The following is a 57,671-nucleotide window of genomic DNA, read 5'->3' as shown; positions in this document are numbered from 1 at the left end:
AAATCGTCGCATCGATCAATTGTCAGGCGGGCAGCAGCAGCGGGTCGCTTTGGCAAGAGCACTTGTCATTGAGCCGCAAATTTTGCTGCTGGATGAACCGTTATCGAATTTAGACGCCAAGTTAAGAGAAGAAACCAGATTGGAAATCAAGAGACTTCAACTGGAGCTCGGTATAACCACGATTTATGTTACCCATGATCAGGCCGAGGCGATGTCCATGTCTGACCGGATTATGGTTATGCAGGGAGGCGTCGTTCAACAAATAGGAACGCCTGAGCAAATATACAATCGTCCTGTGAACCGCTTCGTTGCTTCGTTTATTGGTGAATCCAATCTATGGGAGGGAACGGTAGAACGTATAGAGGGCGAGGAGGTCGTTGTACGTTTTTCACCGGAATTAATTTTACGTGGTTTGGTTCACCATTCATCGCCAGCCTGCAAGCTTGAGGTAGGTGCCAGCATCACGGCATCCATACGCCCGGAATCAGTTCTTGAAGTGCGTTCCGAGGAACTGCAGCAGGAAAATGTGGTTAAGGGAAATGTGACGATTTCTGAATTCACGGGCATAAGTGTAAATTATATGACTCAAATCGGTACGATGCAATTGAAAGCGATGTTTGTTAATCAAGGACATCGGATTCGCCAACGTGGAGAAGAGATCGCTTTTTTCATTCCGAAAGAAAGTATCTATTTTGTAGGATAGATGGGAGGCGAATGATGAAACCAACACTGAAATCACCGTCACCCAAGCCTGTTCTCTCTTGGACAGTTATAACCACATCACGGCATTTTGTGTATGTTCTGGTTGCTCCTTTGTTTCTAGTGCTTTTAGCTTATGTGGTGTATCCTTTGTTCCAAACCTTTCTCCAAAGTATACAGCTGGAAGATCAGTTTTCGTTGAAGAACTACATTAAATTTTTTAGTTTGGAGCATACCTCCAATCTCGAAGCCTTGTGGACTAGTATTTACATATCCGTTTTGAGTGTAATCACGTGTGCGATCGTAGGTGTCGCCATGGCTTTCCTGCTGGAACGTTACGAATTTCCGGGGAGGAAAATCCTCGCCGTGCTGGTGATGGTTCCGATGGCGCTGCCGCCTTTGGTTGGTGTCTTGTCCTTTACTTTTCTGTACGGGGAAAGCGGCATTATCCCCCGGTCGTTAAAGCTGTTATTTGATCTGGATCAGGTTCCTTTTTCCTTAAAAGGCATTTGGGGCGTGCTGATGGTACATACCTTTACGATGTACACTTATTTTTATATGACGGCTTCGTCCGCGATCAAAGGGCTTGATCCTTCATTAGAAGAAGCTGCATCCAGTCTTGGGGCAGGCCGGATCTATGTATGGCGGCGAATCATTCTGCCCATGCTGACACCTGCTTTAATAGCTTCATCCTTGCTTGTATTCATGGTTGCGATGGCTTCTTATACAGCTCCGCTTATTTTTGGAATCGAGCGAACGATGACGATGCAGATTTACTTGTCCAGAACGAATGGGAATTTAGATATGGCAGCGTCACAATCGACCATTCTATCCGTAGTTTCCATCGTGTTCCTGATGGTCATGCGTTGGTATCAAGGCTTGCGCAATTATCAGAACATGAGCAAAGGGGTAAGCGTTCACCGAACAGAAGTGAAGAGCGCTGCCGGCAAATATGTAGCGATGATTCTTTCGTTCCTTGGCGTTGTTATTTTACTTCTGCCGATTCTAGTGTTGGTTCTCATATCCTTTTCAACAGATGGAACCTGGACTACGCAAATTCTTCCTCCAGAGTATACATGGAAGCATTATGTTCAGCTGTTTACGGATAGCAAGACCTGGCGCCCGATTGCCAACAGCTTTAAGATGAGCTCCATCGCGACGATCGGGAATATTATCTTTGGTGTGGCGGCTGCTTATGCGATGGTCCGCATGAAATTCAAGGGGAAATCGTTGCTGGATGTGCTCATTATGCTTCCTTGGGCTTTGCCTGGAACGGTGGTCGGTGTGAACTTGATCACAGCGTTTAGCGAGCCCACGATATTCAGCTTTAATCAGGTATTGATCGGCAGCTTCTGGATGCTTCCGCTTGCTTATTTTGTTCGTCATTTACCGTTAGTGTTCCGCTCCACATCAGCCACCTTAATGCAAATGGATGGTTCTATAGAAGAGGCGGCCCGCAATTTAGGTGCTTCATGGTGGTATAGCTTCCGCCGAGTTGTATTTCCGATGGCTTTAAGTGGTATTCTTGCGGGAGCGCTGCTTGCGTTTGTGCAAGGGATTGGTGAATTTGTCTCTTCAATACTCTTATTTACTGGTAAAACGACCCCGATTTCAGTTGAAATTTTTCAGCGAATGTATTCCTTTGAATTTGGTACTGCTTGTGCGTACGGTGTACTGCAAATCATCCTGATCATCATTGTTCTCTTCATTTCAAGGAAAATCGCAGGAGATAAAGCAGGTACAGCCTTGTAATGTTGGTCATATCGTGGGAACACTGAAAAGTTTGCGTTAGCAAACTTTCTGCGTAAGCCTGGGCTACAGTGTTCGCTACCACGTGATGATATAGCGGAGGGAATGACGATTTCCTGCGTTGAAGAAAATTGGATGACACAAGGAGGAGTAAGATTGAGTAAACGGAAGTCTGTCTCAAAGTGGTTTGCGACTGTCACGAGTGTGGCAATGGCTGGAAGTCTACTGCTCTCATTTGCAGCGACTCAGCCTGTTCACGCAGACCGGGGAATAGCCGATCTATGGAAATCAATCAAACCGCTTACGACCATTGCAAGTGCCATGAATACGGGTGCCCATCCGGACGACGAGCATAGCGCTACACTTGCGTACCTCACCCTGGGAAAAGGAGTGAACACCTCCAGCATTATTGCGAATCGTGGAGAAGGTGGGCAAAACGAAATTGGCAGTGAATTAGGTAATGCCTTGGGTATTATCAGATCCCGTGAATTGCAAGAAGCGTCCAAGGTCACCAACGTTACACTTGGGATGCTGAGTGAAGGCATCAACGACGCGATTTTTGACTTCGGTTTTTCTAAAAGTCCAGATGAGACTTTGGAAAAATGGGGCGATTCCGTGGTATATGAAAGATTGATTCGCAAAATACGTGAATTGCGCCCGGATGTCATCATTCCATCATTTTTAAATGAGAACTCAACGCATGGACATCATAGAGCGATCAATGTGATTACGGTTCGAGCTTTTAAAGATGCTGCAAACCCGGATATATACCCTGAACACCTGAAGAAAGGGTTGCAGCCTTGGCAGATAAAGAAGCTGTATTTGCCTGCTAATTCCAAGGATTATAGCGTAATTGTGCCGATAGGCGATTATGATGAAATCTATGGTGCTTCTTATTTACAGCTTGGGGAAGAGTCGCGGTTCATGCACAAAAGCCAAGGCATGGGCAAGAACTATGATGAAGGTCCTGTGAAGCCGGATTTATTCAGCAATTACTACAAGCTGGAAGCAGCTACTGTTAAGTCCAAGGATAAAGAAGACAACTTCTTCGATGGTATTGCTTATTCCTTTGAGGATTTGGCCAAGGAAGTTGAATCCGTGGATAAGGGCAATAAAGTAACCAAGGGCTTGCGCGTGCTTCAACAAGATGCGGATAAGGTGATTGCAGCCTATCCAACCTTTGCCAAGGTTGTTCGCGAAGTGCATGAAATGAAAGCAGATGTTCAAAATGTTATCAATGATGTAACTGCTTCTGACCTGAACAAAGCAACCAAAGAGGACTTATTATACCGACTTCATGTCAAAGAAGGACAATTGAATAAAGCCAGTATGGAAGCGGCATCTGTAGTTGCCAAGGTGACGCCAGCTACAGGTGAACTGGTAGCGGGCCAAACGACTAAAGTCGTGGTATCTGCCTTTAATGGCGGTTCCGTGGAATTGACTAAAATTCGCTTAGGTTTGAATGTTCCTGAGGGCTGGACAGTAAAACCGGCGGGAGCAGATAGCTTTGATCGTATTAGCTACAACCAGACGGTTTCGACTACATTTGATGTGACTGTACCTACAAACGCAGCAGAGTTTAAGCCGTATGACGCTTCTATTCTTAATGCTGATGTAGCCTATCAAGCGTTTGATACGGTGAGTAAGCTAAAAGTGACTCCGCAGAATGCAGTTGCCATTTTACCTCCGTATTCCATGTCACTCAGTCCAAGCGCGACGGTATTGAATACATTAAAGACGGAAGAACCGATTCCGGTGAAAGTAACGGTACGCAATTATACGCCAGGTGCATCCAAGACAGCTATTTCTTTGAATGTACCGGAAGGATGGACGGTTGAGCCGGCAGTAGAAGAAGTAAACTTTGCATCTAAGGGCGAAACCAAATCGGTTGCCTTTTCGGTTAAAGCCTCTTCTCATGTAGAAACAGGCAAATACTCGATTATGGCAGTCGCTAAGAGTGGAGATGTTGAAAGCACGCGAGGTGCTCAAGTGATCGAATATCCGCATATCGGCAAAACGTACCTGATTCAGCCTGCGGAGCTCAAGATCGAGGCTTTCGATCTGGCAGTTCCTCAAAACCTGAAAGTAGGTTATGTATCCAGCGGATTTGACAATATTGATCAGTATTTGCGTCAATTGGGTGTTGATGTCGTGAAGCTGGAAGCGAAGGATATTCAATTTGGGGACTTATCCCAATACAATACGATCGTTCTTGGCATTCGTGCATACGCATTCCGTCCGGAATTAATTCCAAGCAATCAGCGGTTATTGGATTATGCGAAAAACGGGGGGAACCTTGTTGTTCAATACCATAAGCCTGAAGATAAATGGAAGCCGGAGCTCGCGCCTTATCCAATCAAGATCGGGGAGCCGCTTATACAATGGCGAGTCACTGATGAGAGTTCTAAAGTAACGATGCTGGCGCCGGATCATTCGATGTTTAATTATCCGAACAAAATTGAGGCAGCAGATTGGAACAATTGGATTCAAGATCGTTCAGCCTACAATCCTGCAGAATGGGGCAAGGAATATACCGAGCTGATTTCCAACGGAGATCCGGGGGAAAAGGAATTTACGGGCACCTTCTTAACTGCTCCATACGGAAAAGGCATATATACTTACAGCACATTGGTCTGGTATCGTGAAATTCCATCTCTGGTTCCAGGCTCGATCCGAATGTTCGTCAATATGATTAGCCAAAAGCAATAATCAAGTTACCATTTGGAGGGCCTGCTGCAGGCTCCTCCAAATGTACCAAGATGCGGAGGTTTAAGGGGAATATGAATGTAATAAACGTTCACGGGCGAGAGATCAGTCGGGTAATGGAAGAGGTACAATTTGCGGTGGTTCCGTTAGGATCTGTGGAATATCATGGTCCACACTCTCCACTCGGAACCGATATTATTTTGGCAAAGGGCTTTGGTGAGCGGATTGATCCTGCTCTGAGGCCATTGGTCTATCCGACGATCCCCTTCACTGCTTGTCCCGGGAAAACCCAACACTATTCGGGTACGGTATCTGTTCGTCCATCTGTCTTCATAGACTATTTATCAGACATCGTAGAAGGAATTTGTCAGTTGGGCATACGCAATATCGTTTTGTTAAATGCTCATGATGCCAATATGGGACCTTCCCGAACGGTTGCAGAGTCAGTTACAGGTAAATACAGAGATGCAAGCTTTCTCTTAATCAACTGGTGGCAGATGGCAACTATTCAATTTACGGAGCAAATGGGTATTTTTCAAGGAACCGCGGGGAGAGGACACGGTGGTCCTTACGAAATGTCTGCCGTCAAAGCCTTTTGTCCTGAATTGGTTTCCGTACAGGAATCGGATTTGGAATTAGATTCATGCCCTCCTTTATCTTCCTTGCCTTATGTATTAGTAGAAGGAACGCCGCAAGGCTGGGATGGCTATACAGGGAGAATCCAGCAAACATCCCTGGAAGCAGGCCAATTGATTGTGGATGAAGCAGCCAAAAATATGAATAAGCTTATCAAAAAATGGTTGGAAATGAGAAATGGAACAAATGGAGAGGATGAGCAGCATGGGATATCGTGAAGAAATAATGAAAACGGAAGGAACCTCCTTTCCAGGGAAGACTTATACAGAAGTCGTGTTGGAGCCAGCATATAACGAGGCCAAGGAGCATTTATTAGGCCCCATGATGGCAATCAATAAAGCACATTTAATTATGCTCCAGGAGCAAGGATTGATTACGGAAGACGATGCGAAGCAAATAGCCAAAGCCATTCGTGAGATTGATTTGGAGGCTCTGCGCACTTCCAGCTATACGGGCGAATTCGAGGATCTATTCTTCCAGGTAGAGGATCAGCTGCTGCAGCTGGCAGGTGATGTTGCTGGTAATCTGCATCTTGCCAAAAGTCGCAATGATATGGGCATCTCCATTTACCGGATGGTGCTGAGAGAGAAATTACTGATCACTCTTTCCTCTGCTCTTCATTTAAAGGAACATCTGCTTTTGTTTGCTCAGGATCATGTGGAAACGATCATGATTGGTTATACCCATACACAGCAAGCACAGCCTACGACACTCGCTCATTACATCATGGCGGTAGTTGATTCATTGAATCGAGACATTCGCCGTATGATGGCGGCCTATGCCAATTGTAATCGGAGCAGCATGGGAGCAGCAGCATTGACCACATCCGGTTTTGCCGTTAGCCGGGACAAGATGATGGAATTATTGGCCTTTGATGAGCTTATCGAAAACTCGTATGATGCGATTAGCGGAGCTGATTATTTAGGAGAAGTCGCAACGACCATTCAATTGGCGGCGATCAATTTGGGGCGGGTCGTACAGGATCTTTTATTATGGTGCACCCAAGAGTTTGCTGTGTTAAAGGTAGCGGCTCCTTATGTCCAAATCAGCTCGATCATGCCGCAAAAACGGAACCCAGTTTCATTGGAACATATGCGTGCTTTATTATCCAGCTGCGTGGGAAATACGAACACGGTCTTGACGATGATTCATAATACACCATTCGGTGATATTGTAGATACAGAAGACGATATGCAGCCTTACACATGGAAAAGTATGGATATTATGGATAAAATGTACCGTTTATTAGCGGCTGTGATCGGAACGATGGAAGTAAACAAAGAGGTACTTCTCAAGCGTACACAAAAAAGCTTTGCAACTGTCACCGAGCTGGCTGACACCTTGGTCAGAACGGATGGTTTATCTTTTAGAAAAGCTCATCATATTGTCAGTGGCGTTGTGAAAAAGGCACTATCTGACGGGCTGGCAGCTAATGAGATTACATTGCCTTTGGTTAACGAAATCGCTCAGCAGGTGATCGGGCGCGATGTGTCATTACAAGTGGATACATTACGCAAGGCGTTGGACCCTATCCATTTTGTGGAAATTCGTTCTTTACCGGGTGGCCCAAGTCCAAAGGAAATGAAGCGAATGATTGAAGAGCGGAAAACCCGGCAATTGTCCCATCTTCAATGGCTGCATGAAACGAAGGGGAACAATGAGCGTGCCCTTCAACATCTGGACCAAGTGATTCATGGGTGGAGTGAAGCCTGATGGGGAAATTGACAATTCCTCTCCTTGCCATTGATGGGGGAGGAACAAAGTGTCTTGTCGTATTCATGGATGCAATGGGCAATACGTTGGGACAGGGAAAGGCTGGCTCTTGTAATTATCAAGGGATCGGCAGGGACGCTGTCGTGCTGGAATTAATCAGCGGCATACAGGAAGCAATAGTGGATTTAAGAAAAGGTGCTGAAGCTTCCGTGAGTGACACGGAAATCGAAATCGAATGTGCAGTGTTTGGATTGGCAGGGCTGGATACAGCTTATGACAGGCAGATTATTATGGGCTTGGTGCAAGAAGTTCTGGAGCACCTGCATATTCAGGTTAAGCATTTAGTCGTAGAAAATGATGGATTTGCGGCATTGCTAGGGGCGACAGCAGGACAACCCGGAATCCTTGTCATCGCTGGCACCGGATCGATTGTATTCGGTATTAATGAACGCGGTGAAACCTCGAGAGCCGGCGGATGGGGTCATCGGGTTGGAGATGAAGGCAGCGGCTATTGGATAGGTAAACAAGCGGTAAAGGCTATTCTTAAAGCACATGACGGAAGAGGGGAGGCGACAAGGCTTGGAGAATGGATCTTCCCTCATTTGGGCATGAGTGATGCAGAGGACTTATTTAACTGGGTGTACAGCTCAGATTATTCAGTAGAAAAATTAGGTGAGCTGTCCCGTTTGGTTAGCCTGGCTTCGTCCTCGGGTGATCGGGAAGCTGTGAATATTTTGACTGATGCCGGTCATGAATTATTTCTCGGTGTCCGTGCAGTCATTAAGCAATTGCAATTAACGGAAAAACCGTTTACGATGATCTTACAGGGTGGCGTCTTGCAAAACGAAAACCTGGTTGGCGATATTTTAATCCACAAGCTTAAAGAATTTGCTCCGTTGGCTCAGCTGGATACGGCAAAGAAAGACCCTATTTACGGTGTTATGGCGATGGGATTATCTTATCTGAAGTCCACATTCCATCAATCAGAAACATAGGCTAGGAGCTGAAGGAATTGAACAACCATTCGCAACAAAAATTGCTGTTTATATTTCCTCATCCAGATGATGAATCTTTTGCGGCTGGGGGAACTATAGCCAAGCTTCATCACCTTGGACATGAGGTTATCTTGCTATGCGCCACGTCGGGATGTAAGGGCAAATCAGGAGAGTTCCAATTTGCTTCTCGAGAGCAGTTGGCCCTGCACCGTGAAGAAGAATTGCGAAAGGCTTGCTCGATTCTGGGAGTTGCCCAATTAATTTTATATCGTTATCCCGATGGAAGTTTAATCGAACAGGATATGGATCAGTTGGTTGATCGAATCCGCACAACGATCATAGAGCTCGAGCCCGACGTCATCGTGACGTTCCCGCCAGATGGGGTTACTGGTCATGCAGATCACATTACGATTTCACTGGCAACGGAGAAAGCCGTCATTTTAGCAGAACAGCAGTATCCTGCTTCCAAGCTTCCGAGACTTTTGTATACTTCGATTCCGCATTATTATGATCATTGTCAGGACTCGGGACCGTCAAATAAGTGCCTCATCACGAGTAAAGTCGATATTAGCGACTATCGCATCCACAAGGGTCAGGCTTTGCAAGCTCACAAGAGTCAGGTGTATTCGGTAAATCGTGCTTATCCCGGTGTTATGGAGTCTGACTACACAGTTATCGGTAACTATGAATATTACACATTGGTTCGCGACAATGGGCAAGCTATAGATCCGCCAGTAAAGTCTGTAAATGAACTGCCAACGATTGATTTAGTATAAAGCAAATTACTGATCCTATAAGCCTTCTTATGCTCCATTTCTTTAATTAGGAATGAGCCTGAGAGGTCTTTTTGGCTTTAACCTAAAAAAGTCGCCCCCGTAGCGGAGACGACTTTTTTGCGTGTTTTTATTGTTCAATTAAATTGTGCAGGGGGACCGTACATTCCTTCTCAGGCTCGTCAAGCGTATAGATTCTAGCCATTTCCGTCTGTTCATCAACGTTTTGAATATAGATCTGATCCCCCTGATAGGTTACGTTAACCATGGTGGGTGAAGCGATGATTTCTTGTGCTCTTTGAATGTTCATGTAATAGCCTCCACATTTTTGAGTGACAACATTATAGTATGGCACCAAAATCTAAAGCTATTCTAAGAGCAGCTGCTGGATGGGGATTTTTTGGACTTTGACCATCTCAAGCACGCCAGAAAGTCCTTCAACCTTGCTATGTGATTACAATTCCAAAGTAGGTTTGCAATGCCTTGGCATACTCTTCTTGTGTTTGTGGTATGTATATTTGAACACCGTCTTCAGAAAAACTGCGAAATTCTGATCCTGCTAGTGTATGACGGCCAGCTGCTGTACGCATGGCGGCTTTTGCTTCCTTGGTGAAGGGAGAATCCGGGGCGTTCTCGCACCAATAAGATGCCATCAGGTAATCCTTGGGTAGCTGGGGTTCTTCAGTGAACGTATAGATCCGTCTCCATTGATCGCCTTTTTGTTCGCACAGCACCCAGCCATAATACGCATCACGTTGCAGCTGATAACACTCATCACCTTGCTGATGCTCCAAATTTTCTATCATCTGGATCGGTCGGCACGGAACGGCTCCACCTACTCCAACATCACATAGATAGCGGCTTTCTGCAACCTCTACCTGAAGGACATGGTGTCTGCGTTTGGGCGGCTCATTCGGTTCATCACGCCAGAAACGGGCAAAGTAATCGGTCACGGAATAGCCAAGCTCGCGTAATAGCCATCCAAACAGTGCATTAAGCTCAAAACAGTAGCCGCCGCGATGGCGAACTACGATCTTGTCATACAGATCAGGAATCGCAAGTGAAAGCGGGAGATGGTTCACAATATCCAAATTTTCATAAGGCACCGTATGAAGATGACACTCCTGTAGCTGGGATAGCATAGTCAGACTTGTATCCATCGGGCCGTTGTACCCAATTCGATCTAGATAAGCCAATACCTCAGATGATAGAGCATTAGATTGTTTGTGCACCTCTATCGACTCCTTCTATAGTGGATGGAAGATTACAGCGGATTTTGCATATATAGTAACATGCCGCCAGATGATATACTAGGTATGAAATACTTCGTAGCATAGATTCATAGAGAGATGATAAAAAAACACAACCCCGTTAAAGTTTTGCCATCCCGGATCGTGAAACTATTCTTTATAATAGGCATACGAGGCTAGCTTTGTAGGTAAGGGGTGCCAGACATGATTTCGGGAAAGAAGCTTGAAGGCGGCGCTGAACCATCACTGAAGCCTCTAAATGACTTTGTGCTGATCGATCCGCACAATAAGAAAGCCATTCGTCAAATGATTATCGGGCTGGCAGGGCCTTCCTTGGCGGAGATGCTGCTGCTCAATGTCACACAAATGCTGCTAATGATTCTGGTCGGACGTTTGGGAGCTGCTGCCGTGGCGACAGTGGGTCTGACAAGCCAACCGTATATGTTGATGATGGTTCTGTTTGCGGCCTTAAATACAGGCACAACCGTAATCGTGGCCCGTTCCTCAGGTGCGGGAAATAGGGAGGAAGCCAACCGCGCGGCGGGACAATCCCTGCTGTTCGGCTCGATATTGTCTGTAATCGTGGTTTCATTTACCTTTCTTTATTCGGATGTGCTGCTGCGTGTCATGGGAGCTAATGAAGAAGTGATTCAATACGGATTGCCTTATGCAAGGATAATTTTTCTTTCTATAGGCTTTTCTTCCATTTCTTCAACGCTTTCTGCCATTTTACGCGGGGCAGGGGATACGCAAACCCCGATGAAGATTAATGTGTTTTCGGGCGTTTTGTCCATTGCTCTGACATTTGTGCTTATTTATGGCCAGCTTGGTTTTCCGGAAATGGGGGTAACTGGAGCGGCGATCGCTACTCTATTTGCCCAGGCATTAACCCTGATCTGCTTGGTCGTGGTCATGATTAGCGGAAGATTTGCAGTACAAATTAGATGGGGGGATGTCAAGCGGGTTCATAAAAGCGTCATGGCTCGTATGCTGAAGATCGGTATCCCGTCTAGTATCGAGCAATTAATCATGCGTCTTGGGATCATGACAGTCGTTAAGATCTGTGCAGGTTTGGGAACGGTTTCACTGGCTGCCAACCAGCTTGTGACAAGTATAATCGGGATGTCGTTTATGCCTGGATTTGCTTTTGCCATCGCTGCCTCTACGCTAGTCGGTCAGACCCTGGGTGTACGAAAAATCGAGCTTGCCGAAATGTATGTATGGCAAATTCGAAAATACGGTATGTGGGTTGGTGGAGTGATGGGTGCTTCCTTTGTACTATTGGCTCCGAATATTCTGAGCTTATATACCGGCGATCAAGCGATCATCCTTGAGGGTACCTGGGCACTGAGAATCGTGGGCCTTATCCAAATCTCACAAATATCCCAATTCATTCTGGGTGGTGCGCTTAGAGGAGCGGGCGATACGCGGTTTCCTCTGATCTCTACTTTAATAGGAGTATGGGGCGTGAGGGTTGTACTTAGTTACTTATTGGTTTACGGCTTTGGATGGGGAATCATCGGTTTATATATAGCGATAGCTATTGATCAATTTGTACGCTCCATGCTCATTTACTGGAGGTTTCAACGAGGCGCTTGGAAAAAGATCAAGATTTAATACATATGGGAGGAATAACAAATGAAAAAGCTGCGTATAAGCGATTTACGGGATATCGGGAGCGGCCACATTTTGCAGGATGTTATGCCGGGGGCGTATTTGTCTTCAGGGGGTCTTGCTTTCTCAGCGAGAGGAGAACGAAGTCATACTCATGACGGTCCGGATGGTAGGGATTATCATGTACACGGGGATTGTGAAGCCTTTGTTATTATGCAAGGAAGCGGAATGATGGAGCTCAATGGCAACCTCATTCCTGTTACCACCGGGGATATCGTGATTGTAGAGCCCGGTGAAGATCACCATCTGATTTCAAGTGAGGACGATCCTATTGTAACCGTATGGTGCCATGCCGGTCCGAATCATCACAAAAATCAGCAATAAAGGTAAGCGGAGGCATGCACTCAAAAGCTTCCGGTTTCGGTATCAGACATAGGAGGTATTGGGAAACGATGAGAGCAATATTGGTTGGTTTGGGAGCTGCAGGCTTCGGTTGGTATAAGCGGCTTAGAGATCAAGGATTATTGGCTGCGGTCGTTGAGGTTGATCCAGCGATGAAAGAGAAGATGAACGATGATCCGTTTCCTTTTTACGCTTCCTTGGAGGAAGCTCTTCTTAACGAACAGGTGGATTTTCTGGTTAATGTGACCTCGCCGATGATCCACACGCGAGTGAATAACGCAGCCTTTGACCGAAAGCTTGCTGTTTTGTGCGAGAAACCGATTTCTTTTGATTTTGAAGAATCGATTGAAATTGTATCTCGTGCAGCGAGGGAACACATTCCGTTCATGATTGCAGAAAATTACCGCAGGCTCCCTTTTATACGCAAAATGAAGCAGCTTCTTGATAATGGTGCTATTGGAAGCATTTCCACTCTGGATGTGCAGTTCCATCGGTTTCATCAAGTGGAGCGCAAATATACGGTGAGTGTTCTGGATGATATCGGTGTTCACCATTTTGATATGCTTCGGTATTTTAGCGGAAGAGAAGGTGTCTCGGTGCAAGCCAGACTGTACAACCCGATAGGCGGCTGGAAAGAGGAAGGCGCTGTCCTCAATACCTATGCCTTACTCGAACTCGAGGGTGGCTTGATAGCGACTTATAACGCCTCAATAGCTGCGAGAGGTACAGAAACCTCATGGTGGGGCAATTGGCGGATTGAGGGAACCGAAGGTGCCCTGGAATTAACCAACAAGGAAATCAGGATTATCAAGGACGGTAAGAGCACAATCGTTGATGACTTGAGCGGTATTGACGAAACCGATACATTGGCTGAGTTTATCGCATCGCTGCAGCAGGGGCGTGAAGCCGAAACGAGCGGCATGGATTACTTGAAAACCCAGGCTCTTGTTCACTACGCGAAGCTGTCCAGTGAGACCGGCACGACGACTGCCATTAAGGTTCCAACAATATAAAAGCACCTATTATTGAGAAGACGGGGGATTCATATGAACATGCAAGCATGGGAAGAAGCGGCACCAGGTGTATGGCGCTTCACGATTGGAGATCCGCAAGCGATCACACCACTTACCTGGATGGGAGTTTCACCTAGAACGGATGCATTGAGCCAGAAGCCGGCGGTCCAACCGCCATTTGCCTGGGAAAGCATTCAGCTTGAGGAAGCGAGAAGCGGACATATTCTGTCTTTTCCACTTAACCAAACGGAGAAGCTGTATGGTACGGGGCTTCAATTATTAAGAATGAATCTGCGGGGACGAACACGTTATTTGCGCGTTAACAGTGATCCCAAGCAGGATACAGGCGAAACGCATGCTCCCGTGCCTTTTTACGTGAGCGATCTGGGCTACGGTGTGTGGGTGGATACATCGCGGATCGTAACGATCCATTGCGGCTCTACTTTGAAGCAGGAGGATACAGACCGTTCAGAGATCCGCAACCGCAACACGGATAAGGGCTGGAAAGCTACACCGATTGCTTCACGGGTAGAGATTCAAATTCCAGCTGAAGGTGCTGATGTGTATGTGTTTGGCGGTCCGACTCTCTCCGATGTTGTATCCAGATACAACTTATACTGTGGTGGCGGTGTGCTTCCGCCCAAGTGGGGTCTTGGCTTCTGGCACCGTGTCCCAACGTTGTTTAACGAAAAAGAGGTATTGGAGGAGGCGCGACAGTTTCGCGAGCATGATATTCCCTGCGATGTGATAGGGCTTGAACCTGGTTGGCATAGCCACAGCTATCCGGTAACTTATGAATGGGAGAAATCAAGGTTTCCCGAGCCGGAGCGATTTGTCCAACAGCTTGAGCATAACGGCTTTCATGTGAACCTGTGGGAGCACCCTTTTGTATCGCCGGAAACCGAGCTCTATTCGAAGCTGCAGCCGCTTTCAGGCAGTCATACGGTTTGGGGTGGGCTTGCACCGGACTACTCCTTGCCTGAAGCACAGCAGCTGTATAAAACTCAACACGATGAGCAGCATGTTCAGATCGGTGTATCCGGTTATAAGCTGGATGAATGTGATGGCAGCGAACTGACGAACAATTCCTGGATGTTCCCTGGACACGCCAAGTTTCCTTCCGGTATGGATGGTGAACAGATGAGGCAAATATACGGCCTGATGTTTCAAAAAATGACTTACGATCTGTACCATAGCCGTAATCAGAGAACGTATGGACTTGTCAGAGCTTCCAATGGGGCAGCTTCATCGATGCCTTATGTGCTCTATTCGGACCTGTATGACCATAAGCAGTTTATCCGCGCGGTTTGTAATTCCTCTTTCAGCGGGCTGCTGTGGACACCGGAGGTGCGTAGAGCCCGTAATGCGGAGGACTGGGTTAGGCGGATGCAAACGGTATGCTTCTCATCTCTTGCGATGCTTAATGCCTGGGGCGATGGCACGAAGCCTTGGTCCTACCCGGAAGTGGAAGGAATTATTCGCCATTATATCAAGCTGCGGATGAAACTGCTGCCTTATCTGTATTCCAATTTTGCCCTTTACCGTGAGCAGGGGATACCGCCTTTCCGAGCGATGCCATTTGCCATATCTGCTGCTGAGATTGCACAAGCAGAAGCTGGCGGACCTGATGCCGAGCCATCTATCCTGAATACAACTGATGGTGCTTACGGCAAGAAAAAAGCCAGAGAGTGGGATGACCAGTTTATGGTTGGTGATGCCCTGCTGGTAGCTCCACTCGTCGAAGGAGAATGGGAGCGGGATGTTCTTCTTCCGTCTGGAATCTGGTATGGACTGGAGACAGGTGAACGTTATACGGGAGGACGAGTTATCCGGATTCATGCAAGCTTGGAGCAAATTCCGGTATTTGTCAAAAGCGGATCGGTCATACCGATGATGCCGGACCTGCCGCATGTTCCGCACGCAGGAACTCGGGTTGCGCTGGAGCTCGTGCATTTTGGCAGTGAGCCTGGTGAAGGTCTGCTGTACGATGATGACGGTGAAACCTTCAATTACGAAAAAGGCGAGTGCGGATGGTGGAAAGCGACCGTAACTCAAAACGCGAACGGTGAATTTAACGGAAAACTGACAGGGCCAGATGGGGAGCTGCCATCCTATGACTCTATCAATTGGCGTTTCGCACAAACTCGTTTGGAAGCATCAGGGAAATAAGGCTAGTAGAAGCTCACCACGATTATGAGGCTATCCCCAAACCATGATACTATGGCTGAGGGATAGCCTTTATTTTTAAAATTATTGTGATGGACAACTGTCACGGTGATTTTTTTCATCTATAGGCAATGGCCGTGCTGCTTTTGGATGAAACCCCATAGACTGGTTGGGTAAACTAAACAACAATAATTCGAGGAGTGGTTATCGAAATGTCTTTTACTCATGATCCAATGCCTATGTATACACATGATCACGCTGCCTATCACAAGCAAATGTATGATTGGCATATGAAGATGCATCATTACCACGACCAATTAAAAGCCCACCATTTGGAAAGAGCAAAGCATTTCCATGGACTCATGGCAGGCACAACACATCATGGGCATACCGGACACACTGGACACACTGAACATTATGGAAATTCCCGTCAGACCAACGTAATCACAAAATGATTTAGACTGATGCTGCGTCTCATCAAATTCCATGTAAGCCCTCTTCAATCTGAGGGCTTTTTCGATTAGCTTAGATTCAGAAGTGACTGCACATAAGAAATCTCCAATTGATGAGAGCCATTTTGTGTCGGCGTTTCCAATACGAATGGCAGACCTTGCAGGACAGAAGCATGCAAGAGCTGTTTGGTCGGTGCTTCGCCGATGTGCCCCTTACCGATATTGCTGTGCCGATCACGCCTTAAACCGGAAGCATACATCGAATCATTTAAGTGAACAGCCTTTAAATGATCAAAATATTCAAGCTCTGCTCCTTTCCGCGCTACATCATTCCAGTTATCTCCAGTCCACAAACCGCTCGCAAATGCATGACAGGTGTCCAGGCAAAAGCCGATTTTATCGGGATACTCCGACAGATTCCTGATCTGCACCAGCTCCTCCAGGGTTGTACCCATTCGCGTGCCTTCTCCGGCTTGGTTTTCCAACAAAATGCAAGCCTTGCCATGCCAGTGCCGCAGTGTCCTGTTGAGCAAAGATATAATATTTTTATAGCCTTGCAAGGGGTCTGCTCCGCGGTATTTTCCAAAATGCACGACCAAGCCTATCGAACCGCAGCTATTGGTAATGTCCAACCCGTTAAGAATCGCCTTGAGCATCACTTCGCTCATATCCTCTTCAACAGCCAGATTTAATGGATAAGGAGCATGTCCAATAGAAAGCAAGCCATTCTCATGGCAGAACCTCGCACATGCCTCGGCATCGTGTAGATTAAACGATTTGATGGCAAGATTTCTTGGGTTTTTGGGGAAATATTGAAAGGAGGACGCTCCGATTTGAGACGCCATTTTGGCTGCTTGCAAATATCCTCCCCGTATACTGACATGACAGCCAACATAGATCATGTTAATCTCCTCATTCCGATTCAAACGTACATTCCTCAGGTGGTACAGTAACAAAGGATTGGATGCTCGGTTGCCTTAAAATGAAATGAGGGGTCCAATCCATAAATTGAATTTTTACAGTAATAACAGGCTGGATCCAAATCGCCTCTCGACTCCGTTCAGGCTTATTGATAAAAGGACGCTCCGTCTGGATAAGCGGTTGAATCAAATCCGTAAATTGAAGCCATTCGTTGTTGGACAGCCTGCCAGCCCCTGCATGCCCGATATAGACAAGCTTTTGCTCATTGTACAATCCAAGCAGCAAGGAGTTCACGACTCCAGAGCGCAAGGTGACTCCACCTACGACAGCAATTACATCCTTGTAGTTCTTTTTCTTCTGCCATCGCTGATCCTTGCCATCCAGGGTGTAGGTGCTGTTAAGGTCCTTGCATACAATTCCTTCAAGTCCATGAACTTTGACAACCTCAAACAATCGTTCTGGATCTGAATGATTTTGTACCAGCTGAATGAGGTCATTTTGTACAATTAGGTTCGATAAAATTTGCTGCCGCTCCTGTAAAGCTTTGGCGGTAACCCATTCACCATTAAAAAAAATAATATCAAATATCATATAGACGACGGGAACCTGATTTTGTATGTATTCGATACGGTTTGCTTTACGTGTTTGATCTCTTTTCATAATTTCGTGGAACGACGGTTTATTGTGATCAAATGCAATAATTTCCCCATCCAGAATGATTGATTGTGCATCGCAGTAGGATGAAATCGTCAACAGCTCGGGATATTGTGGGGTGCGATCGTTCAGCTTGCGATTGAAGAGCTTTACGTCCTGCCCATTAAAATAGGTGAGCATACGAACCCCGTCCCATTTGATTTGTGCAATCCATGACTCGCCCTGAGGAATCTTGTCAGTCGATATCGGTTCAAACGGAATAACGGGTGTCATGATCATCATAATCCTCCGAACGGATTTAAAATGCCTTACATTATTAATTATCTCCGAGATGAAGCCGTTTCATTAACGAATCTTGTTTTCGTTATGGAGTTCATACTTAAAGTGAAAGAAAGGCATACTAAGGGCAATTAGATTTAGGAGGGACCACCATGCAGACGTTATGGAAAGGCTCGATCAGCTTTGGGCTCGTTAATGTGCCTGTGAAGATGTTTACCGCTACGGAGGATAAATCGATTTCCATGCGTTATATCCATAAGACATGCTCCACACCGCTTTCTTATGTGCGTAAATGCCCGACATGTGATATAGAGGTGGAATGGGAAGAAATTGCCCGTGGTTATGAGTACGAATCGGGACGGTTTGTGTTGTTTGATAAAGATGAACTGGACAGTCTGAATGGCGAAGTGAATAAGGAAATCAAAATTCTGGATTTTGTCGCGCTTGATGAGATCGACCCGATTTATTTTCAAAAAACCTATTATTTGTCCCCTGGTGACACAGGTGCTAATGCGTACAATCTGCTGCTGGAATCGCTTCGACAAACAGGGAAAATCGCGATTGCCAAGGTTTCCATCCGCTCCAAAAGCAGCTTGTCCTGCATACGCGTTATTGACCGTTGTTTAGTTATGGAAACTATTTACTACCCTGATGAGATTCGCTCCATCGCGCAGATTCCTAATTTGCCTGAACAAATTCAAGTGAATGATAAAGAGTTAACGATGGCCAAGATGCTGATTGAACAGCTGACCTCTCCTTTTGAGCCTGAAAAGTATAAAGATGACTACCGAGCCGCCTTGTTGGATGCAATCCAGCACAAAATCGCTGGCGAAGAGGTGAAGATTGCGCCGGAGCAGCCACGTACCAATGTCATTGATCTGATGTCCGCTCTGCAAGCCAGTCTGGAAGCGGTCAAGACGTCTGATGACGAGGGGAAAACAGATAAGAAGCCAAAAAAGAAAGTTAAAGTGCTATCATGATTTTCAGCAGTATATGTGGAAGAGGGGTTTGAAGTGGGAGCATCCATTAAAGGTACTGTGCTTATAGAAGGGCACGAAATTACGGTCACCAACCCAGAAAAATTATTGTGGCCAAATGCTGGAATCACCAAGCTGGAGTATTTGCAAAAGCTGACCATTCTGGCTCCCTATTTACTTCACTATTGTAAGAACCGTTACCTGACAACCATCCGCTTTCCGAACGGTGTGGATGGTAAATCCTTTTATCAAAAAGCGGTCCCCAAACCGACTCCTTCCTTTGTTCATACAGCGACCCTGCAGGACATTACCTATGTCAATCTGGACTCTTTGCCGACTCTCATTTGGCTCGGCAATTTGGCTTGCCTCGAATTTCATACATCCTTTCACTATACTTCCGATGAATTGCCAGCGGAATGGATTGTGGATCTTGATCCCTCTGTGGAGGTCGAGCCCCGCATCATGCACGCGGCGCTTTTGGTTGGCGAGGCCTTGAGTACGATGGGCATTGAATCCATACCCAAAACCTCAGGGGCAACTGGCATTCAAATCGTAATCCCTATTCAGCACGGACGTTATACCTTTGAACAATTGCGATTGGTTGGGCATTTTTTGGGTAATTATTTAACTAAGAAGTATCCAGACTTATTCACGATAGAGCGACTGAAGAAAAATCGCGGGAATTTAATTTATGTTGATTACCTGCAGCACTGGCAGGGTAAAACCATGTCGGCTCCTTATACACCCAGGGCCCGTTCAGCGGCAACCGTGTCTACACCACTTAAGTGGGAAGAACTGAGAAATCATTGCCGTATCGAGGACTTCACGCTGCACACAATTGAGCAGCGGTTAGCGGAATATGGTGATCTTATCCAGCGAATCGAGCCGCAGTCTCTTGAAGCCGTCCTTGCCATCTTGCATTAATTTAAAGGATTTTTTCATTAATTTGACATCTCAATAATGTGAATAAGCGTCTAAAATAGTCAATTTGGTTAAAATCATAATAAAAACAGGCATAAATGCGGGAATTTTCTATCAAAAGTTGAATGTTTGGTGATTTTTCAGTGTATAATGTACTTATATCAGTGTTTTATAGTAAAATACTTACAAAGATAATGGTTGACTATAAGGAGGAAAAAGAATGGATACGATTTCATCTCTGTCAGAGCTTTTGGCAGGGCAAAAGACGTCCTCGTATATCGAGATACCCGGTGCCGCATCGAGGACATTTGGTCAGACAACACTAACTACGACATTACCGATGAGCAAGCTGTTTTCCATATACGAAGTAGATTTGGAGGTTCAACGTTCATTAGTTCCCCAAAATTTATCAAAGCTGATTGACTATATCATGCTCTTCCTGGAGCACAAGCAAGGAATTTACTTTCCGGGTATTATTCTTTCTGCTAGAGGTGCTGGAGAATATGATGCCGAAAATAAAGTTTACCGCTTACAAGCAATTGAAAAGCTGTACGTGGTAGATGGGCAGCATCGTTTGGCCGCTTTTCGTCGTTTAATGGAAACCCTCCAAAGCAACATGACTCGTGCAAAGGATCGCCGCGAATATGACCGAATGGAGGAAATATCCGAGAAGCTGAGCAAGCTGTATTCGTTCCCGATGTCTACGATGATTTATCTCGATATTAATGCACGTCAGGAACGCCAGCTTTTCTCTGATATTAACAAGCTTCCACGTAAAATCGGCGGTAATCTGGCAGTACTGAGAGAGCAGCGTAGATTCTATCACGTTCTGGCTACTCAAATTGCCGAGCAGGATCCTGCGATGAAACAGATTTCGGTAGATATGTTTACTGAACGCGGCAAAGGACCTGAGTTTTTGTTCTCTTATCATTTGCTTGTTGAAATTTTGGTAGGTTTATTTGAGGGTCGTTTGAAATCAGCAGCACGTAACAACGGATATTACTTCCAACCGAAGGACATTGAGGAATTGCAGAAGCTGGCTTCCTATTATTTTGATGCATTGCTTCGTTATTTGCCGGATCCTGAAAAGGGTGAGCTGTGTTGGACGGAAAATATGCAAATCGCGATGGCTATGGTATTCCATGGTGAAGCAACCAAGACGGGAAGCTTTAACCGGTATGCACTGGAGTATGCGATGAAAATATTGCCTCATATTGATTGGAACGCTATTTTTGTGGGCGATGAGAAAGACCGTTTGCCAAGACGTTCACGTATTATGAAGGCTTACCAATACATTAAAGACTTTTATCAGGAGCATCACTTGTTTCTGATCCGCGAGGATGAGCTGTTGGACAAAGCTAAGGAGGATGCAATGTAATGGATGGATTGTGCTTGAATATGACGATTTTCCCGTTCTGTGAGAACTTTGGACTCGCAACGGTTGCAATACAGGTACAAGATATTTTGAACTACACTTCGATTGATCCCATGGTACAGCGGAAGCTGAGCGGGGGACAGCGGAGAAAGATAGCTAATTATTTGCAGGAAAGAGATTTGGACCGTGTGTTTTTTGGTCCAGTAACCTTGTCATTGCGTGAGGTCAGCTCGCTGGCTAAAGCAGATAATGGACTTTACCTGCGTCCTGGCTCCAAACTGAGCATTTTGGATGGACAGCACCGGATTCTTGCCCTTGGATACGTGAATGAGCAAATGATCAAAGAAGTGCGCAGTCACGAAAGAAAGATCACTGCACTTCGTATCAAACAGCGCCGTAATCCGGACAACGAAGAAATTACTTTGGATTTGGAGCAGCAGCAAGGTCTTGTCGAGCAGCTAGAACGTCGTCGTTTGGAATTGCTGGAGAGCGAGCTCGCTGTACAAATCTATATTGGTTTGAGTGAAGAAGAAGAGAAGCAGCTGTTCGGTGACATTAACTCCAAGGTACAGCTCGTAAGTAAAGAATTGGGTCATTCGTTTGACAGTATCGATCCATTAAATCTGGTTATTCAGCAGGTCGTCGATCATAATGTGTTCTTAAAAGGAGCTGGCGTAGAACGCCGTGCGAATTTGACTTCCTATAATAAAAATTTCACTTCGTTCAGCTGGCTGTACTCTACGGCAACGATGCTGTTGACAGGTAAAATGCAGCCTTCCTACGAGTTGGCTCGTAAAATTCGCCAAGATCCGTCCACCTATATCGAGATTTTGCATCAGTTCTTCACCACACTGCTTCCGTTAATGCCGGAGCAACCGGGACTGCCGCAATACAGCTCGTCCAGCCGTGCCATGCAGGAAAGCATCGCCTTGTACGCCAATGGATATTTGTTCCAGGAAGGCAAGTATGTGAAGAACTGGACCACATGTTTGCGCGTATTTGACGGCTTTGATTGGTCACAGGAGAATGAAGAGCTTATCGAGCGCTTTGGTCAATTGGACAATGGCAAGCTGAACCTGATTCATGAAAAATCGCTGCGCAAGCACGCCAAGTTCGTCCAGCTGTTTCAGGAGCTGCACGGGGATGTTAAGGATGACGAGGCTTCGACAGCTTAGTTCGTTATAAATGAATTTATTTCTTTGAGAGTTTATTGGATTTCCAGTTTAGAGTGTAAAAGCAAGCAGCCTGTTACGAATTCATGTAACAGGCTGCTTGCTTTTTTATCCATCTTTAGAGTGTGATGTAGTATGGGCGGAGCGGTCGAGGTGTTCTGCAGAAGCGTAAGCGTTCGCCTTTGTTCCCGGAATTTTACCGCTACATATTTTATTCAATCAAAATCTCTGGGAACAACAGCGATTGGAGGAACATCTCGGCCGCGCAGCTGCACTTCTTCAGCACACTCTCCTTCAATCAATCTCTTCATCGACCAATATGGAAACCTCCAGAAAGCTGACGAACTGTCGCAGCTGCGTAGCGAGACCGCGATTAATATCGCCGTTTTGAAACATGCTTTGGATGTTATTGCGGTTTAACTGAATCGCTTTGAATTGCAGTTCCTTTTTATGCTTTTTAAAATCCTCGTAGGAAGGTGCGGGTTTGAATATACTATTCAATTTTTGCATGTGTTGTCTGTAATTCGAAATAACCTCATGCGCTGCATCTTTATTTTCACTGTTTATATAGTTCTGGATCGCGGTGATAGCTGCTTTTGAAGTCAACAGTTTGGCAGCTTTCAGTATTTCAAATTGCTCGATGGGGAGAGGTTCTGACATTTTCCGGCCTCCGCCAAATAATTTCCAGATCGAACGCTTCAGCATAACCAGAAACAGTCTGAGAATATATTGCAAGCGGCGGGTTACAAGCATTTCTGAACGATTCAGGAGCAGACTCAGTGTATAAGCAGCCTCTTGGTTAAGCGTACCTTCGTCGACCAAACGTTTGACCTCTCGACGCTCCGCATTCAAGGCGATCAACCGAATTTCACGCTCCATTTTGCGGAATTGGATTTGGCTTGCCAGCCCGTCACTGCGAATTTGCTGAATGTGCTTGTTGTAATCGGAGATGAGCGACAAAGCTGCATCTTTATTGTCTTCGTTAATTTCTTCCTTAACGGTATGTATGCTTGCTTCTAACAGTTGGATCTTGGCATCCTGCTCCAAACGCTGCTTATCGCGTTCCTTGCCGGTATCAGGTTTGTCTGAAAGCAGGGGCAGCAGGACGCTTGCAGTTATAAGTGAGATAAGGATAACGCCTGCGGCCAGGAAAATAATCACGTTACGTTCAGGAAAAGCGGTTCCGTCGTTCAGAAACAAGGGAATCGAAAAAGCTCCCGCTAAGGTGATCGTTCCTCTGACACCCGATATGGCTATCAGCAGAGCAGGTCGGAGCTGCGGCTTCCCGATATGCTCTTTTTTGCTGAATGACGATTCTGCTCGCCAAAAGCCATACACCCAAACAAACCGAAGTACGACTAGCGTTAGCGATATTAAAAGAATGTAGACAAGCATCTGGACATTGCTGATGGTTAAGTCCTTGATGACAATTTCGGCCACGTTCGGAATTTGCAGACCAAGAATGAGAAAAACAAGTCCATTTAAAATAAACAGTATCATGCTCCAGGTACTGACCGAAACAATTTTTAATTCCATCAGTGAGGATTCGGAACGATCGCGTTCAATGGCATGGACAATCCCGCCCGCTACAGCCGCAAGAATGCCGGACAAACCTAATTCCTCAGCAGCCAGATAGATCAGGAATGGAGTTAAAATTTGGATCAGCATATGTATGGTAGTATCTTCCATCCCCAGGTGACGAAGAAATACGCGCAGTCGTATAATGAGCAGAGACAGGAGACAGCCGCATAATAGCCCACCGATGGAAATCAGAAAGAAGCTGGCCGTCGCTTCGGGTAGTGAGAACACACCGCTGACTGTGGCTGCTACTGCGAATTTGAACGCTACCAGCCCGGAAGCATCGTTCATTAAGGCTTCACCTTCAAGAAGATGTGTTATTTTTTTGGGCATCCGGATTTTTCCTGATAAAGCACCTACTGCTACGGCATCCGTCGGTGATAAGATGGCTGCCAATGCGAATGCTGCCGATAAAGGGATCTCAGGGAGCAGCCAGTGGATCACGTAGCCGCCAACAAACACGGTTGCAAATACGAGACCGAGGGACAACAATAAAATAGGGGCGCGCAGGTTCCAAAGCTCTTCGCGCGGTATCCGCTTTCCGTCATTAAACAGCAGTGGAGCAACAAATAACACAAAAAACAGCTCGGGATTCAAGGTAAAATGAACACCCCATGGAATAACAGCTGCAAGGGCACCCAGAGCTACCTGGATTAACGGAACAGGGATAAAGGGCACAAAACGATTGAAAATCATCGATACGCCAATTAAAGCAAGAAGCAGCAAAACGATCAGAAAAAGTTCCATACGGCACGAATCCCTCCTACCCTATAGATTACCCTTTTTCACTTAGAGTAAACGGACTGTTCATCAGCAGCACATCGGAAGCCCATATTGCCGCTTGAGCTGTCAGGTGTATTGGAGCTGCGTGCTGCTACGCGGTAACGGTTGCAATACGATTTGTGGCACAAATAGGAGCCGCCTCTCATGACACGATTTGTTCCGTGCTGCGGCCCTGTGGGATTCACCTTCGTGCCAGTCAGGTGCCAAGTAGGACTGAACCAGTCACCACACCATTCCCACACATTGCCGGAAACATTGTAGAGGCCATAACCATTCGGTGGAAAAGCATGCACGGGCGCTGTGCCGGCATACCCGTCGCTGCAGTTATTTTTGTCCGGAAATTTTCCCTGCCAAATATTGCACAGATGTTCACTTCCGGGCTTCAGCAAATCGCCCCATGGATAACGTTTTTGAACCAAACCTCCGCGGGCTGCAAATTCCCACTCTGCTTCAGTAGGCAGTCGCTTGCCAGCCCAACGGCAGTAGGCGACCGCATCGTTCCACGAAATATGGATCACCGGATGATCCAGCCGGTCTTCAACAGAAGAATCGGGACCCTCGGGGTGCGCCCAGTCAGCACCTTCCACATTCCACCACCAAGGTGTCCGCTGTACGACATGCTTAACTTTTGCAGCGGTTTCAGGAGATACGAACAAATGAAATACGAAAGACCAACCAAACTGCTCCGCTTCAGTTCTGTAACCGGTAGAACGAATAAATTCGCCGAATTCTGCGTTAGTAACGGCATAGGGGTCAATGTAAAAGGGCTTAATAGTAACGGCGCGAACAGGGCCTTCTCCATCGTCAGGGAAGCCCTCGCGATCGTCTGTACCCATCATAAACTCGCCGCCAGGCAAATAGACCATGGATTCGAATCCAATGGGCTTGTTATGCTTAGCTACAGAATTGTCCGGTTGAGACTGCGTAGATGAAGCTGAGGGGCTGCTGGGCGAGTCAGATGAATGTGATGCAGTGTTTGTTTCTCCATCGGATCGGCTCGTTGAGCAGCAGGATGGCTTTTGTGGTTCATTCATAAGGTATGTCCTCCTTGGTAGAAAGAAAGTGGCTTCATCAAATTTCTGTCAATTGGTTGATCACGGATATAGCGGCCCCTGTGACGATAGCTTCCTCACCCAGATGGCCTTGGCTAAAAACAACCTGATACGTTGGATAATGATATGTATTTTGAATAGCGACCCGTGTTGCCGTATGAAAAAAGCTTGGATGGCTGCTGACCAGCGATCCACCCAGAATGACCTTTTCGGGATGCAAAATATTGAGCAGATTGGACAAGCCAATCCCAAAGTAAGTCGCTGATTGCGTAAATATTTCCACAGTTAATGGGTCCTGCTCCTGCAGAGCTTGGGCCAAATGAGCGAAGCTGATCGCCTCGGGATCGGATTCAAGCTTACGTAACACGCTTTCCCGGCCTTGCTTTAAACGTGATTGGGCTTGCTGCTCCAAAGCATGGATGGAAGCAAAGGTTTCCAGAGCCCCGTAATTTCCACGTTTACCGAGTCTGGGGCCATCCGTCTGAATAATCATTTGGCCGATAGAGCCTTCCATATCAACGGCGCCGTACACGACTTTACCGTTGGACATCATGGCTGAGCGAATCCCGACACCCAGATGAACATACAGCAGATGCCGATAATCCCGATTTCGGTCTGACCACGATTCCCCGATAATAGCCATATTAGCTCCATTATCCAGCCTGACAGGAAATCCAAGCTGCGCCTGCAAATAGCTGCTGATCTGCACATCCTGCCAGCCTTCAGCCGGAAAATACAGCGTTTCGAGAATGACCCCCGAGAATCGGTCCAGCGGGCCGACTGCCCCAATGCCCATGCCCAGTACAGACGCAGGTTCAATACCATGTTCGCGCAGCATAGCGGAGGCGGTCTTGGCAATCTGCTCCAGCAAATGCTCAGGTGTCATACTTTCATCCATCGTCCAGCTGCTGCTATCCAGCTTATTCATATGCAGGTCGCATAGTATTAATTTGGAGTTCATTCTTGAAATATCAAGACCAAACACATAACCTGCTGTTGGATTGGTTTGATACAGAATCGGCCTGCGGCCCCCGGTGGATTCCCCAAAGCCTGCTTCGAGCAGCCAGCCTTGATCGGTAAGCTCCTCCAATGTCCTGGTTAATGTGCTTCCGGTCATTTGGCTGTGTTCTAATAAATCGATTTTCGAAATCGTATCCTGACGTCGTATCCAATCATAAATTTCCTTATGTTTACGACCGTTAATTCGTTCTTCAATTGCAAGAAGCTGCATGATTATCCCGTCCAATCCCAAGTATCCCAAGCATATTTATAGGCTTATAGTATACAACAAGTTGGAATCTACAACCAAGATATTTAATTACGGTGACCTGACATTTCCCTCGTTAGTATAGCATTCTTTATTTCATTTTAAAATAAAGTATACGAAGAGCGAATTTTTGCTTTGCAGCTTACTTTTTTTCAGTATGTTGTGACTCGCTAATAAAAATTTGGTAAGATTGTATAAGGTCAAGCAGGATGATAAGGATTACCTTCCCATAGAGAGCTTGCAGCAAAGGAGAATATACATGTCAGATTGGTATAAAAAAAGCTTTGGAGATGACTATTTACTTGTGTATAAGCATCGTGATATGCAGGGTGCCTATAATGAGGTGAAGGGAATGATCGAATGGCTTAAGCTTGATCAAGGCGCTGAAGTACTCGATTTATGCTGTGGAATGGGCAGACATTCGATGGCCCTGACTGATTTTGGCTATAAGGTTACGGGGATTGATTTGTCTGGCGTTCTGCTAAAGGAAGCTGTTCGGTTGGATAGGGAGCAGAAGGTCCAATGGATTCAAGGGGATATGCGCGATGTGCAGATCAACCAGCAATTCGATGCTGTCGTTAATTTATTTACTTCATTCGGTTATTTTGAAGAGGATGCCGAGAATGAGAAGGTGCTGCAAGAGATTTATCGTCTTCTGAAACCGTCGGGTCAAGGTCAGTTTATTATCGACTTTTTGAACCCGGAGTTTGTGGAACGGAACCTTGTCCCTTTTTCAAAACGAACAGAAGGAAACAGCACGATAGAAGAAACTCGAAAGATCGAGGATGGGTTCGTTCGTAAAACCATCGTTGTGAGTGAGCCGGGGGCTCGGGATCGCTCTTATCTGGAGCAGGTTAAGCTGTATCATCAGGAAGCCTTCCTAACCATGTTGGATCGTGTTGGGCTTGAGGTCTTGAATGTGTATGGAGCTTATGATGCTTCTCCTTACGAAAAGACTGAATCAAAGCGCATGATATTTGTAGGACGGCGGAAAGGATAGGAACACATGGGCGTTATCACATTACATAATGAAGCGATACACCAAATCAAAATTCCGCTGCCTTTCCCGCTTCGGTGGGTGAACAGCTATCTTATACGCGGCAAGGATGGATTTACGCTGATCGACCCCGGCCTTCATACAGAAGCTTCTGAGCAATGCTGGGAGCAGGTGCTGCAGGAGCTTGGGATTCATTATCGCGATATCGAGCAAATTGTGCTGACTCATCACCACCCGGACCACTATGGGCTGACAGGATGGTTTCAGGAGCGTTCTGCTGCGCCAGTTCGCATGTCTTCAATCGGTTATGAGCAGGTACAGCTGCTGTGGGGAGAAGGGCAGCCAATGACCAACTCGCTGCTGACTTTGTTCAAGGCTCATGGGCTGCCTGCCGAGCTTCTGCAGCCTATGCAAGCACATATGGATGAATTTGTTGCTATGGTATCGCCGCAGCCGCAGGTTACGACGATCCCTATTGGAGAGCTGATTCGGCTCGGAGACCATGACTATGAGACGATACATACGCCAGGTCATGCAGCAGGTCATGTATGCTTCTACCGAGAGGAAACGAAGGAGATGCTGTGCGGGGACCATGTGATTCCACAAATATCTCCGAATATCAGCTATTTGCCTGGAGGGATCGATGAGAACCCGCTGGGGAGTTTTTTGCAGAGTCTTCACCATATGAGCAGCTACGACGTTGCTTGGGCTTATCCTGGGCATCGTGAGCCGTTTCAGACGTTTTCCCGCAGGACACTGGAACTGATAGATCATCACGAAGCAAGACTTGCAACGATGCGACAAGCTTTAATAGCTGAGCCTCGGACTACGTATGAGGTTTGCCGGGAAGCCTTTGGTGAGAGACTTACGCTTCATCAGTTGCGTTTTGCCTTGTCTGAAACGTTGGCGCATCTGATTTATTTACTGGATCAGGGAGCCTTGAAACGTTCAGAGCAGGAAGGTATCGTTCATTTTCAAGCGATTTCATAGCTCAACTCAAAAAACACAGGAAGCATCTTCCCCAGCGGGAGGCGCGTCCTGTGTTTTTTGGGTTCCTATTACGAAAGTGAGCAAGCAGCTCAATACCATGAGTTTAAATCCCAAATATCAATTAATTTCCAGCTTGCTGATCGATTTCCTTCTCAGCCTGTTTGCGATGGGCTATTCGACTGCTGGCGGCAGAGGCAATAGCACCTACGATATCATCGAGAAATGTATGCTTGTGTTCACCATGCTTATCGTTAAGCATCTTGAGAATACCAGGCTTAAGCTTATCGATGTATCCAAAATTTGTTAACCCGATACTGCCATATACATTCACAATGGAAAGGGCCAGAATTTCATCGCATCCATAAAGCCCTTCATCGTTCTCGATCATCTCCTGTAAAGGAGGCAAGAGCTTGCCTTCCTCGGCGAGCATGTCTAACTGAATACCAGTCAGGATCGCATTTTGAACCTCACGTTTTTCGATGACGGCATTTACGCTTTCGATGCATTGCTCCATCGTCAAGGTCGGATAGTAATCCTTTTGCAGAAAATAAGTTAGCTCTGCCATATCTGTCACTTGTACGCCTCTTTGGATCAACCAGCTTTTGGCCGCATTGGCCACACTGGCTGAATTTAAGTTATAGGGAACGGGTGTGGTCATCGGGATCTCTCCTATTCTTATGTGCGTAATGAACATCTTTTATAGCTTAATATCGTTTTTACCGCTTTTTTTGGCTTGATACATGGCGGCATCCGCCATATCGAGCAGCTCGCTGCCATCACTACCATCATGTGGATAATAAGCGGCTCCCATACTACAGGTAATAAAAATATCATGGTGTTGAATGACAAAACGGCTGCTAATCGCATCCAGCACTCTTTCGGAGACCTTCACGATATCCTCTTTTTGTTCAAACTGCTGCAGCAAAATGACGAATTCGTCTCCACCCAAACGACAAACCGTATCGGGGTCCCGAACACAGTGGGATAAACGGGCTGCTACCATTTTGAGCAGATCATCACCAACCGCATGGCCGTAATGATCATTAATCAGCTTGAAATCATCCAAATCCAAGTAGAGCAGGGCCATCTTGCGTTGATACCTTTTGGCAGCCAACAGTGACTGGTAATAACGATCCTGAAACAGTCTGCGATTAGGCAGTGTGGTCAAGGAATCATAATAGGCCATCTGGGTAAGGTTTTCTTCAATGCTCTTGTGACCGCTAATATCTCGTGTGATGAATCCGACACCGATCAGGTTGTGTTCGATTTGAATGAGTGAACCCTTGCTTTCCAGCCATATCACGGAACCGTTCGATTGCACATATCGATACTGGACATGTAAAGGGACCTGCTCATGAATCAGCTGCTCAACGGCTTGTTGAAATCGTATGAGATCGTCTTCATATATATGACTGTAGCAGGGCTGTCCAAGCAGGTCCTCCGGAGAGCGTTTAAGTAAGGCTGAGCAGGATGGAGAAATATAGGCGAGATTATAATCAAGTGTAATGCCTTGTATCAGGTCGGTGCTTTGATCAAATAACTGACGGAAAAACACGTCATGTCCAGAAGGGCTCGGCTGCATCGTCATCACCTCGTTAGTATGGGAGAGACTCATACTCTTATTACTTTGGAACTACGAATGATTTGTACCCATAGATCCATATAATCATAACCTATTATAAAAATAATCAATACATAAAATCAATACAATACTCGGTTCGGTCTTATAATTCACAAAACAGGTTGTCATAAAAGAAGGCTGTCCTTCGTATAGTGGGAATAAGAGAATTGGACAAACAATTTTATTCGTAGGAGGAACTATCATGAAACAATATCCATGGATTCGATTGGCAGCTGTGACGAGCGTAATTGTACTGCTGACATCGGGCTGTTCCCTGCTGGGTACGAAGGAACAATCGCAGCCGATTGACCCTCCACCAACGGGTGTCGAACCTGCTGCAGCACCTACGGTAACCCAACCGGTCAGCAGCAAACCTGCCCAGAACCTTGCGGCAATCACCGTTTATGCCAAGGATGACAAAGGTTTTATCGCTCCTATTGCCTTGCAGGTAGAAAAGTCGGTTGAGGTGGCCAAAACCGCATTGGAATCGATGGTTGAGGGAAGCGCAGCCTCCAAAAACATGCCTTCCGGTTTTATAGGAATTTTACCTAAGGGCACAACAGTCAAAGGCATCAATATTGTGAAGGACCAGAAGCTTGCGGTTGTCGATTTGTCCAAAGCCTTCACGGATTATAATCTGCAAGACGAAAGAAAAATATTAGAAGCCATCGTATGGACGCTAACCGGATTTCCTTCTGTTGAGAAAGTGCAGCTGCGTGTCGAGGGGAAAGCGTTAAAGGAAATGCCACAAGGCGGCACTCCGCTCGACGAGCCGCTTACGAGAGCGTTTGGCATTAATCTGGAGAAGCAAGACGGTGTGGAGTATGGTCAGTCTACACCGGTCACCCTATATTTTCTGGGGCAAAATAAAGATCTGTACAGCTATTACGTTCCTGTTACACGAATGATTAAACGTACTGATAATATTGCGCAGTCTGTCATCGAGCAGCTTATTGTTGGGCCTGATCAGAAGAAAGGGCTCTCTGCCGTTATGACGCCTGGATCAGAGCTCAAGCATATTCAAAAGGCCGGTGATTTGATCACGGTTGATTTTTCAGATAAGGTACTGGGTCCAGATAAAAAAGCTCCTGGCAATGCGATGAGGGCGGTTGTATTATCGTTAACAGAAAATGCAGGAGCCGCAACCAAGGTGCAAATCACAGTTAATGGAGATGCCAAGGTCAGCACTACTGATAATCAAAGCTACAGCAAGCCTGTCAGCAGACCTTCGGAGGTCAATCCATCCAAAATATGAGGAAGCAAGCCATAAGGGAGCTCAGGCTCCCTTATTTTGTTGGAACTGCCTGTTGGACTCTGTTACAATGGGTAAGGTTAATTAGGGTCATTTTAAGGAGGAACCAAGTTCACAATGAGAAGCGACGGCAGACAGCATAACCAAACTAGAGTTACTGCGATAACTACGCATTATAATAAGCATGCCGAAGGATCGGTATTTATCGAGGTCGGGGAGACCAAGGTCATTTGTACCGCAACGATTGAAGAAAGAGTTCCGCCCTTCATGAAAGGACAAGGTAAAGGCTGGATTACGGCGGAATATTCGATGCTTCCAAGGGCAACCCAGGTTCGTAACCAGCGGGAATCGGCTAAAGGCAAGCTTGGTGGACGCACAATGGAAATTCAACGCCTGATCGGGCGTGCGCTTCGGTCTGTGGTTAGTCTGGAGGCGCTTGGAGAGCGTTCGGTTACACTGGATTGTGATGTGATTCAAGCGGACGGAGGTACGCGTACCACCTCAATAACCGGAGCGTTTATCGCTATGGCTTTTGCAATCGATAAGCTCGCCAAGGATCGTAATCTCAAAACCTATCCGATCAGGGACTTTCTGGGCGCTGTCAGTGTTGGAGTCGTGAACGGAAATTCCTGCCTCGATCTGAACTATGAAGAGGATTCCAAAGCCAAGGTCGATATGAATGTGGTGATGACCGGAGATGGCAAGTTTGTAGAGGTACAGGGAACCGGTGAAGAATCACCATTTTCCCGGGACGAGCTTAATGAGCTGCTGGAGCTCGCAGAGTCGGGAATTCAGGAAATGATTCTTGCTCAGGAAGAGGCACTCGGACCGGAGATTTCAGCCCGAATCAGGAGGATTTCCCATGCAACGGCTGCTCGGAACTGAGATTATAGTCGCCACCAGCAATGAAGGCAAAGTGAAAGAATTTGCAGCGATGTTTGCAGACGAGCATATCGCTATCAAAAGCCTGCGCGATTTCAGCGGTCTGCCTGAGATCGTTGAGGACGGAGCTACATTTGCCGATAATGCCTATATTAAAGCCCGTACAATAGCCTTGTCATTGGGCGTTCCGGTCGTTGCTGATGATTCAGGGCTGTGTGTGGATGTGTTGAATGGTGAGCCCGGTGTCTATTCGGCACGTTATGCTGGCGAGGGAGCGACGGACGAACAGAATAACAGCAAGCTGCTGCAAGCCTTGCTGGCACAATCTGTATCGGCCTCGATTACTGCTCACAGCCCCGAATATTTAAGTCATGCAAGATTTGTATGCGCGTTATGTCTGGTGGATGCGACTGGACATATCATCGCACAGGCGCAAGGTGAATGTGAAGGCCAAATCATAAGTGCTCCTCGAGGGAACCATGGTTTTGGTTATGATCCGCTGTTCTACATACCGGAGTACGGTCTAACGATGGCTGAGCTGTCCAGTGAGCAAAAAAACAAAATCAGCCACCGCGGCCATGCGCTTCAATCCCTAAAGCAAGCGATTGATCGAAGTCTTGAGCAGTAAACCTCAATTCAGATGAATTGATTATAATAAAATGAAGGGGCAGCAGCCGAAGTAACCCGGCAGCTGCCCTGTTTTTCTATTTCTCGCCATTGCACTCCACGTTTTTTTATCGAACCGATACCTTGTAGTGCCTTAGCCAAGTATCTGCCTGTGCCAAATAGGCAAATAGCTGCGGACCTGTCATCAGCTGCCCAAACCACGGCAGATTGAACTGGTTGGCATCTCCTTCGGCCAAAGCGCGAATTTTATCGACATCGATAAAGGCGAGCAGTGGAGAGCTCGAGTCATTCAGAATGTCGAGTACCCAAGTACGCACAGCCTCCAGATAGCTCGGATTGTGTGTCTTGGGATAAGGGCTTTTTTTACGTGTCAAGACGTCCTCCGGCAGGACGCCACGCAGCGCTCTGCGCAGTATACCTTTTTCTCGGTCGCCGGCCGATTTCATTTCCCATGGAATATTCCATACGTATTCGACAATTCGATGGTCGCAAAAAGGTACCCGCACTTCCAGCCCTACAGCCATGCTCATTCGATCCTTGCGATCGAGTAAGGTCGGCATAAAGCGGGTTATATTTAAATAAGACATTTCGCGCATCCGGTTCTGATCATGATTTTCCCCGGATAGCCGCGGTACCTCCGAAAGTGCTTGCCGGTACCGCTCCTGCACATACTGCTCAGGCTTTACCCAGTCCAGAAAGTCGGCCGATAGCAAATTGACCCGATCCTTGGTAGCGAGGGACCAGGGGAACGTATTGGCTTTCAGTGTTTCTTCCTTATGAAACCATGGATAACCGCCAAAGATTTCATCGGCCGCTTCTCCAGAGATGGCCACGGTAGCTGCCTTTTTAATTTCACGGCAAAACAAATATAAAGAGCCGTCTACGTCGGCCATACCGGGTAAATCACGAGCAAAAACGGCGGTTTTTAGCGATTCCACCAGCTCAGGCGTATCGAATTCAAGATAATGATGCTCACTGCCGAGAAACTCCGTCATTCGATTAATCCATGGCGCATCAGAGTTGGGTTGGAATGCATTCGATTTGAAGTATTTGGCATTATCCACATAATCGATCGAAAACGTATGGAGCTGCCCCAAGTTATTCTCTTTGTTATAGTTAGCTGCAAACGCGCTTAGAGCGCTTGAATCGAGTCCACCGGACAATAATGTGCAGATGGGGACGTCGGAGGCCATTTGGCGTTGTACGGTGTCCTGCAGCAATTCATGAATCCGCTGTGCAGTCGTATCGATATCGTCCTCATGCGGCTTGCTTTCCAGCTTCCAGTAGGGACGTATGCTTATGCCATTACGATCCATATTCAACCAATGACCTGGCTTCAGCTCCGACATATTTCTGTATATACCGTGGCCAGGAGTACGTGCTGGACCTACAGCGAAGATCTCGGCAAGACCTTCTCCACTGATTTGCGCAGGAAAATCGGGATGGGCCAATATCGATTTGGGCTCGGAGCCAAACAGCAGTCGACCATCCGTATAAGAATAAAATAACGGCTTAACACCCAGCCGATCACGGACGAGAAATAACGATTGGTCTAGTGAATTCCAAACGCCAAAAGCATATATTCCGTTCAATCGATCAACGCAGGAGCGACCCCATTCAATGTACGAGACGAGCAGCACCTCTGTATCGCAGGTCGTATGAAAAATATGACCGCGAAGCTCAAGCTCTTTTTTTAACTCAGGAGCATTATATAATTCTCCATTGTACACAATAGTAAACACGTTTTCTCCATAATGGCGCACCATCGGTTGAGCCCCATTGGCTGGGTCCATAACGCTAAGACGTCTGTGCCCGAGCGCACAATGCTGGGTGATCCAGGTGCCGGAAGCATCGGGTCCCCGATTTAGCAGTGTATACGTCATTTGCTCCAAAACGGACGGATACTGCGTTAAATCTTTTTGCCAGTCAATCCATCCTGTAATTCCGCACATAGCCTTCATCCTCTCTTAGATTGTTTGTGTTGGCGAATGACCAGCCATTCGGCAGCGACAGCAGATGATAAAGGTTATGCGGTATAAAATCAGAAAATGTCTGTCCTTGCAAGAGGAAAAGATAGACAAAAAACAAAATACCGTTTAAACTATGCGTTAGTGCTTTATTATTGGTTTCGTTCCGCATGAATAGAACGAGAGAAATTATCCCACTCTAACCGTATGACGGATAGTACAAATTACACAGGTTTTCAGTTCATGCTCCGACTTGCACATGCTCACCGGGTGAACTGATTCGATCAAGAATGATGAGGTGGTTACTTATGAGGAAAACAAAATTCTCCAAGGCACAAAGCGAATATAAAGAGGCCAAAGAACGCTTTGAGAAAGCGAATGAGGCATTTCAAAATAAGCTGGCAGTTGTCAAAGTCCTTGGTGTGGTTAATCAAGAGAAAATTGAAGAGCTCATTGAAGAGACAAGCCTTCATACCGCTTTGAATGATTTGGGAGCAGCTGAAAAACTGTTGCTGGAATGGTCACATGAAGCGATTCAATCGGAAAAAGATTATTTGCAAAATAAGGAAACCATAGACAAAATGTATGCTTTTATCGATCGCGATCCGGATATTAAAGCTAAATTGATTCAAGCAGCGATGAAAATTGTATAGAGCAGCACCTTGACAGCGGGGGAATTCCTTCCGTTGTTTTTTGTTATTTCCAAGTGTCGAATATTCAATTGATGCCAGGAGGGGTAATAACAAGAAACTGCGAGGAGGTGTCAGCCGTTCAAATTTGTAAAATCATCATAGACATGAAATTATGAAGTACATAATGAGGCATACTTATTAATAACAGATTTTGCATTCCATCGGCCAATCGGTTAAACTGCTCTCAACATTAAAGCCGAGGAGGAGGTGATGGGCTTTTGTCCGAGAAGCCGAACGAGAATGTCATTCTTTTTCCTAAAACCGTCGAGTTTTACCAATTCGAGCTTACCCGCATGCTGGAGACTGAGCGCTATGGCGAGGCCATTCAACAGCTGCGCTTTTTACTGACCTGTCATCATCAGGATACAAGGATTGAAGAAGAATGGCAGGCGCTTTTGGAGTGGCTGCAGACGATGTTTCCGGAAGAAAACTTTGCTACCGTGGAAGAAGAGGACGATCTGACTGAAGCGGATCTGCTCAGGCAGCATTTGTCCATTAAAGCGAAGACGGACAGTGGTTACGCAGAGAAGCTGCTTGATATGCTTCAGCAGCCGCAATCGTTAGAAAACCAGCTATTGGCGTTGGATCAACTGGCCTTCATCGACCATCCCGCCATTGATACCAGGATTGGAGAATGGCTGACGGCTCATGAACAGCATCCTTTAATTCAATACAAAGGCCTGCAAACCCTTAAGCTTCGTGGCGTTACAGGACCTCTTACGCTGGACAAGCACGGAGAGAAGATCGTTGTGGATGTGGAAGATACCCCCAAAAGCTTTGAAGATTTTCCATCACCCATAAATGAGATTATGGAACGTTTTCAGGAAATGAGCCAGATCAGCCAGCCAGCATTGTTTTATTATGCTCAAGAGACCTGGAATGAATTTCTTGCCTATATTTATGGAACGGCTTCCTATAATCAGATTCTTCGTCAGGATCGGGACGGTGTTGATGTGTGGGCGGCCGCGCTGCATTTTGTATTGCTTGATAGGGTGTTTAACAGCGGCACAAAGGACGAAGTGCTAGAGCTTTACGGGATCACGAACGATCTGATGTTTCAATGGGAGCAGTCTTATCGGATCATTCTCCAATTTGCTGCAGAGTTTTTTTCACAAAGGCCTGTTAAATGATTTTATGGACTTTGCTTGAAAAAAGAAAAGTATATGTTATAATAGAATGGTTATATTGCCGGAACAGCATTTCGTGTTTACCTTAAAGGAAACATCGATTTGTAATGGATAATTTTTGGAGGGGAAAGCATAAAATGAAAGCAAGCTGGGAAAAAATAGAGAAGAACGTAGGCGTTCTTGATGTTGAGGTTGAAGTAGATCAAGTGGCTGCGGCTCTCGACAAAGCATTCAAAAAAGTAGTTCAAAAAGTAAATGTACCGGGCTTCCGTAAAGGGAAAGTGCCACGCTCGATTTTTGAAGCGAAATTCGGCGTTGAAAGCTTGTACCAGGACGCATTGGATATCGTTGTTCCCGAGGCTTATGTGGAAGCGGTTGAAGAAACTGGGATTCACCCGGTCGATCGTCCAGAGGTTGATGTTGAACAATTTGCTAAAGGCCAAAACCTGAAATTCAAAGCAAAGGTTATTGTAAAGCCTGAAGTAGAATTGGGCGAATACAAAGGTCTGGAGCTTGAAGTTAGCGAAGCTGAAGTTACAGAAGAAGAAATTACAGCTGAATTGGACAAACTGCAAAAGCGCCACGCTGAACTGGTTCCTCTTGAAGAAGGTCCAGCTGAAAATGGCGACGTAGTTTCCATTGACTTCGAAGGCTTTGTTGATGGCGTAGCATTTGAAGGCGGAAAAGCCGAGAAGTATTCCCTTGAATTGGGAAGCGGCAGCTTTATTCCAGGCTTTGAAGAGCAAGTTGTAGGATTGAACAAAGGTGAGTTGAAGGATATTACTGTAACTTTCCCTGAAAACTACCAATCCGAAGATTTGCAAGGTAAGGAAGCGATCTTCAAGATCGAATTGCATGACATCAAACGCAAAAATCTTCCTGTTCTGGATGATGAGTTTGCTAAGGATATCAGTGAGTTTGAAACATTGGAAGAGTTCAAATCCGATCTTAAAAACAATCTGACTGTTCGTAAAGCAGCTGAAATCGAGCGCAAAAAAGAAGCAGATGTTGTGGAAAAAGCGGCTGAGGCAGCGCAAATCGACATTCCTCCTGTGATGATCGACAACGAAACCACGCAAATGGTTAAAGAGTTCGAAAATCGTCTTCGCACACAAGGTATGAATATCGAAATGTACTACCAGTTTACAGGTCAAAACGATGAGGCTCTGAGAGGCCAAATGCGTGATGACGCTGAAAAACGCGTTCGCAACAACCTGGTTCTGGAAGCTATTGCCAAAGCAGAAGGTTTGGATGTTTCGGAAGCTGAAGTCCAAGCTGAATTGAGCAACCTTGCTCCTTCATACCAACGTTCTCCTGAAGAGCTTCATGCGATTCTGAGTGCGAACGGAAACCTTGAAGATCTTAAACATGATTTGCTTGTTAGAAAAACAGTTACTTTCCTTGTTGAAAACAGCAAATAACTATAGCAGTCAGGCACGTATAACTATGCGTGCCTTTCTTTATAGGTATTGAATCCACTTATAGTGGAATCTCATGCATTTCTGCTTTTAAAAATGTTAACTACATAAGGTCATGGCCGAATATGGTAGAATTACCCGCGTTCGTCTAACATAGGCGTCCCTTAGCAGGGACGCCTATGTTAGAAATGTAATACATAGAACACCTTAACCAATCAAACATAATTGCAACAAAGAATCACTAAGTAGCAAAGTAGCAGTAAAGAAGTAAAGTAGCATAACCCCGTGCGCTCAAAGTAAAGCTTGTCCCGAAGGGGCCAAAGCGACCCGAGAACACAACAGTCGTCTCAATGCACCAACGCACAACAATTCAAGCGTGTTCCGTAGGAACGAAAGCGGCCCGAGAACACAACAGTATCTCAACGCATCAACGCACACCAATCCAGCGTGTTCCGCAGGAACGAAAGCGACCCGAGAACACAACCCGTATCTCCCCCGTTAAGGGAGTCCAGAGGGCAGCGCCCTTTGGAGCCCTCCCTGTAGGGAGGGTTTGGGAGGGTACTGTGTGTATCGATTGGTGTAATGTTTTCTTTTCTGATACAATAAAAAATGAACCACATTTTGAAGTAAAGGGGTTGGAACAATGGGTCTGATACCTATGGTTGTCGAGCAGGAAGGACGCGGAGAACGCTCGTATGATATTTATTCCCGCCTATTAAAGGACCGGATCATCTTTATCGGTAGCGGCATTGACGATGATGTTGCCAACCTCGTTATTGCTCAGCTGCTATTCTTATCTGCGAGTGATGCGGAGAAGGATATTCATTTGTACATCAATTCTCCTGGCGGTTCGGTTACTGCCGGATTGGGTATATATGATACGATGCAGTTTATTAAGCCGGATGTTTCAACGATTTGTGTCGGCATGGCAGCCAGCATGGGATCTCTGTTATTAACAGCAGGCGCACCAGGCAAACGTTTTGCACTGCCTAATAGTGAGGTCATGATTCACCAGCCACTGGGTGGTGTCAGAGGCCAGGCTTCAGACATTAAGATTCATGCGGATTGGATTATCAAAACCAAGCAGAAGCTGAATCAGATATATGTAGACCGGACAGGGCAGCCATATGAAAAAATTGAGCGCGATACCGACCGTGATAACTTCATGAGTGCAGAGGAAGCCAAGAACTATGGGCTCATTGATGCGGTCATCACTCGTAGCGAATTGAATGGATAAGGAGTGATCCCATGTTTAAATTTAACGATGAAAAAGGCCAACTCAAATGCTCATTCTGCGGCAAATCGCAGGAACAAGTACGCAAGCTGGTAGCTGGGCCGGGAGTTTATATATGCGATGAATGTATTGAGCTTTGCACAGAAATCGTTGAGGAAGAATTGGGTCACGAAGAAGAGCTTGATCTGAAGGATGTACCAAAGCCAAAGGAAATTCGTAATATTTTGGATCAATACGTTATTGGTCAGGAACAAGCTAAGAAATCGTTGTCTGTAGCGGTTTATAATCACTACAAGCGAATCAATTCACAGCAAAGCAAATCAGAAGAGGTTGAATTGCAAAAGAGCAATATCGTTCTTCTGGGACCAACAGGAAGCGGTAAAACGCTGCTTGCTCAAACTTTAGCCAAAATTTTGAACGTGCCTTTTGCCATTGCGGATGCTACTTCTTTGACTGAAGCTGGTTATGTTGGCGAAGACGTTGAAAATATTTTGTTAAAGCTGATCCAGGCTGCTGATTATGATGTGGAAAAAGCAGAGCGCGGCATCATCTATATCGATGAAATTGATAAGGTAGCACGTAAATCGGAAAACCCATCCATTACACGAGATGTATCCGGTGAAGGTGTGCAACAGGCTTTGTTGAAAATCCTGGAAGGTACAGTAGCTTCGGTTCCACCGCAAGGCGGACGTAAGCATCCACATCAGGAATTCATTCAGATCGATACAACCAACATTTTATTTATTTGCGGTGGTGCCTTCGACGGTTTGGAGCAAATCATCAAACGCAGACTCGGCAAAAAAGTAATCGGTTTTGGTACTGATGGCGTGAAGGTTGATTTGAAGCCGGGCGAGTACCTGTCCATGGTGCTGCCGGAGGATTTGCTTCGTTTCGGTTTGATTCCCGAATTCGTTGGACGGCTTCCGGTTATCTCAACTTTGGAGCCGCTTGATGAGCCGGCACTTGTTCGCATCCTGACGGAGCCTAAAAATGCGCTTGTTAAGCAGTATCAAAAGCTGCTTGAAATGGACAGCGTGAATTTGGAGTTCAATGCGGAAGCGCTCGAGGAAATTGCTCGTGAAGCGATCAAACGGAATACAGGTGCCCGTGGCTTAAGAGCCATTATCGAAAGCATCATGCTTGAAGTGATGTATGAAGCTCCTTCTCATACAGAAAACTCCAGCTGCGTAGTGACGAAGGAAGCTGTACAATCCAAGGTTGCTCCCGAAATTACTGCTGGAAGCAAAGATGGCAAAGCATCGTTGAAGAAAAAAGAAGAGAGCGCCTAAGCTTGAGTATATACTAACCATAGCAGCCTCCAATCCATTTACTGGCCGATCCGGCTTGAATCGGAGCGGAGGATGTTTGGTATCATGGGAGAGATATATGTTATGTTTCACAGAGCGGAGACCATTCCCGTTAAAGTAGGGAATTTGACAATCGGTGGAAGCAACGAAGTCATTATGCAGAGCATGTGCACAACCAAAACGGCTGATGTCAAAGCGACGGTTGCTGAAATTCACCGTTTGGAAGAAGCCGGATGTCAGATGGTACGCGTTACCGTTAATAACAAAGAAGCAGCAGAAGCGATCAAAGAGATCAAGAGACAAATTCACATCCCTTTGGTTGCTGATATTCATTTTGATCACCGTCTTGCACTGATGGCAATTGAGAATGGCATTGACAAGGTTCGGATCAATCCGGGTAATATCGGCCGCCGCGAGAAAGTAGAAGCGGTTGTTAAAGCCTGCAAGGAGCGCGGAATCCCGATTCGGATCGGGGTAAACGCAGGTTCTTTGGAAAACCACCTTTTGGAAAAATATGGGTATCCAACGCCGGAAGCCATGGTCGAAAGCGCACTGTTTCATATCAATATTCTCGAAGAGCTTGATTTCCATGACATCATCGTCTCCTTGAAAGCATCGGATGTGCCGATGGCCATTGCTGCTTACCAAAAAGCCGCAGAAGCATTCCGGTATCCGCTGCATCTTGGAATCACTGAGGCGGGAACCTTGTTTACGGGCTCAGTGAAAAGTGCTGCGGGTATTGGCGCTTTGCTGAACATGGGATTGGGCAACACTTTGCGGATTTCACTCAGCGCCGATCCCGTTGAAGAAATTAAAGTAGCTCGTGAGCTGCTCAAAACCTTCGGCTTGATTACGAACGCGGCTACGCTTGTTTCATGCCCGACCTGCGGTAGACTGGATATTGATCTATTCTCGATCGCTAATGAAGTAGAAGACTACATTGCCAAGATTAAAGTGCCGATTAAGGTATCTGTCCTCGGCTGCGCTGTAAATGGTCCAGGAGAAGCCAGAGAGGCTGATATCGGGATCGCAGGAGCTCGTGGAGAAGGTATGCTGTTCCGTTACGGAGAAATGATTCGTAAAGTACCAGAAGCGGAGCTTTTGGCCGAGCTTAAAAAAGAAATCGATATTATCGTGGAGCATTTTGGGAGAACAGGCGAAATACCTGGCAGAAAACATCACTCCACACAGACCTCATAAACAATCCATTACTCAATGAAAGCAGCGTTCTCTGTACAACGGGGAGCGCTGCTTTTTGGCGTCTTTGCATAGGCTGACCGATATTGACAAATAACAAAGGAAAGCAGGTGAAATAAATTTGCTTACAAGTTAGCTTTTTACAGAAGCACAAGGAGGTTAAGCATGCACAAAGCTGCAAAGTGGCTTATTGCCAGCTCAGTCGTATTGTTTTCACTTGGTTCTGGTATAAGCCAAGCAGAGCCAAAGCCAGAAGAAGCACCGGCGATAACCAAGAAGATAGCGATTGTTATTGACGATTTTGGCAACGATATGCGTGGAACCGAGGACATGATGGCCTTAACGATTCCATTTACTGCAGCGGTAATGCCTTTTCTGCCAACGACACGGCGAGATGCTGAATGGGCGCACAAGCTTGGTCACGATGTATTGGTCCATATGCCCATGGAGCCGGTACGCGGCAAAAAGAGCTGGTTGGGACCTGGAGCCATCACCACCGATTTGACCGATGAAGAAGTACGCACAAGAGTGCAGGCTGCTATTAATGATGTACCCTTCGCAATTGGGATGAATAATCATATGGGCTCGAAGGTGACTGCAGATCCAAGGGTGATGCGAATCATTCTGGAAGTGTGCAAACAAAACAATCTGATTTACTTGGACAGCAAAACGACGCACAAAAGTGTGGTTCAATCCTTAGCCAAGGAGCTGGGAGTCAGAACGCTTGAGAATCATATTTTCATGGATGATCAATACACACGTGCGCATATTTTCAAGCAGGTCAGAAAGGTGGAGGCACACGTTAAGGATAACGAGACTACAGTTGTCATTGGTCATGTAGGCACGCCAGGCAAATACACTGCAGCCGCTATCCAGCAATCGGTGCCTTCCCTGAAGCAAAATGCTGAATTTGTGAAAATATCGCAGCTGGCCCCTTAGTGGGCTGGCTCTTTTTGCAAATAGGCCAATATTCCGGCAGAGATGGCATCGGCAAGTTGACGCTGCTTTTGGGGCTGCATCATTTGCTCGCGGTCCTGAGCGTTAGAGATGAAGCCCATTTCGACAATAACAGCTGGAACCTGAATATGCTTAAGCAAAAAATAAGTTTTTCCATACACAGGAGCTGTTTCTGTTGCGTACAAAAGATTCAGTGATCGCTGCAAGCTGGTAGCGAGCTGTTTGCTTTCTTCGCTTTTTTGATGCAGCACCACAGGTCCTCGTGCTTTACTGTTGGTTGCCCAATTGACATGAAGGCTGATTACGATTTTGGGATGAATTTCGTTCGCAAGATGGCTGCGTTGAGCCAGATCCTTCAAATGTCTGGAACGATTGCGAAACCAAAGGTTTTCACTGCTGAGCGCATAGTCATCCAGTCGGTTGAGCAGAACACGCAGCCCTTTTTCCCGCAATACGCTGTACGTAATTTTACCCATCTCCAGATTGATATCTTTTTCATACACATCCCCATGAAGCGTTCCGCTATCTATACCTCCATGGCCAACATCCAACAGTACATCGACATTCGTTAAAAATGGATTGATCATATAGGGATAAGGCTTTGACGCTGCCTTACCGCTGATCGAACAGGAAAGGGTCATACCCACAATCACAATTGTAGAGAGCATTATTCGTATTCGCATACGTAATTGGATCCTCCTCCGTCATTTTCACTCCTTATCGTTCTCCTATGCGTTGTTATCATACATACTTGAAAACTTTCTCAGGTAAGGATTAGTGTGTCTGCAAGAGGGGAATACTACCATGCAAGGACATACTTGTGAGGTCAATTCCAAGAAACGAGTTTATGCTGCCCAAGTAAGTTATATACAAATTCTGAGGAGGGACCCCTAATGAATATTAGTGTGATTTTGATGATTATCCAGCTGTTTTTTGCAGTTGTGATTGGTATGTATTTTTGGAATTTGCTGCGCAATCAGCAGACAAATCGCACTGCCATCGATAAAGAATCCAAAAAAGAAATGGAAAAATTGCGTAAGCTTCGCTCCATCTCATTAAACAAGCCCTTATCCGAAAAAACTAGACCGACTGGGATGAACGATATTGTAGGACAGAAGGAAGGCTTAAGGGCACTTAAAGCAGCCTTGTGCGGGTCCAATCCTCAACATGTGCTCATCTACGGACCTCCGGGAGTAGGGAAAACGGCTGCTGCACGTGTAGTTCTGGAGGAAGCCAAAGGCAACAAAGACTCCCCGTTTCGCCAAGATGCCCAATTTACCGAGGTGGACGCGACGACGGCACGGTTTGACGAACGCGGGATAGCGGACCCTTTGATTGGTTCTGTACATGATCCGATTTATCAAGGTGCGGGAGCGATGGGCGTCGCCGGGATTCCTCAGCCCAAGCCAGGCGCTGTAACGAAAGCACACGGCGGTATTTTATTTATCGATGAGATTGGCGAGCTTCATCCGCATCAAATGAACAAGCTGCTCAAGGTGCTGGAGGATCGTAAAGTATTCCTCGAAAGCGCGTATTATAATTCGGAGGACACGAATGTGCCTTCCTATATCCATGATATTTTTCAAAATGGTCTGCCTGCCGATTTTAGAATGGTCGGTGCGACGACACGGAATCCACAAGAATTGCCGCCAGCTATTCGCTCGCGTTGCATGGAAATATTTTTCCGACCACTGCTGCCGAGTGAAATTGGAGAGATCGCCGAAAAGGCGTTTATCAAAATCGGTTTTCCTGTTAATACCGCCGCGGTTGAGGTCGTAAAGAAGCATGCTACGAATGGCCGGGAAGCAGTTAATATTATTCAACTGGCTGCCGGGATGGCTTTAGCCGATGCATGCAAAACAGTAACTTCCGCTGATGTGGAATGGGTGGTTAACAGCTCGCAAATTCCTCCACGGCCGGAGAAAAAGGTTGGAGCCAAACCGGAGATTGGATTTGTTAACGGGCTGGCTGTATACGGTCCTAATCTGGGCATGGTATTAGAAATCGAGGTGACGGCTATTCCGGTTACACACGGTGGAATTGGCGACCTGACGATAACGGGCATCGTTGACGAGGAAGAGATGGGTGGATCATCAAAGACGATCCGACGCAAGAGTATGGCGCGCGGCTCTGTGGAAAACGTGATGACTGTCTTGAGGAAGCTTGGGATCAATCCTTACAAGTTTGATCTTCATGTCAACTTCCCGGGCGGAACACCCATTGATGGCCCTTCAGCCGGCATTTCGATGGCAGTTGCTATCGCTTCAGCGATATTGCAAATACCTGTCGATAACCATCTGGCATTGACAGGAGAAATCGGTATTCACGGTACAGTAAAGCCGGTGGGTGGTGTTGTGGCAAAGGTTGAAGCTGCATTTCAAGCTGGTGTGACCCGTGTCATTATTCCCAAAGAAAATTGGCAGGAAATATTCAGCGGTCTTCACGGATTAGAGGTTATTCCTGTGGAATCCATTGAAGAAGTGCTGGATTATGCGCTTGGATCACAATTCAAGTTTTTACCGGAAGCCTATGGAGCACAACCAGATTTTGCACCTGCCGCATCCATTACGGTGCTGCACGCCGATGCGCTGGAATAAAAGCAGCATCGGCTTTTCTTTTTTTTGAGATGATAATGGGTGTGGGAGGGCGATTGGTGTTTTGATTTTAATTTTGATAAAATGTAAACGTCAGCGAATGTTACGAAGTCAACTTTGCCCAAAGCAAAGTTCTCAGGAGGTGCTTCAGAATGGGACCGAATAAAACAAAGGTGCGGCGCTTGCCATTGCTTCCTTTGCGTGGACTGCTTGTTTATCCGAGTATGGTGCTGCATCTGGACGTGGGCAGGGAGAAATCAGTAAAAGCGCTTGAGAAGTCCATGGTGGACGACAGCTTGATTCTGTTATGCTCGCAGTCGGAGATTAATATTGAAGAACCTACCACCGAAGATATATATCGCATTGGTACGATTGCCAAAGTCAGACAAATGCTTAAGCTTCCCAACGGTACGATCCGTGTACTGGTTGAAGGGGTAGTGCGTGCAGAGATTACCGAATTTTTAAATAATGATGAGTACTATGAGGTGCAGGTCAGGGAGCTGCCTGAGCAGGAAACGAGCGATCCCGAAATCGATGCCTTAATGCGCACGGTTCTGCATCAATTCGAGCATTACATTAATTTGTCAAAAAAGGTAACACCGGAGACATTGGCAGCCGTTTCCGATATTGATGAGCCAGGTCGTTTGGCTGACGTCATCTGCAGTCATTTATCCTTGAAGATCAAAGACAAGCAGGACATTCTTGAAACGGTTCCTGTTAAGGATCGTTTGGAAAAGCTGCTTAGTATTTTAAACAATGAACGTGAAGTGCTGGAGCTGGAACGGAAAATCAGTCAACGCGTCAAAAAGCAGATGGAGAAAACGCAAAAGGAATACTATCTTCGCGAGCAGATGAAGGCTATTCAAAAGGAGCTCGGTGATAAAGAAGGACGGACAGGCGAGATTGAGGAGCTGCGTTCGCTGCTTGCTGAGACTGAAGTTCCCGAGAAGGTCAAGGAAAAGATCGAAAAAGAAATTGATCGTCTGGAAAAGCTGCCTGCAACCTCAGCTGAGGGCAGTGTCATCCGTAATTACATCGATTGGCTGCTTGGCATTCCTTGGTCCAACTTCACCGAGGATGATCTGAATATTATTCATGCAGAAGAAATATTGAATGAGGATCATTACGGCTTGGAAAAACCGAAGGAACGCGTGCTGGAATATTTGGCGGTACAGCAGCTGGTCAAGAAGCTAAAGGGTCCGATTCTATGTCTGGTAGGCCCTCCAGGTGTTGGTAAAACGTCAATCGCCCGTTCGATCGCCAGATCACTGGGTCGACAATTCGTTCGCATCTCACTGGGCGGTGTACGTGATGAGGCAGAAATCCGTGGACATCGGCGTACGTATGTCGGTGCGATGCCGGGAAGAATCATTCAAGGCATGAAAAATGCCGGCACGACCAACCCGGTTTTTTTACTGGATGAGATCGATAAAATGGCGATGGATTTCCGTGGAGATCCGGCAGCAGCACTTCTGGAAGTGCTGGACCCGGAGCAAAACAGCACTTTTAGCGATCACTATATTGAGGTTCCGTTTGATTTATCCAATGTGATGTTTGTAACTACGGCGAATGCTGTACACAATATTCCGCGTCCGCTGTTGGATCGTATGGAAGTCCTCTACATTCCGGGTTATACTGAGATTGAGAAATATAAAATCGCGCGCAATTTTTTATTGCCCAAGCAGCAGAAGGATCATGGACTGCGTGAGGATCAGCTGATTATCGACGAGCAAGCGCTTATGAAGATTGTCAGGGAGTATACGCGTGAAGCAGGAGTGCGTAATCTGGAGCAGCAGGTAGCAGCTATTTGCCGTAAATCGGCTAAGCGTCTTGTGTCAGGCGATGGTGAAATAGTTACGATTCATGCCGACAATGTGAAGGATTTTCTCGGCCCAGCCAAATTCCATCACGGTATGGCGGAGGAGTCCGATCAGATTGGTGCTGTAACAGGGCTGGCATGGACTGAGGTAGGCGGCGATACGCTCGTCATTGAGGTTACTGTAATGCCAGGCAACGGAAAGCTGACACTTACCGGTAAGCTGGGAGATGTCATGAAGGAATCTGCGCAGGCGGCGTTCAGTTACACGCGTTCCCGCGTCGGGCAGCTTCGTATAGCACCTGACTTTCATGAAAAGCTGGATGTACACATTCATATCCCGGAAGGCGCCATACCTAAGGATGGACCATCTGCTGGGATTACAATGGCTACTGCTTTGATTTCAGCACTCACGAACATTCCTGTGTCCAAGGAAGTTGCCATGACAGGTGAGATTACACTGCGTGGCCGTGTCCTGCCGATTGGCGGGCTCAAGGAAAAAAGCCTGGCAGCGCACAGAGCGGGTATTCGTACAATCATTATTCCAAAGGACAATGCCAAGGACTTGGAAGAAATTCCGGAAAGCGTGCGAAACGAACTGCGATTTATTCCGGTGGCGCATGTCGATGAAGTGCTGGAATATGCTTTAGTCAGGCCTGTTGGTGTATAAGTAAAGGAGCATAGCTCCATAAAGAGAGAGTGAAATTGTTTATGAAGGTCAATCAAGCTGAATTTATTATCAGCGCGGTTGGTCCGAGTCAGTATCCTGCCGACGCCTTGCCAGAGATAGCTCTGGCAGGGCGTTCGAATGTCGGCAAGTCATCACTGATTAATCGGCTCATCCAACGCAAAAATCTGGCACGAACCAGCTCCAAGCCGGGGAAAACCCAGCAGCTTAATTATTATAAAGTCAATTCGGACTTATATTTAGTCGATCTTCCGGGTTACGGATATGCACAGGTTTCCAAATCCAAACGTGAGATATGGGGCAAGTTTATCGAGCAATATTTGCTGCACCGTGAACATCTCAAGCTGGTGCTGTTAATCATTGATATTCGGCATGCGCCTTCCAAAGACGATCAGACCATGTTTGCCTGGCTTAAGCATAATGATGTTCCCTTGATTGTCGTTACGACCAAAGCAGACAAAATAACAAAAGGTCATTGGCAGAAGCATGTTAAAATCATCAGAGAAACACTGCAGATGGAAAAGCATGACCGTATGGTGTTGTTTTCATCTGAGCTCGGTGTTGGTAAGGATGAATTATGGCAGGTTATTGAGCAGGAGATTGGCTGGTCGGCCCCTGAGCCGAAAACTGTACTTGAACCGGGAGTCCAACCTACGATGGAATCCAAGCCTGAACCGGAAACGAAACTTCAACCAGAAATCTAATTTTAAGGAAATGCGGTGGTTGTATGCATTCAGCATGTGTCGTTGAAATCGTCAAGCGGTTTAAGGAGCAAGCTGATGCAGATGCCGCTATGCCTATGATGAAGTATATGCACAATCAGTTTGCATTTCTTGGGCTCCCGAACCCGGTAAAGGAATTTGAATGTTTAACAGAGGAACAGCTTATACAGGCTATTGAGGAGCTGTGGGATTTGCCTGAGAGGGAATATCAGTGACATTAAGAGAGCTGTCCAAATCAGATCCACAATCTGTTATTTTGTTTGTGCAGCAGCATACGTTGTCTCCATTAAGTCATCGGGAGGCGCTTAAAGTGATCAATCGCAAGCAGCAAAGTGTTTTATCCCCATCCATAGTCTAACTCATTAAGTAATCTACAGGGTAGGTTGCTTAATTTTGCATACATTGCAGTGAACGGCAGAACTTAGTAAGGGAAACAGAGGGATTCAGATATATGCTTGGAATTCTTCGAGGAAAAGGCGTTATTTTCTAAAATAAAACGGAATTTAATGAATTTATGACAGGAATATAAATGTTTTATGTAGTATACTATATATAAAATAATGAACTTATAGCTTTTGTTTACAGCAGGGTATGTAAAAGGCTCGAAATTAAAGAATCGAGGGATTTTTATGGCAATGAGGTTAGCGACTGAATATGTCAAAACCTGCCTACAATTAACGGAAGCCGAAATGGCCATGTTTATTCAAATGTTTGTCGATCAGCAAGTAACCCTGCAGGTGAAAATTCTCGATAATGGAAGTCAGGAAATCGTACTCTTGGATGATGCGGGTCAAGAAATTGTCCTGTCGTTCGAATTGCATTATGATACTTATGTGTGCCTCGGCTCTTGCCGTATCCGCAATAAAACACTTGTTAATCTGATGCGCAAAGCGGTTTCAACTTTTAAAGGCAGTGCAACGGTCCATCGCATTTATGAAACTTATATTATGGTGTATGAGTACGAGCGTGGCTCTGTAGTCCGAATTGTAGAAAGCAAGGCTGGGCTTGAGCGGGTTATTTATGAGCATAAAGATACGTTAGGCCTGCTGGAAAGCTTGTTCCGCAAGGACGAGGTGGAGCAAGAAATTGAACGCATTAAATCTCAAGTGAACAACTTACTGGATTTGAGAAATGACATTCGTGAATTAGCTGTTCGTGAACAAATTGATGATCGTTTAAGTAAATTGACTCATCAATTGTTTGTACTCGAGGCTTAAGTATAGATTTGGGTTTAACGAAAACTTCTGATTCCGTCAAGGATTCAGAAGTATTTTTTTTGCCCGAAAAAAAAGTGTTGCATTTCCGTTCAATAGATGGTACTTTTAATCTCGTTGAAAACAAACAAAATAGGAACCAGGATTCACTCAGGACATTATTGTTGCGAGAGATTACTCCCTCGAGAAGTGAATGACGTAGGTCCTAGCGGATGAAATTTTTCAAACATTTTATTCCTAGGAAGGGGGAACCGAAAGATGGAATATTCGACTTTCGGAAGACACGTTGCTGTAGATACTTGGGGAGTTGATTTTGATCTTCTCAATAATGCAGAATGGTTACAAGCGCAAATGGTGGAGGCAGCAGAAGCATGTGGGGCGTCAGTGATGTCGGTACAGGCCAAACAATTTGAACCACAAGGTGCAACGGTATTGGTATTGCTGTCAGAAAGTCATCTCTCCATTCATACTTATCCTGAGAAAGGTTTTGCCGCATTGGATTGTTACACTTGTGGCGAGACGGTAGATCCTCAATTGGCTATCGATTATATGGTATCCGTTTTGAAGCCTGAAACGACTCATGCCAAAAAGCTAATTCGTGGAATGGGTGAGCTCGTAGTAGAAACACCGGTAATCAAACAAATGCAATTAATCAAATAGAGCAGTATATGCTTCCAATTAAACAAGCCTTAAAAATAGTACCCCGGAGAAATCCGCGGGTATTATTTTTGTTCACAAAACCCCATACACTGTACAAGACAGGCTCAGCATGCTTACGAAGTTAGTTTTGACTCTGAGGGGGACCCCATGAAAAGAAAACGAAGGCTTGTACTCTATTTGCTGTTGATTTTTTTGTTAGGATGGCCGCTGTATCAAATCTATGCTATGGTGCAAGGTACAACGGAGAAGCAGGACGCCGGGAAGATGCTGTATCAGGTTTCACTGTTTCAGATGGAGCTATTAAGCAGCTACTTGCAAAATGTAGACAAGTCAAAAGATACAGATAGCTTGAATGCGCTGCGACAGGCAGTGTATACGGCTAATTTTACGCATGACCATCTTGTGCTGGCCTTCGGTGATCCAGCGCTTACGTCGCTAGTAGGATTAACGGAGCTTATGCAATATATGCTGCGGCTGCAGGTTGGCGGGCAGCGTTCCCTGCGATCGGATGAAGTGCAGACACTAGTCGACGTATACAAGCAATTCAACATTTTTTTTGATGCCTACGGAAAGCTGCTTTCTTCACGCCTTGATATCAATTCATCGCAAAGTGCCATCGTGGCTAAGGCTGATCAAGCGATAGCCGAGCTGCTTCGCAAAAAAATGCAGCAGTAGCTTCCATTTTCGTAAAAATGATGGAGCTTTCATTCACAGACTGCAGTATAAAGCTGAAGGAAATGGTTGAAAATATGTACATTACACCTCTTGCAGCTTTCACAGTTTATACAAAAAATTTGTCGGAGAACCCGAATGTTATATGCTATAATAAACAGAGATTATTTGGAGGGAGGCAGGTGACACCTATGCATATTGTTGTGGCGGGCTTGAATTACCGGACGGCACCCGTTTCGATTCGGGAGAAATTTACGTTTGCCGAAGGAGATCTACCTTTGGCGCTTAAACAGCTGAAAGAGACGAAAAGCGTCATGGAATCCGTCATAGTGGGCACCTGCAACCGAACGGAGCTATACATTGTTGTTGACCGTGAGCATTGCAGGCACTATATTCGCGGGTTTATTGAAAATTGGTTTGGCGTATCGCGAGACGAATTCAATAGTCATTTGTATATTTATGAAAATGAACAAGCAATCGATCATTTATTCAGGGTCGCGAGCGGTTTGGATTCGATGGTTATTGGTGAGACTCAAATACTGGGGCAGGTTAAGGATTCCTTAGCTATGGCTCAGCAAACCAAGACGACGGGTATTATGTTCAATACCTTGTTCAAGCAGGCGGTAACGTTCGCGAAGCGCGCACATACCGAAACAGGCATCGGCGATAATCCCGTTTCGGTCAGCTATGCGGCGGTTGAGCTGGGCAAACGGATTTTTGGCAGCTACGAGCATAAAAAGGTATTGATCATTGGTGCAGGCAAGATGAGCGAGTTAACGGTCAAGCATCTATATGCCAACGGCGCCGATAAGGTTATCGTAGCCAATCGGACCTTAACACGTGCCCAGGAGCTGGCTGAAAAGTTTCAAGGTGTAGCCTGTACCATGGACAAGCTGAATGCCTGTTTGGAAGAGGTGGATATCGTCATTAGCTCGACGGGAGCTGCTGAATTGGTATTGACTCGAGAACAAGTCGCGGCTGTCCTTCAGAAGCGTCGCTCACGTCCATTATTTATGATTGATATCGCAGTTCCCAGAGACTTGGACCCGGATATCGGCAGCTTGTCTAATGTCTTTTTGTATGATATAGATAATTTACAGTCTATTGTGAATACCCATTTACAGGAACGGCGGGATACAGCTGTAATGATTGAACAAATGATTGCAGACGAACTGCAGACCTTTGAGCAATGGACCAAGACATTGGGAATCAGTCCGGTTATTCAAGCCTTACAGACTAAAGCAAGCTCCATACATCAAGAGACGATGGATAGTTTAACGAAAAAGCTTCCTGATTTGGATGAAAGAGAACTGAAGATCATACGTAAATTAACCAAGAGTATCGTGAATCAAATGCTTCGAGATCCCGTAAACCGTATTAAGGAAATGGCTGCGGAACGGCACGGTGATGAGGCGCTGGACTATTTTACCAAAATATTTGCGTTAGAGGAGCAATTGGAAGAGCAGGAACGTGCGGAGCAAGCGGCTCGTCAGCTGGAGCTTGAAGACGTACAGAATCGTTGGAAAGAAGAACTGCTAACGAAGGTTTCCCTAAAGCCTGCTGAGGCCTTGTCCAAATCGTAATCGGAAGAGGTGCCTTGGTCAATGGTTACGAAAAGTTGGTTATACGATGCTATTATTTATATCTATGCCCTGAGCCTGCTGTTTTACTTCTCGGACTTTGTTGGTCCGAATCGAAGTGCAAAACGGATTGGGACAGGGTTGCTTTCTTTTGTATGGGTTTTGCAAACGGTATATTTGATATTCGGTTTGGTCTATCATGATCCCACGGAAGCTTTTTCCATGTTTGAGACCCTGTTTATGCTGACCTGGCTGCTAGTGACGGTTTCTCTGGTTGTGAACCGCTTTATTCGAATCGAGTTTTTTGTGTTTATGGTCAATGTGCTGGGTTTCTCAGTTCTTGCTCTTAATTTTTTCAGTAATCCGAAAGTTTCGCCGTCACTCGCTTCCTGGAATATTAAAGATGAAGTGCTATTCATTCATATTTCCTTGTCGATCTTGAGCTATACGGCATTTGTAGCGGCAGCCGTGTTTTCCGGCATGTATTTACTGCTGCACCAGCAGCTGAAGAGAAAGCAATGGTCAAAGCTGATGCAAAGATTGCCGAGTCTTGACAAAACTGATCATTATTCGAATGTTTCTGTCATTATCGGAGCGCCATTGCTGTTGTTGGGTTTGTCCCTTGGTTTCGTGTGGATTGCGCTAGAAGGAAATGCGGCATTATTTTTTGACCCAAAAGTCATTAATTCCTGGTTTGTGCTGCTGGCGTACGTATTCTATTTATTTCAAAGAGTGATGCTGAAGACACCGGGTTATAAGCTTGCGTTATGGAATTTAGCTGCTTTTTTCATTATGGCGCTCAATGTAGTATTCGCGAATTTCTATTCTTCGTTTCACCAATGGTCGTGACCATGACCAACATAGATTATTATCCTGTACATGTTAATCTGAAGAATAAACCCTGTGTGATTGTTGGTGGAGGCCGTGTAGCTGAACGGAAGGCAGGTTCGCTGATAGAAGCAGGTGCAGCTGTAACTGTGATTAGCCCGGACTGCAGTCCGCAGATTGAGAATTGGATGCAGCAGGGAGCTCTGACGATACTTCGCGAGTTGTATGGTGCAGGTACACGGGAAATTGAACAATCCATTCTCGTATTCGCCGCTACCGATAATCCGAAAATTAATGAAGCGGTTCGTCTGGAAGCAGAAACACTGGGCAAGCTGGTTACAGTGGCTGATAATACGTCTGGCAGCAGCTTTATTGTTCCGGCTACGGTCCGCCGCGGCAAGCTGCTCATCTCTGTCTCCACAGGAGGTGCCAGCCCGACGATTGCCAGAAAGATCAAACAAGAGCTGGAGCAAGTCTACGGATTCGAATATGAAACTTATCTGGATCTTGTGCAGGAGCTTCGTTTATTGATTCAAGCACAGGTTGAGGATATAGAGGTAAGACTGCAAATGCTTAGAGTGATGCTGGATTGGGAGCTTATGTCCTTGATCCGATCCTCAGGTACGGATACATACTGGAAGCAGGAGCTCATAGACAGATTGTCTGCTGAACCAACTATTGCGAGAATGAAGCAAATCGGGCTTTGGATTCAACAATACATCAAAGAGGGAGAAACATATGCGTAAGATCGTGGTGGGAACAAGACAGAGCGCGTTGGCCCTGACACAAACCGGGCAGGTTGTTGAACATCTACGGGAGATCAGTAAGAAGCATGGCATCCCCTGTGAATTTGAAATCAAAAAAATTATTACCAAAGGTGATCGTATCCTCGATGTAACGCTGTCCAAGGTGGGCGGTAAAGGCTTGTTCGTCAAGGAGATTGAGCAGGCTTTAATGGACGGTGAAATTGATCTGGCTGTTCATAGCATGAAAGATATGCCATGGGAGCTTCCGGAGGGTCTTATGATCGGTGCGATCCCGCTGCGGGAGGACCCGAGAGATTGCTTGATTACGCAAGGCTCACTCCAGCTGAATGATCTCCCTCAAGGCGCCAAGGTGGGGACAAGCAGTCTGCGTCGTTCTTCCCAACTGCAGCATTATCGGCCTGATCTTAAGATTGAATCCATTCGCGGCAATATCGACTCCAGGCTCAAAAAACTGGAGTCTGAAGGCTTTGACGCCATCCTGCTGGCAGCTGCAGGCCTGCATCGTATTGGATGGACAGATCGCATAACATCTTATTTACCTCCAGAGGTTTGTCTGCCGGCTGTTGGCCAGGGTGCCCTGTGTATCGAATGTAAAAATGACAACACAGAAGTATTGGAGCTGCTTGGGCACTATAACGATGAACGGACAGCGCTAGCTGTGTCAGCAGAACGAAGCTTTCTCGGTAGACTCAATGGAGGCTGTCAAATACCGATAGGTGCGTATGCAACCGTTGAAGGTGAACTTACAGGTGGAGATTATCAAATCACCATGACAGGTATGGTAGGCTCGCCTGATGGTCAGCAGATGCTGAAGGAAACTATGAATGGAACCGTTCCGGAGCTGTTAGGTGTTAATCTGGCAAATGCCTTGATAGAGCGTGGAGCTTCCGAGATTTTGGATAAACTAAGGGGTTGAAAAGAAGTGTCTAAAGGAGTCGTATATCTTGTAGGGGCAGGACCAGGCGATCCTAAACTCATCACAGTACGTGGATTAGAGGCAATACAACGTGCCGATGTCGTTGTATACGACCGTCTGGCAAGTCCAAGACTGCTGAGGCACATAAAGCCGGGTGCTGAGAAAATATTCGTCGGAAAGCTGCCAGATAAGCATATGATGAAGCAGTCGGAAATTAATCAGTTATTGGTTGATCTGGCTCTGCAAGGCAAGACAGTGACGCGCTTAAAGGGAGGCGATCCGAGCGTGTTTGGCCGGGTTGGCGAGGAAGCAGAGCTGCTTGCTGAGAATGAGGTAGCTTTTGAAATCATACCTGGTATTACTTCTGCGATCGCTGTTCCTGCTTATGCGGGTATTCCGGTGACGCATCGCGACTTTACTTCATCCTTTTCCATAGTAACCGGACATGAATACAAGAATAAAACCTACAATGGAGTGAACTGGGAAAATCTGTCGCAGGCTTCAGGCACATTGATCTTCCTGATGGGTGTGGCTAACCTCGAATCTATATGCAGTAAGCTGATAGAAGGCGGTAAAAAGACCTCCACTCCAGTAGCTTTAATTCGTTGGGGAACGTGGATGGATCAAGAGACCATTACAGGCACCTTAACTGATATTGTCGAAAAAGTGCGGGCTGCTAATTTCAAATCACCTGCGGTTATTATTGTCGGCGAAGTGGTAAAGCTGCGCGACAAGCTGGCCTGGTTTGAAAAGAAACCGTTATTCGGTAAACGTATTTTGGTTACTCGTGCAAGAAGTCAGGCGAGTGAATTGTCCAATCTGATTGAGGATTTGGGTGGAGAAGCTGTTGAATTTCCGGTAATCCGAATTCAAGCTACTTCTCAAGCTCCCGCACGTACTGCGCTTGGAGAAGCTTTGCAGCGTCTTGAGGAATTTGATTGGGTGATATTCACAAGTGTGAACGGTGTGGATCATTTCTTTGAAGCTATACGTGAGCAACAGATAGATATCCGTAGAATGTATAAAGCAAAGATTGCTGCCGTGGGTCCCAAGACATCAGAGGCGCTGAGAAATCGGGGATTGCTTGTTGAATTATTACCCTCGAAGTTTCACGGAGATGAGCTGCTTGCAACGATTGCGGAACAATTGAAGCCAGGACAACAGGTACTGCTGCCAACTGCTGATATTGCTAAAGAATACATTCCGGCGAGGTTAAAGGAATTAGGCTTGCAGATCACAGAGGTGGATGTATACGAAACCGTGCTTGAAACATGTGGTGGTGCAGAGATTATCGAAATGCTGGAGCAAAAGGTGATGCAGATCATTACTTTCACCAGTTCCTCGACAGTGACTAACTTGTTCCATGCTTTAAAAGAATTGGGTGTGGACGATCCGCTTGAGCTGATCAAGGATTGCCAAATCGCCTGTATAGGGCCGATGACTGCACAAACCGCCATTGAAGCCGGACTAACCATTGATTATTTAGCAGAAGAAGCGACCGTTGAATCCTTGGTAGCCAGTTTATATAAGAATTAGAGATAATAGATATATCACGGGAGGTAGAAGAATATGGCTTATCCAATTATTCGTAACCGTAGATTAAGAGGCTCGGCTGCATTACGTAATTTGGTCAGAGAAACGAATGTAACGATTCATGATCTTATATATCCTATATTTGTAACGCACGGAACAGGTATCAAGGACGAGATTTCATCCATGCCCGGCGTGTATCATTATTCATTGGATTTGCTTGAGGAAGAGCTTCAGGAAATCGTTGACCTGGGTATCCAATCGATCCT

The 57,671-nt window shown here is 46.0% G+C and carries 53 protein-coding genes (2 of these 53 only partly in view); 42 read left to right on the top strand and 11 right to left on the bottom strand.

The window, feature by feature from the left end; translation table 11 throughout:
* From LRL21_RS03865 to LRL21_RS03835, 7 genes are all read left to right on the top strand, one after another.
* A protein-coding gene (locus LRL21_RS03865) for an ABC transporter ATP-binding protein (protein ID WP_240414438.1) crosses the window boundary here: on the top strand, window positions 1-703 show its 3' portion. It extends 380 nt beyond the left edge of the window; 703 of the gene's 1,083 nt are visible here — the last part of the coding sequence; its start codon lies beyond the left edge, outside the window; its stop codon occupies window positions 701-703.
* A 14-nt stretch (window positions 704-717) separates the two neighbouring features.
* Window positions 718-2,451 carry an ABC transporter permease gene (locus tag LRL21_RS03860; protein ID WP_240414651.1) on the top strand — a complete coding sequence of 578 codons (1,734 nt, stop codon included), beginning with the start codon at window positions 718-720 and terminating at the stop codon, window positions 2,449-2,451.
* Between the two features lie 153 nt (window positions 2,452-2,604).
* The gene (locus LRL21_RS03855) at window positions 2,605-5,157 is read left to right on the top strand and encodes an NEW3 domain-containing protein (RefSeq protein ID WP_240414437.1); all 2,553 of its coding nucleotides are present in this window, start codon (window positions 2,605-2,607) and stop codon (window positions 5,155-5,157) included.
* Between the two features lie 71 nt (window positions 5,158-5,228).
* Complete coding sequence (locus LRL21_RS03850) at window positions 5,229-6,008, top strand: creatininase family protein (RefSeq protein WP_240414436.1); 780 nt, start codon at window positions 5,229-5,231, stop codon at window positions 6,006-6,008.
* A complete protein-coding gene (gene argH, locus LRL21_RS03845) occupies window positions 5,995-7,503 on the top strand; it encodes an argininosuccinate lyase (protein WP_240414435.1) in 1,509 nt (502 codons plus the stop codon). Before LRL21_RS03850 ends, argH begins: the two co-directional genes overlap by 14 nt.
* Complete coding sequence (locus tag LRL21_RS03840; RefSeq protein WP_240414434.1) at window positions 7,503-8,498, top strand: N-acetylglucosamine kinase; 996 nt, start codon at window positions 7,503-7,505, stop codon at window positions 8,496-8,498. Before argH ends, LRL21_RS03840 begins: the two co-directional genes overlap by 1 nt.
* 17 nt (window positions 8,499-8,515) lie before the next feature.
* The gene (locus LRL21_RS03835) at window positions 8,516-9,274 is read left to right on the top strand and encodes a PIG-L deacetylase family protein (RefSeq protein WP_240414433.1); all 759 of its coding nucleotides are present in this window, start codon (window positions 8,516-8,518) and stop codon (window positions 9,272-9,274) included.
* 127 nt (window positions 9,275-9,401) lie between these two features.
* On the opposite strand, the gene LRL21_RS03830 is transcribed toward LRL21_RS03835, so the two are convergent.
* Together LRL21_RS03830 and LRL21_RS03825 are read right to left on the bottom strand one after the other, a co-directional pair.
* Complete coding sequence (locus tag LRL21_RS03830) at window positions 9,402-9,581, bottom strand: H-type small acid-soluble spore protein (protein WP_240414432.1); 180 nt, start codon at window positions 9,579-9,581, stop codon at window positions 9,402-9,404.
* Between the two features lie 136 nt (window positions 9,582-9,717).
* Window positions 9,718-10,503: an arylamine N-acetyltransferase family protein gene (locus LRL21_RS03825; protein ID WP_420832422.1), complete on the bottom strand. Its 786-nt coding sequence runs from the start codon at window positions 10,501-10,503 to the stop codon at window positions 9,718-9,720.
* Between the two features lie 222 nt (window positions 10,504-10,725).
* On the opposite strand from LRL21_RS03825, the gene LRL21_RS03820 reads away from it, so the two are divergent.
* From LRL21_RS03820 to LRL21_RS03800, 5 genes are all read left to right on the top strand, one after another.
* Window positions 10,726-12,138, top strand: coding sequence for an MATE family efflux transporter (locus tag LRL21_RS03820; RefSeq protein ID WP_240414431.1), 1,413 nt, complete (start codon window positions 10,726-10,728; stop codon window positions 12,136-12,138).
* 21 nt (window positions 12,139-12,159) lie between these two features.
* Window positions 12,160-12,519 carry a cupin domain-containing protein gene (locus tag LRL21_RS03815; RefSeq protein ID WP_240414430.1) on the top strand — a complete coding sequence of 120 codons (360 nt, stop codon included), beginning with the start codon at window positions 12,160-12,162 and terminating at the stop codon, window positions 12,517-12,519.
* A 68-nt stretch (window positions 12,520-12,587) separates the two neighbouring features.
* Window positions 12,588-13,550 carry a Gfo/Idh/MocA family protein gene (locus tag LRL21_RS03810; RefSeq protein WP_240414429.1) on the top strand — a complete coding sequence of 321 codons (963 nt, stop codon included), beginning with the start codon at window positions 12,588-12,590 and terminating at the stop codon, window positions 13,548-13,550.
* A 33-nt stretch (window positions 13,551-13,583) separates the two neighbouring features.
* Window positions 13,584-15,719: a TIM-barrel domain-containing protein gene (locus LRL21_RS03805; protein WP_240414428.1), complete on the top strand. Its 2,136-nt coding sequence runs from the start codon at window positions 13,584-13,586 to the stop codon at window positions 15,717-15,719.
* A 209-nt stretch (window positions 15,720-15,928) separates the two neighbouring features.
* The gene (locus LRL21_RS03800; RefSeq protein ID WP_240414427.1) at window positions 15,929-16,171 is read left to right on the top strand and encodes a hypothetical protein; all 243 of its coding nucleotides are present in this window, start codon (window positions 15,929-15,931) and stop codon (window positions 16,169-16,171) included.
* A 65-nt stretch (window positions 16,172-16,236) separates the two neighbouring features.
* Here LRL21_RS03800 and LRL21_RS03795 read toward each other — a convergent pair whose 3' ends face one another.
* Together LRL21_RS03795 and LRL21_RS03790 are read right to left on the bottom strand one after the other, a co-directional pair.
* Window positions 16,237-17,067: a deoxyribonuclease IV gene (locus tag LRL21_RS03795; RefSeq protein ID WP_240414649.1), complete on the bottom strand. Its 831-nt coding sequence runs from the start codon at window positions 17,065-17,067 to the stop codon at window positions 16,237-16,239.
* A gap of 13 nt (window positions 17,068-17,080) precedes the next feature.
* Window positions 17,081-18,022 carry an ATP-dependent DNA ligase gene (locus tag LRL21_RS03790; protein ID WP_240414648.1) on the bottom strand — a complete coding sequence of 314 codons (942 nt, stop codon included), beginning with the start codon at window positions 18,020-18,022 and terminating at the stop codon, window positions 17,081-17,083.
* A gap of 152 nt (window positions 18,023-18,174) precedes the next feature.
* On the opposite strand from LRL21_RS03790, the gene ku reads away from it, so the two are divergent.
* The 4 genes from ku (at window position 18,175) to LRL21_RS03770 (ending at window position 22,470) form a co-directional block, all read left to right on the top strand.
* A complete protein-coding gene (ku, locus tag LRL21_RS03785) occupies window positions 18,175-19,002 on the top strand; it encodes a non-homologous end joining protein Ku (protein ID WP_240414426.1) in 828 nt (275 codons plus the stop codon).
* Between the two features lie 33 nt (window positions 19,003-19,035).
* Window positions 19,036-19,923, top strand: a complete 888-nt coding sequence (gene ligD, locus LRL21_RS03780; RefSeq protein WP_240414425.1) for a non-homologous end-joining DNA ligase — start codon at window positions 19,036-19,038, stop codon at window positions 19,921-19,923.
* 217 nt (window positions 19,924-20,140) lie between these two features.
* Window positions 20,141-21,298: a DGQHR domain-containing protein gene (locus tag LRL21_RS03775; RefSeq protein ID WP_240414424.1), complete on the top strand. Its 1,158-nt coding sequence runs from the start codon at window positions 20,141-20,143 to the stop codon at window positions 21,296-21,298.
* Window positions 21,298-22,470, top strand: coding sequence for a DNA sulfur modification protein DndB (locus tag LRL21_RS03770; protein WP_240414423.1), 1,173 nt, complete (start codon window positions 21,298-21,300; stop codon window positions 22,468-22,470). Before LRL21_RS03775 ends, LRL21_RS03770 begins: the two co-directional genes overlap by 1 nt.
* 291 nt (window positions 22,471-22,761) lie before the next feature.
* Here LRL21_RS03770 and LRL21_RS03765 read toward each other — a convergent pair whose 3' ends face one another.
* The 3 genes from LRL21_RS03765 to LRL21_RS03755 are packed head-to-tail and all read right to left on the bottom strand — an operon-like array spanning window position 22,762 to window position 27,111.
* Window positions 22,762-24,792 (bottom strand): Na+/H+ antiporter, encoded by a 2,031-nt coding sequence (locus LRL21_RS03765; RefSeq protein WP_240414422.1) that lies wholly within the window; start codon window positions 24,790-24,792, stop codon window positions 22,762-22,764.
* A 38-nt stretch (window positions 24,793-24,830) separates the two neighbouring features.
* Entirely contained in the window at window positions 24,831-25,862 is a 1,032-nt protein-coding gene (locus LRL21_RS03760) for a formylglycine-generating enzyme family protein (protein ID WP_240414421.1), read from the bottom strand.
* 37 nt (window positions 25,863-25,899) lie between these two features.
* Complete coding sequence (locus LRL21_RS03755; protein ID WP_240414420.1) at window positions 25,900-27,111, bottom strand: ROK family protein; 1,212 nt, start codon at window positions 27,109-27,111, stop codon at window positions 25,900-25,902.
* Window positions 27,112-27,406: 295 nt separating this feature from the next.
* On the opposite strand from LRL21_RS03755, the gene LRL21_RS03750 reads away from it, so the two are divergent.
* Window positions 27,407-28,147, top strand: coding sequence for a class I SAM-dependent methyltransferase (locus LRL21_RS03750; RefSeq protein ID WP_240414419.1), 741 nt, complete (start codon window positions 27,407-27,409; stop codon window positions 28,145-28,147).
* Between the two features lie 6 nt (window positions 28,148-28,153).
* The gene (locus LRL21_RS03745) at window positions 28,154-29,134 is read left to right on the top strand and encodes an MBL fold metallo-hydrolase (RefSeq protein WP_240414418.1); all 981 of its coding nucleotides are present in this window, start codon (window positions 28,154-28,156) and stop codon (window positions 29,132-29,134) included.
* Window positions 29,135-29,255: 121 nt separating this feature from the next.
* On the opposite strand, the gene LRL21_RS03740 is transcribed toward LRL21_RS03745, so the two are convergent.
* Together LRL21_RS03740 and LRL21_RS03735 are read right to left on the bottom strand one after the other, a co-directional pair.
* Window positions 29,256-29,792, bottom strand: a complete 537-nt coding sequence (locus LRL21_RS03740) for a phosphatidylglycerophosphatase A family protein (protein ID WP_240414417.1) — start codon at window positions 29,790-29,792, stop codon at window positions 29,256-29,258.
* A 39-nt stretch (window positions 29,793-29,831) separates the two neighbouring features.
* Window positions 29,832-30,716 (bottom strand): sensor domain-containing protein, encoded by an 885-nt coding sequence (locus LRL21_RS03735; RefSeq protein ID WP_240414415.1) that lies wholly within the window; start codon window positions 30,714-30,716, stop codon window positions 29,832-29,834.
* Window positions 30,717-30,957: 241 nt separating this feature from the next.
* Between LRL21_RS03735 and LRL21_RS03730 the strand changes: the two genes are divergently transcribed.
* From LRL21_RS03730 to LRL21_RS03720, 3 genes are all read left to right on the top strand, one after another.
* Window positions 30,958-32,010 carry a GerMN domain-containing protein gene (locus LRL21_RS03730; RefSeq protein WP_240414414.1) on the top strand — a complete coding sequence of 351 codons (1,053 nt, stop codon included), beginning with the start codon at window positions 30,958-30,960 and terminating at the stop codon, window positions 32,008-32,010.
* Between the two features lie 114 nt (window positions 32,011-32,124).
* The gene (gene rph / locus LRL21_RS03725; RefSeq protein WP_240414413.1) at window positions 32,125-32,892 is read left to right on the top strand and encodes a ribonuclease PH; all 768 of its coding nucleotides are present in this window, start codon (window positions 32,125-32,127) and stop codon (window positions 32,890-32,892) included.
* Entirely contained in the window at window positions 32,870-33,517 is a 648-nt protein-coding gene (locus LRL21_RS03720; RefSeq protein WP_240414412.1) for an XTP/dITP diphosphatase, read from the top strand. Before rph ends, LRL21_RS03720 begins: the two co-directional genes overlap by 23 nt.
* A 106-nt stretch (window positions 33,518-33,623) precedes the next feature.
* Here LRL21_RS03720 and asnB read toward each other — a convergent pair whose 3' ends face one another.
* Window positions 33,624-35,468 carry an asparagine synthase (glutamine-hydrolyzing) gene (gene asnB / locus LRL21_RS03715; protein WP_240414411.1) on the bottom strand — a complete coding sequence of 615 codons (1,845 nt, stop codon included), beginning with the start codon at window positions 35,466-35,468 and terminating at the stop codon, window positions 33,624-33,626.
* A 323-nt stretch (window positions 35,469-35,791) separates the two neighbouring features.
* Here asnB and LRL21_RS03710 point away from each other — a divergent pair, with 323 nt between their 5' ends.
* The 7 genes from LRL21_RS03710 to LRL21_RS03680 all read left to right on the top strand — a co-directional run bounded on the left by LRL21_RS03710 (window position 35,792) and on the right by LRL21_RS03680 (window position 43,397).
* Window positions 35,792-36,136: a hypothetical protein gene (locus LRL21_RS03710; RefSeq protein WP_076231446.1), complete on the top strand. Its 345-nt coding sequence runs from the start codon at window positions 35,792-35,794 to the stop codon at window positions 36,134-36,136.
* Window positions 36,137-36,393: 257 nt separating this feature from the next.
* Window positions 36,394-37,305, top strand: coding sequence for a hypothetical protein (locus tag LRL21_RS03705; RefSeq protein WP_240414410.1), 912 nt, complete (start codon window positions 36,394-36,396; stop codon window positions 37,303-37,305).
* 134 nt (window positions 37,306-37,439) lie between these two features.
* The gene (tig, locus tag LRL21_RS03700; RefSeq protein WP_240414409.1) at window positions 37,440-38,723 is read left to right on the top strand and encodes a trigger factor; all 1,284 of its coding nucleotides are present in this window, start codon (window positions 37,440-37,442) and stop codon (window positions 38,721-38,723) included.
* A 640-nt stretch (window positions 38,724-39,363) separates the two neighbouring features.
* A complete protein-coding gene (gene clpP, locus LRL21_RS03695) occupies window positions 39,364-39,957 on the top strand; it encodes an ATP-dependent Clp endopeptidase proteolytic subunit ClpP (protein ID WP_076231454.1) in 594 nt (197 codons plus the stop codon).
* Window positions 39,958-39,968: 11 nt separating this feature from the next.
* Window positions 39,969-41,243 (top strand): ATP-dependent protease ATP-binding subunit ClpX, encoded by a 1,275-nt coding sequence (gene clpX / locus LRL21_RS03690; RefSeq protein WP_240414408.1) that lies wholly within the window; start codon window positions 39,969-39,971, stop codon window positions 41,241-41,243.
* A gap of 102 nt (window positions 41,244-41,345) precedes the next feature.
* Window positions 41,346-42,461, top strand: coding sequence for a flavodoxin-dependent (E)-4-hydroxy-3-methylbut-2-enyl-diphosphate synthase (gene ispG, locus LRL21_RS03685; protein WP_240414407.1), 1,116 nt, complete (start codon window positions 41,346-41,348; stop codon window positions 42,459-42,461).
* A gap of 162 nt (window positions 42,462-42,623) precedes the next feature.
* Window positions 42,624-43,397, top strand: coding sequence for a divergent polysaccharide deacetylase family protein (locus LRL21_RS03680; RefSeq protein WP_240414406.1), 774 nt, complete (start codon window positions 42,624-42,626; stop codon window positions 43,395-43,397).
* Here LRL21_RS03680 and LRL21_RS03675 read toward each other — a convergent pair.
* On the bottom strand, window positions 43,394-44,098 hold the full coding sequence (locus LRL21_RS03675) for an N-acetylmuramoyl-L-alanine amidase family protein (protein ID WP_240414405.1): 705 nt from the start codon (window positions 44,096-44,098) through the stop codon (window positions 43,394-43,396). The genes LRL21_RS03680 and LRL21_RS03675 overlap by 4 nt on opposite strands.
* A 210-nt stretch (window positions 44,099-44,308) precedes the next feature.
* Here LRL21_RS03675 and lonB point away from each other — a divergent pair, with 210 nt between their 5' ends.
* The 14 genes from lonB to hemB form a co-directional block, all read left to right on the top strand.
* Window positions 44,309-46,012 carry an ATP-dependent protease LonB gene (gene lonB / locus LRL21_RS03670; RefSeq protein ID WP_240414404.1) on the top strand — a complete coding sequence of 568 codons (1,704 nt, stop codon included), beginning with the start codon at window positions 44,309-44,311 and terminating at the stop codon, window positions 46,010-46,012.
* Window positions 46,013-46,161: 149 nt separating this feature from the next.
* The gene (gene lon / locus LRL21_RS03665) at window positions 46,162-48,495 is read left to right on the top strand and encodes an endopeptidase La (protein WP_240414403.1); all 2,334 of its coding nucleotides are present in this window, start codon (window positions 46,162-46,164) and stop codon (window positions 48,493-48,495) included.
* Window positions 48,496-48,536: 41 nt separating this feature from the next.
* Window positions 48,537-49,217 (top strand): ribosome biogenesis GTP-binding protein YihA/YsxC, encoded by a 681-nt coding sequence (gene yihA, locus LRL21_RS03660; RefSeq protein WP_240414402.1) that lies wholly within the window; start codon window positions 48,537-48,539, stop codon window positions 49,215-49,217.
* Window positions 49,218-49,240: 23 nt separating this feature from the next.
* Window positions 49,241-49,450 carry a DNA alkylation repair protein gene (locus LRL21_RS03655; protein WP_240414401.1) on the top strand — a complete coding sequence of 70 codons (210 nt, stop codon included), beginning with the start codon at window positions 49,241-49,243 and terminating at the stop codon, window positions 49,448-49,450.
* Entirely contained in the window at window positions 49,447-49,593 is a 147-nt protein-coding gene (locus LRL21_RS03650; RefSeq protein WP_240414400.1) for a DNA alkylation repair protein, read from the top strand. Before LRL21_RS03655 ends, LRL21_RS03650 begins: the two co-directional genes overlap by 4 nt.
* A gap of 271 nt (window positions 49,594-49,864) precedes the next feature.
* The gene (locus tag LRL21_RS03645; protein WP_240414399.1) at window positions 49,865-50,452 is read left to right on the top strand and encodes a non-ribosomal peptide synthetase module; all 588 of its coding nucleotides are present in this window, start codon (window positions 49,865-49,867) and stop codon (window positions 50,450-50,452) included.
* 255 nt (window positions 50,453-50,707) lie between these two features.
* Complete coding sequence (speD, locus tag LRL21_RS03640; RefSeq protein WP_076231477.1) at window positions 50,708-51,109, top strand: adenosylmethionine decarboxylase; 402 nt, start codon at window positions 50,708-50,710, stop codon at window positions 51,107-51,109.
* A 147-nt stretch (window positions 51,110-51,256) separates the two neighbouring features.
* Complete coding sequence (locus tag LRL21_RS03635; protein ID WP_240414398.1) at window positions 51,257-51,784, top strand: S-adenosylmethionine decarboxylase; 528 nt, start codon at window positions 51,257-51,259, stop codon at window positions 51,782-51,784.
* Between the two features lie 188 nt (window positions 51,785-51,972).
* Window positions 51,973-53,364: a glutamyl-tRNA reductase gene (gene hemA, locus LRL21_RS03630; protein WP_240414647.1), complete on the top strand. Its 1,392-nt coding sequence runs from the start codon at window positions 51,973-51,975 to the stop codon at window positions 53,362-53,364.
* Window positions 53,365-53,385: 21 nt separating this feature from the next.
* The gene (locus LRL21_RS03625; protein ID WP_240414397.1) at window positions 53,386-54,210 is read left to right on the top strand and encodes a cytochrome C assembly family protein; all 825 of its coding nucleotides are present in this window, start codon (window positions 53,386-53,388) and stop codon (window positions 54,208-54,210) included.
* Window positions 54,211-54,212: 2 nt separating this feature from the next.
* Window positions 54,213-54,935: a precorrin-2 dehydrogenase/sirohydrochlorin ferrochelatase family protein gene (locus LRL21_RS03620; RefSeq protein ID WP_240414396.1), complete on the top strand. Its 723-nt coding sequence runs from the start codon at window positions 54,213-54,215 to the stop codon at window positions 54,933-54,935.
* Window positions 54,928-55,872 carry a hydroxymethylbilane synthase gene (gene hemC / locus LRL21_RS03615; RefSeq protein WP_240414395.1) on the top strand — a complete coding sequence of 315 codons (945 nt, stop codon included), beginning with the start codon at window positions 54,928-54,930 and terminating at the stop codon, window positions 55,870-55,872. Before LRL21_RS03620 ends, hemC begins: the two co-directional genes overlap by 8 nt.
* 6 nt (window positions 55,873-55,878) lie before the next feature.
* Entirely contained in the window at window positions 55,879-57,408 is a 1,530-nt protein-coding gene (gene cobA / locus LRL21_RS03610) for a uroporphyrinogen-III C-methyltransferase (protein WP_240414394.1), read from the top strand.
* A 33-nt stretch (window positions 57,409-57,441) separates the two neighbouring features.
* On the top strand, window positions 57,442-57,671 hold the 5' portion of the coding sequence (gene hemB, locus LRL21_RS03605) for a porphobilinogen synthase (RefSeq protein ID WP_240414393.1). The gene runs 763 nt beyond the window's last position; 230 of the gene's 993 nt are visible here — the first part of the coding sequence; the start codon lies at window positions 57,442-57,444; its stop codon lies beyond the right edge, outside the window.

This window comes from Paenibacillus periandrae, from assembly GCF_022458865.1.
Taxonomy (GTDB): Bacteria; Bacillota; Bacilli; order Paenibacillales; family NBRC-103111; genus Paenibacillus_S; species Paenibacillus_S periandrae.
The sequence above is the reverse complement of the archived record's forward strand: the minus strand, read 5'-3'. Positions and strand labels throughout refer to the sequence as shown.

What these genes read in the sequence shown, in the direction of transcription:
- LRL21_RS03860 (WP_240414651.1), top strand. Translation starts at nt 718, where the DNA reads ATGAAACCAACACTGAAATCACCGTCACCCAAGCCTGTTCTCTCTTGG.
- LRL21_RS03850 (WP_240414436.1), top strand. Translation starts at nt 5,229, where the DNA reads ATGAATGTAATAAACGTTCACGGGCGAGAGATCAGTCGGGTAATGGAA.
- argH (WP_240414435.1), top strand. Translation starts at nt 5,995, where the DNA reads ATGGGATATCGTGAAGAAATAATGAAAACGGAAGGAACCTCCTTTCCA.
- LRL21_RS03840 (WP_240414434.1), top strand. Translation starts at nt 7,503, where the DNA reads ATGGGGAAATTGACAATTCCTCTCCTTGCCATTGATGGGGGAGGAACA.
- LRL21_RS03830 (WP_240414432.1), bottom strand. Translation starts at nt 9,581, where the DNA reads ATGAACATTCAAAGAGCACAAGAAATCATCGCTTCACCCACCATGGTT.
- LRL21_RS03820 (WP_240414431.1), top strand. Translation starts at nt 10,726, where the DNA reads ATGATTTCGGGAAAGAAGCTTGAAGGCGGCGCTGAACCATCACTGAAG.
- LRL21_RS03815 (WP_240414430.1), top strand. Translation starts at nt 12,160, where the DNA reads ATGAAAAAGCTGCGTATAAGCGATTTACGGGATATCGGGAGCGGCCAC.
- LRL21_RS03810 (WP_240414429.1), top strand. Translation starts at nt 12,588, where the DNA reads ATGAGAGCAATATTGGTTGGTTTGGGAGCTGCAGGCTTCGGTTGGTAT.
- LRL21_RS03805 (WP_240414428.1), top strand. Translation starts at nt 13,584, where the DNA reads ATGAACATGCAAGCATGGGAAGAAGCGGCACCAGGTGTATGGCGCTTC.
- LRL21_RS03800 (WP_240414427.1), top strand. Translation starts at nt 15,929, where the DNA reads ATGTCTTTTACTCATGATCCAATGCCTATGTATACACATGATCACGCT.
- LRL21_RS03790 (WP_240414648.1), bottom strand. Translation starts at nt 18,022, where the DNA reads ATGATCATGACACCCGTTATTCCGTTTGAACCGATATCGACTGACAAG.
- ku (WP_240414426.1), top strand. Translation starts at nt 18,175, where the DNA reads ATGCAGACGTTATGGAAAGGCTCGATCAGCTTTGGGCTCGTTAATGTG.
- LRL21_RS03775 (WP_240414424.1), top strand. Translation starts at nt 20,141, where the DNA reads ATGGATACGATTTCATCTCTGTCAGAGCTTTTGGCAGGGCAAAAGACG.
- LRL21_RS03770 (WP_240414423.1), top strand. Translation starts at nt 21,298, where the DNA reads ATGGATGGATTGTGCTTGAATATGACGATTTTCCCGTTCTGTGAGAAC.
- LRL21_RS03765 (WP_240414422.1), bottom strand. Translation starts at nt 24,792, where the DNA reads ATGGAACTTTTTCTGATCGTTTTGCTGCTTCTTGCTTTAATTGGCGTA.
- LRL21_RS03760 (WP_240414421.1), bottom strand. Translation starts at nt 25,862, where the DNA reads ATGAATGAACCACAAAAGCCATCCTGCTGCTCAACGAGCCGATCCGAT.
- LRL21_RS03755 (WP_240414420.1), bottom strand. Translation starts at nt 27,111, where the DNA reads ATGCAGCTTCTTGCAATTGAAGAACGAATTAACGGTCGTAAACATAAG.
- LRL21_RS03750 (WP_240414419.1), top strand. Translation starts at nt 27,407, where the DNA reads ATGTCAGATTGGTATAAAAAAAGCTTTGGAGATGACTATTTACTTGTG.
- LRL21_RS03745 (WP_240414418.1), top strand. Translation starts at nt 28,154, where the DNA reads ATGGGCGTTATCACATTACATAATGAAGCGATACACCAAATCAAAATT.
- LRL21_RS03740 (WP_240414417.1), bottom strand. Translation starts at nt 29,792, where the DNA reads ATGACCACACCCGTTCCCTATAACTTAAATTCAGCCAGTGTGGCCAAT.
- LRL21_RS03735 (WP_240414415.1), bottom strand. Translation starts at nt 30,716, where the DNA reads ATGCAGCCGAGCCCTTCTGGACATGACGTGTTTTTCCGTCAGTTATTT.
- LRL21_RS03730 (WP_240414414.1), top strand. Translation starts at nt 30,958, where the DNA reads ATGAAACAATATCCATGGATTCGATTGGCAGCTGTGACGAGCGTAATT.
- rph (WP_240414413.1), top strand. Translation starts at nt 32,125, where the DNA reads ATGAGAAGCGACGGCAGACAGCATAACCAAACTAGAGTTACTGCGATA.
- LRL21_RS03720 (WP_240414412.1), top strand. Translation starts at nt 32,870, where the DNA reads ATGCAACGGCTGCTCGGAACTGAGATTATAGTCGCCACCAGCAATGAA.
- asnB (WP_240414411.1), bottom strand. Translation starts at nt 35,468, where the DNA reads ATGTGCGGAATTACAGGATGGATTGACTGGCAAAAAGATTTAACGCAG.
- LRL21_RS03710 (WP_076231446.1), top strand. Translation starts at nt 35,792, where the DNA reads ATGAGGAAAACAAAATTCTCCAAGGCACAAAGCGAATATAAAGAGGCC.
- tig (WP_240414409.1), top strand. Translation starts at nt 37,440, where the DNA reads ATGAAAGCAAGCTGGGAAAAAATAGAGAAGAACGTAGGCGTTCTTGAT.
- clpP (WP_076231454.1), top strand. Translation starts at nt 39,364, where the DNA reads ATGGGTCTGATACCTATGGTTGTCGAGCAGGAAGGACGCGGAGAACGC.
- clpX (WP_240414408.1), top strand. Translation starts at nt 39,969, where the DNA reads ATGTTTAAATTTAACGATGAAAAAGGCCAACTCAAATGCTCATTCTGC.
- ispG (WP_240414407.1), top strand. Translation starts at nt 41,346, where the DNA reads ATGTTTCACAGAGCGGAGACCATTCCCGTTAAAGTAGGGAATTTGACA.
- LRL21_RS03680 (WP_240414406.1), top strand. Translation starts at nt 42,624, where the DNA reads ATGCACAAAGCTGCAAAGTGGCTTATTGCCAGCTCAGTCGTATTGTTT.
- LRL21_RS03675 (WP_240414405.1), bottom strand. Translation starts at nt 44,098, where the DNA reads ATGCGAATACGAATAATGCTCTCTACAATTGTGATTGTGGGTATGACC.
- lonB (WP_240414404.1), top strand. Translation starts at nt 44,309, where the DNA reads ATGAATATTAGTGTGATTTTGATGATTATCCAGCTGTTTTTTGCAGTT.
- lon (WP_240414403.1), top strand. Translation starts at nt 46,162, where the DNA reads ATGGGACCGAATAAAACAAAGGTGCGGCGCTTGCCATTGCTTCCTTTG.
- yihA (WP_240414402.1), top strand. Translation starts at nt 48,537, where the DNA reads ATGAAGGTCAATCAAGCTGAATTTATTATCAGCGCGGTTGGTCCGAGT.
- LRL21_RS03655 (WP_240414401.1), top strand. Translation starts at nt 49,241, where the DNA reads ATGCATTCAGCATGTGTCGTTGAAATCGTCAAGCGGTTTAAGGAGCAA.
- LRL21_RS03645 (WP_240414399.1), top strand. Translation starts at nt 49,865, where the DNA reads ATGGCAATGAGGTTAGCGACTGAATATGTCAAAACCTGCCTACAATTA.
- speD (WP_076231477.1), top strand. Translation starts at nt 50,708, where the DNA reads ATGGAATATTCGACTTTCGGAAGACACGTTGCTGTAGATACTTGGGGA.
- LRL21_RS03635 (WP_240414398.1), top strand. Translation starts at nt 51,257, where the DNA reads ATGAAAAGAAAACGAAGGCTTGTACTCTATTTGCTGTTGATTTTTTTG.
- hemA (WP_240414647.1), top strand. Translation starts at nt 51,973, where the DNA reads ATGCATATTGTTGTGGCGGGCTTGAATTACCGGACGGCACCCGTTTCG.
- LRL21_RS03625 (WP_240414397.1), top strand. Translation starts at nt 53,386, where the DNA reads ATGGTTACGAAAAGTTGGTTATACGATGCTATTATTTATATCTATGCC.
- LRL21_RS03620 (WP_240414396.1), top strand. Translation starts at nt 54,213, where the DNA reads ATGACCAACATAGATTATTATCCTGTACATGTTAATCTGAAGAATAAA.
- hemC (WP_240414395.1), top strand. Translation starts at nt 54,928, where the DNA reads ATGCGTAAGATCGTGGTGGGAACAAGACAGAGCGCGTTGGCCCTGACA.